The following is a 57671-nucleotide window of genomic DNA, read 5'->3' on the forward strand; positions in this document are numbered from 1 at the left end:
GAGGACCGGAGTGGACGAACCTCTGGTGTTCGGGTTGTGTCGCCAGACGCATTGCCCGGTAGCTAAGTTCGGAATCGATAAGCGCTGAAAGCATCTAAGCGCGAAGCGAGCCCTGAGATGAGTCATCCCTGATACTTTAAGTATCCTGAAGGGTTGTTGGAGACTACGACGTAGATAGGCAGGGTGTGTAAGCGCTGTGAGGCGTTGAGCTAACCTGTACTAATTGCCCGTGAGGCTTAACCATACAACACCCAAGGGGTTTTTANGGAATCGATAACCGCTGAAAGCATCTAAGCGGGAAGCGAGCCCTGAGATGAGTCATCCCTGATACTTTAAGTATCCTGAAGGGTTGTTGGAGACTACGACGTAGATAGGCAGGGTGTGTAAGCGCTGTGAGGCGTTGAGCTAACCTGTACTAATTGCCCGTGAGGCTTAACCATACAACACCCAAGGGGTTTTTTTGGACTCCACATACGCTTGAATGTAGCGTGAGAACACTAGTCAGATTTTCCCTGATTGTATCTTTCGTCAGAGACGTAAGATAAACAGAATTTGCTTGGCGACCATAGCATTATGGACCCACCTGATCCCATGCCGAACTCAGTAGTGAAACGTAATAGCGCCGATGGTAGTGTGGGGTCTCCCCATGTGAGAGTAGGACATCGCCAGGCTTCCAATTTAAGTTATCGCAGTGAACGTGCGGTGATTTGAGTGGAGCGGTAGTTCAGTTGGTTAGAATACCGGCCTGTCACGCCGGGGGTCGCGGGTTCGAGTCCCGTCCGCTCCGCCACTTATTAAGAAGCCTCGTCGAAAGACGGGGCTTTTTTACGTTCAAATTTTGTATCCTCAATACTGAGTGAAGCGGTAGTTCAGTTGGTTAGCCTATTAACCTTGAAAGCAGCGGCCTGTCACGCTGCCGAAGGCATTCGCGGGTTCGAGTCCCGCCGGAATGCCGGCCCAGCCGCTCCGCNACAAATACTAAGTTTACTTATTATTTGGCACAGTCAATTCGTTCTAACTTAGTTAGAACAATCAGTATTCATTGAGCCGTTACTTCGGTAACAACAAAACTTTAATTGAAGAGTTTGATCATGGCTCAGATTGAACGCTGGCGGCAGGCCTAACACATGCAAGTCGAGCGGCAGCGACATAGACAATCCTTCGGGTGCGCTTATGGGCGGCGAGCGGCGGACGGGTGAGTAATGCCTGGGAATATGCCCTGATGTGGGGGATAACCATTGGAAACGATGGCTAATNGTCGAAAGACGAGGCTTTTTTACGTTTGAAAATGTGTTCAACCTGCGGTTGAATGAGTTCCGGTCGATCGCGACCCCGGCCGCTCCGCCACTTCTTCGAAAGCCTCAGACTGCGCGTCCCGGCAGAAATGCTGAGGCTTTTTGCTATCTGCAGCATAGAGAAAGGACTCTCACGAGCCTACGGCTTGATTCCCACCGGAGTGCCGGCCCAGACTAGGCGTTCCCGCCATTTATTAGCACTTTCTAGCTTTCCCCGTCACAGTAATAATCCATGATTATTTACCCTTAATGAATGCTTTTTCATTGTTGTTTTTTTGTTCTTTGCTTTTATATGTGTCAATAGTGCGCATTGTTAGAGCAATTGCTCATATATATTTGATAAAGGCTCCGGATAAAGCGTTTTAGTGCCATTAATTTACCTTAAACTGTTGTTTTTATAATGATTGTGATAGTTTTCCTCGCTTTTGTCTTTATGTGTGCTGTTGCGCACTTTCATCAATTTGCAGATTAAGAATAACTATGCATAAAACTAAAAAAAGTTGGCTAGGTAGCGCAATTCTAAGCTTATTGCTTATCGGCTGTGGGGAAGGAAATGACACCGCAGGTAAGGGAGCTGTTGTGGACAACTCATTAGTGGTTAACAGTAAGTTTGCAGCCACTTATTTACAGACCATAGAGCAGGAACCATCGCAGCCAGCCCCAGTTGGTTACCAAGCGTCGGTCAAGCTGAAGAGTCAGGTTCAGGCTCTAAGCTACGATGGAAAGCTGGAGGTGACCAATATCCTGACCAAGGATAAACAAGTTTTCGACTGGCCTATGACCCAGAAACTGGATAGTGAGGGTAACGTCGAAACGGTTTCACACCGTGCACTGACGCTTAAGCCTGGCAGTTATGATTTTGTCTTGCTGCTGACTTCGAAAGATGGCAAACAGAGTCAATATATGGCTCAGGCGCTGGGTGAAGATGTGATTGATGGTAAAGCTCCCGAGATTGATTTTGTCCTACTGCCTAATTTGGGTGAGACCATCAGTGATTTTGAGCAGGTTCAATATGTCTCTACATTAAAGTTTTCGTGGCCAGCCGAAGATCTAGCTGCGTTGAGTCATCCGCAGTTTGGCTTGTCTATTAACGGTGAGGATGAGACGGTTTATACCATCAATAAAGAAACCGGTATCGCGGAGCTGATCATGAATGTTGAGCCGGGTGAGTATCAGCTGGCAATGCGCTTATATGATGGCGACCTGATGGTAGGTAAAAACGGCGAGCAGAATAATTCGGTGAATTTTGCTGAGGGAGAAGATGCCAAGATGGACGTGATTCCACTCCAGGCTGATGTAAACCTTAACCTTAGCCCGATGAAAGATCAGGGGCATTTTTCCTTTACGGTACCAGCCGAAGTGGTTAATGAAGTTGGCTCAGCCCACGAACTTGCACTGATTGTTCGACTCGGAGGGGACAATGTACCAGTTCAGGAGAAAGTGCTGACTATTCGTGATGAAAATGGCATCTACAAAGCAAGCGATTTGTTTGAAACGGGAGGTCAGGATCAGTTAACCGCTTATTTGGCATTCCATAAGGTGAGTGAGGCATCAGAACAATTTCGTTCAGTGCCGTTTGCCAGCTGTAATACCTCAATCAATGTTGCGCTTAACCAGACTCTGGGCTGCAAGCTTGAACTAAAACGCGAAAGCATCATGACAGGACGTGTACTGGGCACACTGATGCTGAATGTATTGGATCAGAACCAGCAGCCGGCTTTGGGCGTCAAGGTATACGTAGGTGATAAACTCATTGGCCTGACGGGAGAGCAATACAGTACAGGTTCGATCAAGGCACATTTGGTTGCCGGTGATTATACAGTTAAAGCTGCGGAAGGCGTACTCGAAGCGGCTGATATGATAACAATGAGTCCGTTAGCGGTTGAAAACAAGGTGCTGACCCTGCAGAAAGGTCCGAATGTTGGTGATGGAAAGTTTGTTTTGAAGCAGACTCTGACTGTCGGCCAGGGTGGTGATAATTATATTGATGCCAGTACATTGGTTGATTTCAATGGTGATGGTGCACTGGATGTCATTCTGGCTCCTCGCCGCAATGCAGAGCAAATTTTCCTAAATGATGGACAGGGGAACTTTGCCTTGTCTTCATTCTCCTCTGGTGATAATTCCACTATCCATAAAATTGCTGTTGATGATCTTAACGGCGATGGCAATGCGGATATCGTTCGTGCAACGGACGCAGGGGTACGCGTTTTCCTCAATGACGGAAAAGGAAATCTGACGGCGTCGAACCAGAAGCTAACGAACAAAAGCAGTGATTCTGTGGCTCTTGGTGATATTGACGGCGATGGCGATTTAGATATTGCTCTGATTGAAGAGTGGAGAGCTCCTCGGGTCTTTATCAATAACGGTTCGGGTTCTTTTGTCGATGAAAACGGTTTTTTGAGTGACCTCTCGGGGCAAAACAGCGCCAATGTTGTTCTTGCAGATGTTAATGGCAATAACAGCCTGGATATTATCTGGGCCGGTGGCGATCATAAGAATATGATTTTCTTCAATGACGGCAAAGGACGTTTTACCGATTCAGGTCAGAGACTTGGAACAAGCCAAAGTACAAGTACTAGCAAGCATTACGACGTAGCGGCGAATGACATGAATGGCGATGGCTATGTCGATTTGGTTATAACCAATGCTGACTTCCATGGCGTAGAGGAAGTCAATCAACTGTTTATCAATGATGGCAAAGGGCTGTTTGAGCTTTCCGATACTGATTTGGGGACCAACGGTAGAACGCCGGCCATTGCCGATATTGATAGCGATGGCGATTTAGATATTGTTATCGGTGGTAAGCCTAGCATTTATGTTAATGAAGGGGATCGATACTTTTCCCTATCAGGAGTCAATCAGTTGCCTTACGGAGCTGAGCAGCCTTTGCTTGGAGATGTTGATGGTGACGGAGATGTGGACTTGATGCTCAGAACAGGCCATAGCAGCCGGGTTATGACTAATCAGCCGTTGTAATAGGGCCTTCAGCGTAATCACTATGTCTAATGGCAGCTTCGGCTGCCATTGTTGTATCAACGACTTGTCATATAGCGGACACACCCATTTACAACTCTTTGAGCTAACTCATGGCCTGATACTTGTCATTGAGCAGGTACTTATGAGAGGGTTAGCGGCATGTTTTGCTGATGAGAGATTACCATGACATTTTTCTTTGAGCGGACGGAATCAGCCGACAAGGTGACCATTGTTCTGAAGCCGCACTCGCTTTATACCATGTTGCTGATGCTGGCAGCATGGCTGCTGAATGATTTGGTTCTGCAGTCTGCCCCTATTACTCAAATAATCATGCCTGTGTTTATTGTGTTTATGGTTATTCGCTTTTTCTCGCTTATCCGTGTGCAGAAAGAAGTACTCGTGGCCATGAAGCAAGGCCGAGTCAGCACCAGTGGCAGCAAGTTCTCTTTCACCAACCCATTTACTTATGTCATCAATAAGTAACCCATCGCATCATTGCTTTTGCTGATACCTCCCGCTCAGGATCTCTGGGCGGTTGCTATTGTGTCCCTTCAGGAAATAATCCCTTAATTCCACGCTGCTAATAGCTTTCAAAGGAACATGCATAATGGAAGTAGCCTCTGATACACAGATCTGGAGGCTGTTCGGCGTTTAACTGAGGGTATCTATGCACAAATTTAACTGGAAGCCGCTGCTGCTGGCATGCTTGATTGTCAGTATTGGCCAACTTAGCCTGGGATTGGTTTTTCCTTCACTGCCGTGGATCGCAAAGGATCTGGGAGTGAGCTCTGAGCAGGCACAGCTATTGGTTTCTGGTTATCTTTTGGGTTTTGGCCCTTCCCAGCTTATCTATGGCCCAATGTCAGATGTATTTGGCCGTCGTCCTGTTTTGCTTTCCGGGTTGCTTATCGCCTTGCTTGGACTGGCGTTGGCAGTGACGCATGCTGACTCGTTCAGCTGGTTATTGGCTGGGCGCTTTGTGCAAGGGCTTGGAGCCGGGAGTGTTGCTGTACTTGCCAGGGCGACGATAAGGGACAGTTACCTGAGTCATCATCTGGTCAAGGCGATGACCTGGGTCGCGATTGTCGCGGCGTTTACACCGATAGTGGCGCCGGTGATTGGTGGCTTGGTTAACCATTACTCGGGCTGGCTGGCGGTCTTTATATTATTGCTGGGCTATATCGCTGTGGTTTGGTTGGTGTTGCTGCTGACATTTAAGGAAACACTGAAGCTAACGTCGGCCCCTCAGTCCGTCAGTAAACTGGTCGTTTCCTATTTCTCCCTGATGCAGGAGCGGCATTTTCTTACCTTTGCCGGCCTTGGCTGGGTGAACTTTTCCTTAGTGGTCATTTCTATTTCCCTGATGCCCTTCATTATGCAGGTCCAGATTGGAATGACGTCGGATGAATATGCACTGTGGGCGATGGTCCCGGCTTTTGGGTTGCTGAGTGGCGGGATTGTATGCCAGCGGCTTCGTCCTGTGGTGGGCACCCAAAAGATGCTGCAGCTTGCGCCATTGCTCCATTTGCTTGCCGGAAGTGTTTTGATTCTGGCCCCGGTGGAGCCTGTCTGGATGAGTACGGGGCATTTTCTGTTGGCGATGGCCAACGGAATGGCGTTTCCTTGTGCTCAGTCGTTACTGCTGGTTCCTTACGGCAACAAGGCCGGTACCGTGTCAGCCTTGTCTGGTGCCTGTCAGATGGTATTTGCATCCTTGCTGAGTAGCTTTTTGCTTAAGCTCGGGATCAGTCAGGCCTGGCATCTTGGCTGTGTGATGCTGGTTGCCGCCGGTGTCGGGTTGATGCTGGTGTATGTCGGATCTCGCTCTGAAAGCGGGCGTGAAGCTGTGGCTGCCTTAAATTAATCTCGTCGATTGGGCTGGAATATGAGCCATACTTATCAGCAGAGTGAATTCCTCGTTGAGGCAGAAGACTATGCTGAGATTTATCTGTCTGGTTGTCGCTATTACCCTGACAGCTTGTGTCAGCCAGCGTGAACTTGAGCTATCACAGAATAAAGAGTGGGAGCAACTTGGAGCGTATCACGGCCAGCAAGGGTATCGGGAGTGGGATGAAAATCGCCTGAATAAGCAGGGAGCAATGACAGAAACCGAGTATGAGAAGTATCGTGCCGGTTATCTGCAGGGACGGTTTGAATACTGCAGCCAAAAGACAACGGTCAGTACCGTGCTCAATCAGGGCTATCCGGATGAGTGTAATGAAAATCAAGGTAGTTACGGTCTGATAGAGCGTGGCTATTAGCTTCATGAACTAACACGATAGATAGCAAAAAGGCTGCCGAGGCAGCCTTTTTGATGCTCAGACAACCTGATGAATTAGTTGTTGCTGTGCAGCTCGCTGTTTAGCTCAACGGCTGTTTTGTTAGTCAGGCATTCGATCTGACCTGTCACAGAGTTGCGGCGGAACAATAGGTCTGGCTTGCCAGCCAAGTCGCGGGCCTTAACCACTTCGACTTCCTTGCCTTGTGAATCAAGCATACGGACCTTTGAACCAGCAGTGACATACAGACCTGACTCAATGGTACAGCGATCACCCAGCGGGAAACCAAGACCGGCATTCGCGCCAAGCAAGCTGTTTTCACCAATAGAGACAACCACTTTACCGCCGCCGCTTAGGGTGCCCATGATTGAGGCACCACCACCGACGTCTGAGCCTTCACCAACCATGACACCAGCCGAGATACGGCCTTCAACCATGCTGACACCTGTAGTACCTGCATTGAAGTTAATGAAGCCTTCGTGCATGACAGTCGTACCTTCACCAACGTGGGCACCCAGGCGAACACGTGATGTATCAGCAATACGTACGCCGGCAGGCACGACGTAATCGACCATTTTCGGGAATTTATCGACACAGTCTACTGTCAGTACTTCGCCGTTTAGGCGCGCTTCGATCTGGCGATCGGCCAGCTCAGGGAGATCAATCGGGCCCTGGCTGGTCCATGCGATGTTATGCAGCAGGCCAAAAATGCCATCCAGCACAATGCCATGAGGCTTAACCAGGCGATTAGAGATAAGCTGTAGTTTCAGGAAACCTTCGGCAACGGAAGCCGGGGCTTCGTCGCTTGCAAGAATCACGATAACCAATGGCTGAGTTGATTGAGCAGCCTTTGCTGCGAACTGCGCACTTTTATCATCACCAGCAGCGGTGAAGGCTGCAGCCAGATCTGCGCACTGGGCTGGAGTTACCTCAATGGCCTGGTTGCCTTCCTTATAGTCAACAACAGCTGCCAGGGCAGTAACCAGCTCATCCGTTGGGTTAAGCACTGGTGTTGGAAAGAAAGCCTCGATAATTTTACCGTCGCGGTTTTTAGTCGCGGTACCTAGGGCAAGTGAAAAGCTGGCCATTAGTGATCGTTCTCCATGTAAAAGTTTTGAGCTCTGCGCTGCAATGCAGGCAGATTGTATACGATTGGAAACCATCATAATGACAGTTGGCATGATATTGAAGGGGGGAGCGGATAATCAGTGAAAAATGACGTAATTCTTGCCAAAGCCGGGCTATTAGCAGTGGTTAACTGGCTTTTTATGCATAAAAAAACCTCCAAAATGGAGGTTTATTCATGTAGAAGCCGCTGAAGGCAGAGATTAAGCTGCATCTTCCTGTGGCTGTTCGGCAACAGCTTCAGGTTTTGCTACTTTCTTCTTTGGTGCCGCTTTCTTTTTGGCCCCCAGTGCAATCAGTACTTCTTCACGCTTCTGTGCCAAGAACAGCGATAGCTCTTCTTGTTTGGCCTCATCTTCGAACAGTTCACTTTCGCCTAGCAAAGCAAACATCTCGTCAGCCATATCCAGCATCTTGTCGTATGCGTCGGCTTCGGACTTAGAGGTGAAAGTCATCTTTTCTTCTCCGTTGCGCTCAACCACATATTTGACGATAACAGCCATGGTCACCCTCTCCCGAAATTGATTTACTGGCTGTTTATACAGTAGCATAAAGGGCTATGTCCAGTGATAAGCGTGTTATTGTGATGGTGCGAGAAAAATTTACTCATATTTATGCCCGGGCAGCTGACAGAAAAGGTGGTGAGGCGGAGCTGGAAAGCTTGTTGGCCACCCCTCTAAGCGCGCAAGAGCTAAAGGGAATCTCAGATGATCGCTGGTTGTCAGCGTTCACCCAGAAGGTGTTTCAGTCCGGCATGAGCTGGAAAGTTGTCCGCAACAAGTGGCCAAACTTCGAAGAGGTTTTTTTCGGTTTTGATATCGAAAAAATGTTGCTGATGCCAACGGAGATGTGGGAGCGAAAAGCGACGGATCCGGCGATTATTCGCCACCTTGGCAAGGTTATGACAATTCCAGAAAATGCCCGCATGATCCATGATGCCGCGCTGGATCATTGTTCCTTTTCAGCAATGGTTGCCGATTGGCCTGCTGAGGACATTACCGGCTTATGGCGATACCTGAAGGCACACGGTAAGCGCCTTGGCGGCAATACCGGGCCGTATACATTGCGGATCATGGGTAAAGATACCTTTATTCTGAGCCATGATGTCGAAGCTTATCTGCGTAATATCGGGGTGATAGACGGTGGCCGCGATACCCGTAAATCGTTGCAGGCTACCCAGCAGGCCTTCAGTGAGTGGCAGCAGGAAAGTGGCCGTCCGTTGTGCCAGATCAGTCAGATCATTGCCTTTAGTCAGGGAGATAATCGTCTCTAAAGGCGATGACCCAGGGCCTTTTAATTCAGCGTCCAGCTCTGGCAGAAATCCAGGAACAGCTTGAGCAGTGGGCTCTGGTATTTTTCCCTGTGATAAAGTAGCCAGTATTGGCGGTGGGTATCGAGTGGCAAGTCGAGGATAGCCAGACGGTTATCCTTAACGGCATGCTCGACTGCCAGCCGTGACAGGCAGGTGATCCCAAGGCCTGCTGTTGCACAGTTAATGATGGCCTCGGTAGTGTTGAGCTCGAAGGCTTGCTGCCACTCCTCCAGCCTCGGTGCAATACGGTTGAGGAAAAACTCCCGTGTGCCCGATCCCGGTTCCCGTAAAATCCACTGTGAGTGTTCCAGATCCGACAAACTTAGATTGCCTATCTTGGTCAGGGGGTGATCAGGATGGCATGCTACCACCATTTCATCGTCCAGCCAGGGCTGAACCACCAGATCGGACTGCTGCACCTTGCCTTCGACCAGGCCGATATCGAGTTCGAATTCACTCAGCATGTGGCAGATTTGGGCGGTATTGGAAATAAACAGGGATTGATCATCGTGCTTGCTGTGGTGGCGAAAATCGCGGAGCAAAAAAGGGGTGATTTGATTGCCGACCGTATCGCTTGAGCCGATTTTTAGTTTTCCGCTAATCGGGCCGGCATGGTCAAACAGTAGCTCAATGTCATCGCTACGGGCCAGCAGTTCGTCGGCCAGGGGAAGCAGGCGCTTTCCCTGCTCGTTGATGATCAGACGGTTGTTATTGCGATCAAAGAGCCTGTGTCCCAGGTGTTTTTCAAGCTCGGACAGTGCCATGCTGACTGCCGGTTTGGAGAGAAACAGTTTTTCGGCGGCCGCCGTGATGGTTCGCTCCTGGGCAACGGTGATGAAGACTCTGAGCTGTTTGAGTGCAATGTTCATAGTTACCCCTTTTTGTTCAGTGATTCTTAAAGCTAGTTTAAAAACATTCAAATATTCCAAACAACAAAGATTATATACACTCACAGGGTGTTCCGAAAAGAGTGTTTCTGCCGACAAGAAATGGCAGGAAACGGAGTGGGTAAGATGATTAAGGCAACGAAGAAAAAAGTCGCAGGTGCGCCGACCCCAATGGCTGGGCTGGCATTGGGTATCGGCAGTCTTGGATGGTGCTGGGAAAATGCTGCCGATCTTGATGGGAGTGGGCAGGTTGCCGGCGCGGCCATTGCCTCGGTATTATTGCTGGTCCTGATAGCGAAGTTCGTTCTTCACCCTAAATTACTATGGCAAGATCTGACCCACCATGTGGTCGGTAGCGTGGTACCTACCTTTGCAATGGCATTGATGGTGGTGTCAAAAGCGGTCGGTATGTATGCCCCGTATCCGGCTCAGGCACTGTGGTTATTTGCGGTGATATTGCACCTCATTTTTCTGGTGTTGTTTGTCTACCATCGCGCGGTTGAGTTCAGGCTTCACCATATGGTACCCAGCTGGTTTGTACCGCCTATCGGTATTATCGTAGCGGATGTGGCTTTTCCCGGTGGTGCGCTGCGTCCTCTGGCCGAGGGATTGTTGGTCTTTGGTATGGGGGTGTACGCGGTAATGCTGCCGATTATGGTCTATCGTTTGATTTTTAGCCATGAGATCCCAGATGCAGCCAAACCGACGATTGCGATAATGGCCGCCCCTGCCAGCCTTTCTCTTGCCGGTTACCTGACCGTGGAGCAAAACCCGTCGCCAGTGATCATTGCGTTACTGGCTGGCATCGCGGTACTGATGACGTTTGTTATCTACGTCGCGTTTTTCCGGCTGCTGCGGCTCGATTTCAGCCCGGGTTATGCTGCCTTTACTTTCCCGATGGTTATCGGCGCAACAGCATTGTTCAAAACCGCAGCCTGGATGGCCGCTAACGGCGTAGCGGCCGAATATGTTAATCAGGTTTCCCTGCTCGCTACGGTTGAACTGTATGTATCAACGGCGGTTGTGTCCTATGTCGCACTCCGTTATTTAGCCTACTACCGCCCGATAACCAAACTGTTCAACCTGCAGCCGCAGGAGGGATAAAGAGCATTTAATCAATCTTTGATGTGAGTCGCTTGCCTGGATTGTTCGCCCTGGAAATGGCGGATAACCGGGCCTTTTTCGTTTGCAGCAAGTAGCCTATTGATGGACAATCGTTGTAATTTTCTCTGTCCGTGAGATATCTGCGTGTTTACTGTCTATCACTCTAACCAACTGGATTTGCTGAAGTCCCTTCTGGTTGAACTTATTCGTCTCGATCCGCTGGACAACCCGTTTGAGCAGGAACAAATTCTGGTCCAGAGCCCGGGTATGTCACAGTGGTTGAAGCTTGAGCTGGCCAAGTCGCTGGGGATTGCCGCCAACCTTGAATTTCCGCTGCCGGCAACCTTTATCTGGAATATGTTCACTGAAGTGCTGAGCGATGTGCCACAGCGTAGTGCGTTCAATAAAGAAGCCATGACCTGGAAGCTGATGCAGGTACTGCCCAAGCAGCTGGAAAAACCTGAGTTCGAGCCGTTGGCACGCTACCTGAGCGACGACGAGCAATGGGTAAAGCACTATCAGCTGGCAGGAAAAATTGCAGATATCTTCGACCAGTACCTGGTGTACCGGCCGGAGTGGATACAGGACTGGGAAGCGGATAAAATCGACCCGGAGCTGACGGCCGAGCACCCATGGCAACCTTTGCTGTGGCAGGCGCTCTATGATCATACCCTGGCGCTCGACCAGTCGCCGTATCACCGTGCCAATCTGTATGACAACTTTATCGAAACCCTCGAAGGGTATTTGCAAAGTGGTGCCCCCTTGCCGGAAGGGTTGCCGAAGCGACTGTTTGTCTTTGGTATCTCTGCACTTCCGCCGCGATACCTCGATGCGCTGGCAGCCTTGGGAAAGCATATTGATGTCCACCTGATGTTTACCAACCCCTGCCGCCATTACTGGGGCGAAGTTCGGGATCGCAAGTATCTGGCCCGTCTGGCGGCCAAGCAGCGTCAGCAGTTGCAGTGGTGTGCCGATCACAGCGAAAGGGGAGAGGTGGTGTCGCCGCTCAAAGGGGATATTGAAGACAATATTATCGACGATACCCATGAGGGGGCTGTGGGGAATACCTTGTTGGCCTCGCTGGGCAAGCTGGGGCGCGATAACCTGTATTTGCTATCCGAGATGGAGGCATATGATGTCGAGGCGTTTGTTGATATCGAGCCGGATTCACTGCTGCACTCGATTCAGGCCGATATTCTGAATCTCGAAGACCGGGTCAATGATGAGCTTACCGAGTCGAGCCACCATAAGCTGGCTGTGTTGCCGCAGGATAACTCACTGACAGTGCATGCCTGCCACTCACCGATGCGAGAAGTGGAGGTGCTGCATGACAACCTGCTGAGAATGCTGACTGATAACCCCTCACTGTCGCCGCGAGACATTGTGGTGATGGTGGCAGATATCAACAATTACAGCCCATATATTCAGGCAGTATTCGGTAATGCCCCCGGCGAGCGATATATTCCTTTCTCGATTTCTGACCGCAGTGCCGATCAGGAAACCCCGGTGCTGTTGGCTTTCTTGAGGCTATTGAGCTTGCCGGAGAGTCGTTGTCAGGCATCAGAGTTGCTGGAGCTGTTGGAAGTACCGGCGGTGATGGCCAAATTTGGCTTTGACAGCGAGCGTTTTGAGCGGATCAAGCAATGGATTGAAGAAGTGGGGATCCGCTGGGGGCTGGACGGGGAAACTGCGAGTGAGTTCCAGCTACCTCAACAGCCGCAAAATACTTGGCTGTTCGGTTTACAGCGCATGCTGCTTGGTTATGCAATGCCGCAGGGAGCCGGTTTGTACCAAGGCGTGCTGGCATACGACGAAGTGCAGGGGATGGATGCCGAGCTGGCAGGCCAGCTTGGATTGTTCATTGAAACCTTGATGCATTACCGTCAGCAGCTAGCCCAGTCGCAACCTGTCGCGGCATGGATTGGCTGTCTGAACCAGTTGCTGGATGACTTTTTTGCCGTCGATACCGACGGCGAAATGGTATTGCGGATGATCCGCGACAAATTGCAGCAACTGGAGCAGCAGCTTGACGATGCCGGTTACCGAACAGATATCAGCCCGGCAGTCTTGAGGGGCTACCTTAATGACAAGTTGTCGGGCGAGCGTGTCAGCCAGCGATTCCTTGCCGGTCAGGTGAACTTCTGTACCTTGATGCCGATGCGTTCGATTCCGTTCAAGGTGGTCTGCCTGCTGGGTATGAATGACGGGGTCTATCCGCGTTCAATACCGCCGGAAGGGTTTGATTTGATGGCTGGTCGCGGTAAGTACGGCGATCGTTCTCGCCGTGATGATGACCGTTACCTTTTCCTCGAGGCTATTCAGTCGGCTCAGGAAACCTTGTATATCAGCTATGTGGGCCGATCTATTCAGGATAACAGCGAGAAAATGCCGTCGGTTCTGGTCAGTGAGCTGCTGGAGTACTGTCAGCAAGGTTATAGGCTCAAGGGCGACGAGGCACTGGCCGTCGATCAGTCTGCCGCCCGGCTTGAGCAATTCCTGTGTCATAGCCACCCGCTGGTTCCCTTTAGTCCGCAGGCATTTCAGGGAGAAGTGCCGAGCTTCGCCGCTGAATGGCTGCCGGCGGCAAACCGCGAATCGATCACTGCTGAGGCATTTCAGGAACAGCCGTTGGAGGCTGAACCGTTGGAAGCCGGGATCGAGCCGGTTCTGGAGCTGGCCGAGCTGACCCGTTTCTGGCGGATGCCGGTGCAATACTTTTTCAACCGTCGTCTGAAAGTCTATTTTGAAGCCGCCAAAGGAGCGATGGAAGATGACGAGCCGTTTGTTCTCGATGGACTTGACCGCTTCCAGCTTCGCAGCGATCTATTAACCGCTTTTCTTGATAGCCATAGTATGGAGGGGGATACCAGCCATGAGTCTAGACGGGAAGCAGTATTTGCGCGTTTTGCCGAATATCAGCAGGCCTCTGGCGGCTTGCCGCTGGCCGAGTTTGGTGAGCTGGAGCTGGTGGAAGAGCGAGGCCAGATCGAAAAACTGGCAGATAAAGTGGCCGGATTGATGGAGCAGCCTTTGCCGGACACTGAAGTCGATCAGCCTTTGTTGATCACCGGATCGGAAATCCGGTTACAGGGCTGGCTGAAGCATCATTTCCAAAGTGGTCTGGTGCGCTACCGTCCGGGTAAGATCCGGGCACAGGATATCCTGCAGGGCTGGGTAGAGCACCTTTGTCAGGCACTGGTTGCATCGTCGTGCACAACACATCTGGTGGGTGTCGATGGCCACTATACCCTGGAGCCTGTCAGCGCCGACTATGCCGGCACTCAGCTAACAGCGCTGACGGAGGCTTATTACCAGGGCCTGACTCAGCCGTTGCCATACTTTCCGCGTACCGTACTTGCTGGCTTGCAGGCCTGTCAGGATAAAAAAGGCAATTGGTATGATGATGAAGAGACACGGGATAAAGCCAAGGCCAAGATGGCTGAAGCCTTTAACGGTGGTTATATGTTTGAAGGCGAAGGCACCAATGCCTATATCAATCGGGTGTGGCCGGAGTGGAATGATGATCTGGCGTCCGAACTTCAGAAGTGGGCCGAGCAGTTGCTAAAACCTGCATTGCTGCAGTTAAGGATTGCGGAAGATGATGGTTAACAGCAGGAGAGATGTAGCGTGGCCGTCAGCAAATCATTGTTGTTTGTAGGGTGTTCGCTGTACGGCCACAGGTCCAGAGGTAGACCAAATTTCGTGACGGGGATAGTAACGAATGGCTCTGGGGGAAACCGTGAAAGATCTCTCATATCAATAGATAAAATAGCCAGTTAATTCGATATATTCATTTGAATTAGTGCCCGATCACAAAAAATAATTTCGAACGGATCAAGCTTCGAACAATAACAGGAATTCGCGCGTCCTATGACTCAACAATACAATTCGCCCCAGCCCCAGGATCTGCAGCCGATGGCATTTCCGCTTCACGGCAATCGCCTGATAGAGGCATCGGCCGGAACCGGAAAAACATTTACCATCGCTAGCTTGTATCTGCGCCTGTTGCTTGGCCATGGTGACAATCAGAGCCGCTTTCCGCGTGAGCTGACTGTTGATCAGATCCTGGTGGTGACCTTTACAGAAGCTGCAACAGCTGAGCTGCGAGATCGTATTCGGCGACGTATCCATGATGCCCGGTTAGCGTTCAACCGGGGTCATAGTGAGGATCCGGTGATCAAGCCGTTGCTGGAAGATCTGCGCGATCACAAGGCGGCTGCGGCGATCTTGCTGCAGGCCGAGCGTCAGATGGACGAGGCGGCGATCTTTACCATTCATGGTTTCTGCCAGCGTATGCTGACCCAAAATGCCTTCGAGTCAGGCAGCCTGTTCGATAATGAGTTCGTCACCGAGGAGAGCCATCTGAGGGCGCAGGTGGTGGCCGACTATTGGCGTCGTCATTTTTACCCGCTGCCGCGCACGTTGGCCGGAGAAGTGCGAAGCATCTGGTCATCACCAGCTTCGCTGTTAAGAGATATCAACGTGTTCCTCTCGGGGGCCGAAGTAGAGGTTCGTGCCCCGGAGCTGGAGGGCTCTTTGCAGCAGGTGCACGATGACAACATCGCGCGCATTGAGCATGTAAAGCAGCTCTGGCGAGCTGATGCGGGCGAGTTTCAGAACCTGATTGCCGACTCCGGGGTTAACAAGCGCAGTTATACCAAGACCAGTCTGCCCAAGGGGCTGGCGGAGATAGGGGCGTGGGCTGAGCAGGAGACGACAGGTTATAAGCTGCCAAAAACGCTGGAAAAATTTTCGCAGCAGGTGCTGTTTGATAAAACCAGCAAAGGCAATCCGCCCGAGCACCCGGTGTTTGTGGCTATTGAGGCGTTGCTGGCCAATAGGCCCAATGTCAGAGATCCCTTGCTGGCACATGCGATAAAAGAGTGTCGTCAGTTGCTGTCCGAGGCGAAGCGGCGCAAAGGCTGGTTGTCATTTGATGATTTGCTGACCCAGCTGGCCGCGGCACTGGCCAATGATACTGACGGCAGTTTGGCGGCCCGGATCCGAGGCCAGTTTCCCGTCGCGATGATTGACGAGTTCCAGGATACCGATCCGCTGCAGTACAGTATTTTCAATACAGTATATGGTGATAAGCCCTGCAGTGAGGGAGAGGGTATACCCGTCAGCGGCTTGTTTATGATCGGGGATCCGAAGCAGGCTATCTATGCTTTTCGCGGTGCCGATATTTTTACCTATATCCAGGCACGGCGGCAGGTAACGGCTCATTACACGCTGGGCACAAACTGGCGTTCGACCGCCGAGATGGTCGAAGCCGTCAACCGTATTTTTCAGCAGCCGCAGCGACCGTTTATCTATGATCAGGACATTACTTTTCTGCCGGTCAAGCATAGCCCGAGAGCGGCCGATCGCAGCTGGCAGCTTGCCGGAGAAAAACAGCCAGCCCTGAGCTTTTGGCGTCAGGATGCTGATGAGCCGGTCAAAAAAGGTGATTACAACCGGGTGATGGCGGCGGCAACGGCGGCAGAGATCCAAAAAATACTGACGCTGTCGCAACAGGGCGAGGCGCTGCTGGTCGATGGCGAGAAGTCTAAACCGATCCGGGCCGGTGATGTGTCGGTGCTGGTTCGAACCGGAAGCGAGGGAGCTATGATCCGTCAGGCTCTGGCCGAGCAGGGCATTGCCAGCGTCTACCTGTCAAACCGCGACAGTGTGTTTTCCTGTAGCGAAGCGAGCGATATACAGCGATTGCTGGTGGCTGTTTTGATACCGGAAGACGAGCGGGGATTAAGGGCGGCCTTGGCCTCGGGCCTGTTTGCGCTTAGCGCACGTCAGCTTGACGAGCTTAATGTCGACGAAGATCGTTGGGAGCAGCATGTCGCAGAGTTTCGGGAATACCGTAAGCTGTGGCAGAGCCGCGGGGTGCTGCCGATGCTGCGTCATGTGCTGGCCAGTCGCCGGATCCCGGAGCGACTGCTGAGCGAAAATGGCGGGGAACGTCGCCTGACCGATATTCTTCATCTCGGTGAGCTGTTGCAGCAGGCAAGCCAGACCCTCGACAGTGATCATGGATTGCTTCGCTGGCTGGCCGAACACATCGAGACACCCAACGGCAATGCCGATGAGCAGCAGCTTCGATTGGAGTCAGATCGCAATCTGGTACAAATCGTGACGATTCACAAGTCCAAAGGGTTGGAGTATGACATTGTCTTCCTGCCGTTTGTCTGTAGCTATCGCGCGGCAGGGACGGCCTTGTTTCATGACGAGCAAACGCAGCAAGCGGTGCTGGATGTGACCGAGCAGGAAGAAAGCATGGAGCTGGCGGAGAAAGAACGTCTGGCTGAAGATTTGCGCTTGATTTATGTAGCTCTGACCCGAGCCGTATATGGCTGTTATATCGGGATGGCACCGCTACGTAACGGGCTGAGCCGCAAAGAGCCGACAGGGTTGCACAAGGCTGCAATTGGCTGGCTGGTACAGGATGCTCAGGAAGGGGGAATTGCCGAGCTTGATGCGGCTTTGGCTCATCTGACATCGGCGTCATCGACGATGGCGATCACGCCGCCTCCGGTGTTGCCGGAACTGCCATGGTGCCCCGATGAAGGCGAGCAACCCGAACTGTCAGCATCGGAATTTACCGCCAAGATAGAGCGAAACTGGTGGATCACCAGTTACTCAGGTTTGGTAAAGCAGGGGAGCCACAATCATGATGCGTCATTCGAGCTACCTGGCTTTGATACCGACTCGTCGCAAGACAGTGACAGCGAAGACGGAGAGCTGATTGAGCCTGAGCGCTCTATTTATACCTTCCCGCGTGGTGCGCGGCCGGGTACCTTCTTGCACACCCTGTTTGAAGAAATTGAGTTTACCGAGCCGGTTGAGAGTGAGGCGACCCGAGATAAAATATTGGAGCTGCTGCGCCTGGAGAACTACGATGAAGCCTGGTTGCCGGTATTGCAGACGATGATCCGCGATGTACTGGGCTGTGCTCTGGATGGTGACAGTCTGCAACTGGGGCATATCCCGGCACGCCAGCGCTTGACCGAAATGGAATTTATGCTGCCGATCAATGTGTTGTCGGCACCGCTGCTGAACAAGGTGATAGCCCGCCATGACCCACTGTCGGCCCGAGCCGGCGAGCTGGGTTTTTCAACGGTCAGCGGTATGCTGAAAGGCTTCATCGATTTGGTGTTTGAGCATCAGGGCCGTTATTACGTGCTGGACTGGAAATCGAACCATCTGGGTGATGATCCCGAGCTCTACCGGGGCGATAACCTTAAACAGGCGATGGCCGATCACCGCTACGATCTGCAGTATCAGCTTTACGCGCTGGCCTTGCACCGTTTCCTCAAGAGCCGCAAGGCTGACTATGACTACGAGCAGCACTTCGGTGGCGTTTATTACCTGTTCTTGCGTGGTGTCAGGTCCGATAGTAACAGCGGCATTTTTAATGCCCGCCCAAGCCTGGAATTATTGACTGAACTGGAAACCCTGATTGACGGAGAACACCTTGATGCTTAAACGGCTTGAATTACTGACCCGACAGGGTGCGCTTCGTCCGCTTGATTATCAGTTTGCTAAATTTATCTCGACGACGGTGGCGGCCTCAGACTCTGCGAGCCTCCAGCCGCTGGTAACACTGGCGGCGGCGCTTGCCAGCCATGAGCTTGGACGGGGGCACGTTTGTCTGCCCCTGGCACAACTTGATGCTGGCCAGCTGTTTGGCCTCAACGCGGAGCTTAGCGGGCAGCTGACGGATGATCTGCCAGTGCAGGAACAATGGGAAGCCTTGCTGTCAGCCTCGGCGGCGGTATCTGACGGCAGCGAAGCGACGCCTTTGGTGCTTGCTCATGGGCGTTTGTACCTAAACCGCTACTGGCAGTTTGAGCAGACAGTTGCCCAAAGACTGCAGCAGGCCTCGCGGCAAGAGCCGCAGGTTGCAGCGATTCAGCCTGAGCAGATGGCAGCCAAGCTTGATGAGCTTTTTGCCCGGAGTTATACCTATCTTTATCAGGCATTGCAGCAACTCAGAAAAGGCGAAAAGTCCCAGCCGGATTCTCCGGAGAACCGCCGTCTTGAGGTTTGTGACAAGCTGGATGTGGTTGCCCCGGATCAGCTCGACTGGACAGCGATAGATGCTGTACTGACAACTGCAACCCGTGCCGGTGATCTGGCCGGGCTCGATACCCTGGTACCGAATGCCGTGTGCCTGAACTGGCAGAAAGTAGCGGCAGCGGTTGCGCTGACCCGTCAGTTTGCGGTTATCTCGGGTGGGCCGGGCACCGGCAAGACCACGACGGTTGCTAAGTTGCTGGCCGCCTTGGTGACCCAGGCGTTACAGGCCAGTGGCGAAGCACTAGAGATACCGACCATTAAGTTGGTGGCACCGACCGGTAAGGCTGCGGCCCGTCTGACCGAGTCTATTGGTGCAGCGGTCCAGTCACTGGCCGTGGAGAATACAATCAAGGATCATATCCCGACCCAGTCCAGTACCATTCACCGCCTGCTGGGCGCTATTCCGAACCGGGTCGAGTTTCGTCATCACCGTGACAACCCATTACACCTTGATGTGCTGGTGGTTGACGAGGCATCCATGGTCGACTTGCCGATGATGGCACGTCTGCTCGATGCGATGCCACCGCATGCGAAGCTGATTCTGCTGGGCGATCGCGATCAGTTGGCTTCGGTTGAGGCGGGCGCAGTACTGGGCGATATCTGTTCTTTTGCCGATCAGGGTTACGGTCAGCAGCAGGGGCGCCTGCTTAGCCAGCTAACCGGCTACCACTTGGCGAGCGGTGAGGCTGCGGCTACGGCTGTTGCCGATGGTTTGTGCATGCTGCGCAAGAGCTACCGTTTCCATGCCCAGTCCGGGATCGGCCAGCTGGCAAAGGCGATCAATGCCGGTCAGCCTCATCAGGTTGAGAAGGTTTGGCAGCAGGGTTACAGGGATATCAGCCATTATCCGCTCAACAGCGACAGCTACCAGAGCATGGTAAAGATGGCAGTGACTTTCTATCAAGACTACCTTGATGCGATTGACAACCAGCGACCTCCTGCCGAAGTACTCAAAGCCTTTGCCGGTGTTCGCCTGCTGTGCGCCCTGCGGGAAGGGGATTTTGGCGTTACCGGGTTGAACCAGCGTATCGAACGAGGCTTGGCAAAACTTGGCAAAATTAATCCTGGCGATGATACCTGGTATATCGGCCGCCCGGTGATGATCACCCGAAATGATCATGGTCTGGGTTTGTATAATGGCGATATTGGTATTGCGATGCTGGATCCTGAGCCGGATCAGCACACCGGACAGCAGCGATTGCGGGTCTATTTTGATATGCCGGACGGCTCGATCCGTGGCGTCTTGCCAAGCCGGATCCCGGAGCACGAAACGGTCTATGCGATGACTATCCATAAATCACAGGGGTCGGAGTTTGCCGATACCCTTATGGTACTGCCATCCGAGTTCAGTCCGATACTGACCCGCGAGCTGATTTACACCGGCGTTACCCGGGCGAAGGAGAAGCTGTATCTATTTGCACCGCAAGAGGTCGTCAGACGCTCGGTACGCCTGCGAACCGAGCGGGCTAGTGGCTTGGTCAAGCTGTTAGGGTAAATCAAATGCAGAGCGGCTTAATCAGCCGAAAAGAGTCAGCGGTTGCTGACTCTTTTTATTTGGGGGTTATAGATCGAGGATGAGGATTTTGGAGCGGCGCTGAAAGTTATACAGGGCCTTTTTGGCCACCGGTAGCTGGTCGACGCTGGACTCGTAGAATCCATGCTCACGGAACCAGTGCAGACTCCGGGTCGTCAGGACGAAAATATGTTCCAGCCCTTGTTCCTTAGCCTGTTGGCGCAGCCTGCTCAGCAGCAGGCCTCCACGGTCGCCATCGCGGTAATCGGGATGAATGGCTACACAGGCCATCTCGGCCATTTTCTCCTCGGCAAAAGGGTATAAGGCGGCGCAACCAATGATCAGGCTATCACGCTCGATAATGGTGAACTGCTCGATCTCCTGTTCGAGTTGCTCGCGGGAGCGACGTACCAGAATCCCGTCTTGCTCCAGCGGACGGATGAGTTCCAGGATCCCGCCGATATCGTCAATGCCGGCCCGGCGAACTTTCTCGGCACTGGCCATGACGATTTGTGTACCGATACCGTCAAAGGAGAACAGCTCCTGAATAAGGGCACCGTCTTCCTTGTAGCTGATCAGGTGGCTACGGGGAACACCGGCCCGGCAGGCGCTAATGGCGCCGCGGAGAAAGCGCCCGGTGCCGCTGTCGGCGGCATCGCGCTCGATGAGCTGCTGCAGGGCATGCTCGGCTTCGTTGGGAAGCATTTCGGAGGCAACGGTACCGTCATCTTCCAGCACCCCTTGTTCGGAACAGAAGCCGATAAGTTTATCGGCCTTCAGCTTAATAGCCAGCTGCGTGGCGACTTCCTCCGAAGTGAGGTTGAAGCACTCGCCGGTCACCGAGCTGGCGACCGGACCGAGCAGGACAATAGCCTGTTGATCCAGCTGGCGGTGAATGCCTTCAATATCGATTCGGCGTATCCGGCCGCTGTGGTGGTAGTCGATGCCGTCATCGATACCGAGTGGCTGAGCAATAATGAAATTGCCGCTGACTACATTGATTTGTGATCCCGCCATGGGCGTATTGTTGAGCCCCATGGAAAAGCGGGCGGTGATGTCGAGCTGTAACTGGCCGGCAGCCTGTTTCACCAGCTCTAGCGTATGCTCGTCTGTGATACGAACCCCTTTGTGGTAAGGGCTGGTCTCCCCCTGAGATTCCAGACGCTGGGATATTTGCGGGCGAGCACCATAGACCACGACAATGCGTAGCCCCAGACTGTTTAATAACGCAATATCATTGACGATATGGGTAAAATTCTTGTGGGCAATGGCTTCGCCGCCCAGCATGATAACTGTCGTCTTGCCGTAATGGGCATTCAGATACGGGGCGGATTGGCGAAATCCTTTGACTAGATCAGTACTTCTCAGCTTCACGGTGATACATCCATGCCTGTTATTCGATGACTTGTCGGTTCGTTAACCTTGCCCCTTCTAAGCGGGCGTAATCAATAATTATGCAAATATAGTGTCTAAATATCTGCTGAGATTCAAGAAGTACAGTCATTAACCGTTTCCGGCATTTTGGATACAAGATCCCGTTATTGAACATCTTGCCCAGCTTTTTTCCTGTCAACAGTTAATGGTGAGGTATATTCATTACAAATAATAATAACTTATCGGCAATATGAATAAAGTTCAGTATAAAGTTATACCGTTCGCCTTGATGATGGCGGGGATCTTTGCCGGGCTGATTTTTTCTGCGTTATTGGCTGTCGGTGCCATCGGCAGCGAGATACTTGAGGATGAGCCTGTTATCAACATCCATGGTGTCTGGGTCGAACAGGGTGTGGCCTCCTATATGGCAGATCGCTTTGAACTCCGCTCAGAGGGGGTGTTTGTTGATGGACGCCTGGTGAATACTCGCTATGAGTGGGATGGTATGACATTGACTTATCGTCGTGGCGAAGATATCTATATCTATACTTATTTGTCTGATCAGTTTGTGCGACAACAGCCAGCCCACTACATATCCTCTTTTTCTCGCGAAGGTACCCGAGATGCCTTGCGTGATGCTACATTGGATTAATTGCTTTTTCCTTTCTATTTTCGATAAAAAACAAAGCGCTGACATAGCGGCCTACATATTTTGTAAACTATCGTGACTTTAATGCTTTGATCGCTTTAGGCATACTTGGCGACAGTGCTTCATATTATTTGGTAGGTCTTTACCGTGTTTCGTAACGCAACAATTGCAATGTTAATTATTGGTTTGGCTGGATGTGCCAAGCCGACTGATCGGGGTCAGCAGTATCTGGATGGCAGCTTTGACGAGGTACTTAATCAGGTACCGGTGGTAGAGTCCGATAAAGCCAGGGACTACAGCCAGTTCAGCCAGCAGATGATACTGGTTACCGATCGCTCGCCATCAATGGCGGGGCGCTATCAGGATCTGTATCGCCAGGTTGAAAGCTGGGTTGAGCAGGGCGGAGACCCGGCACAACTGGGAAACTACGGTATTCAGACGGCCCAGATGGGCGGGGGAGACAGTTACGGCAATGTGATGTTCACCGGGTATTTTTCGCCGGTGATCGAGCTTCGCCATGAGCAGGATGAGACTTTCCGCTATCCGGTGTATGCAATGCCGACATGTGAGGAAGCGTGTCCGACCCGCGCTGAGATCTATGCCGGTGCCCTGCAGGGACAGGGGCTTGAGCTGGGATATAGCGCATCGATGCTGGATATCTTCATGATGGAGGTTCAGGGCAGTGGCTTTGTTCATTATGACGACAATGATCAGCTTCAGTATTTTGCCTACAACGGCAAGAACGGTCATCCCTATGTCAGTATCGGTAAGGTGTTGATTGAGCAGGGTGAAGTGCCACGCGATAAAATGTCGCTGAAGGCCATTGATGAGTGGGTCAAGCTGCAGGATGAAGAGACGGTACGTGAGCTGCTGGAACAAAACCCGTCTTATGTGTTCTTCAAACCGCAGGATAACCTGGATGTTATGGGAACGGCCGGTATTCCGTTGCAGGCTCACGCCTCGGTAGCGGCGGATCGGGACTACCTGCCAATGGGCAGTGTATTGCTGGCTGAGGTGCCGCAGCTGGACAGTGAGGGGAACTGGAACGGACAGCATGTGCTTAAATTATTAATAGCACTGGATACTGGCGGCGCAGTGAAGAAGAACCACCTCGATCTTTACCACGGCATGGGTACTCAGGCGGGTATTGATGCCGGGCACTACAAGCACTTTGGCCGGGTTTGGAAACTGGATCTGCAGGAAAGTGCGGTGGAGTCGCCAAGCTTGTCTGTTGAGCAGTAGCCTTATCGTCTGAGCAGCGGCCTTATCGTCCGGCTGGACAATTGTAACCAGAGCGCGTATAAAACGCGCTCATTCTTTATCTGAACGACCCATAGCTAGTAGTGAAAACATATGCGTGAATTAGATACTCCGGCTTCTGACAACTATAACCAGCGATTTGGCGGTACCCGCCGTTTATATGGCAATAGCGAGGTAGAGATACTGCGTGCTGCCCATGTGTGTGTTATCGGTATCGGCGGTGTCGGTTCATGGGCTGCCGAGGCATTGGCCCGGTCGGGAATTGGCGAGCTGACGCTGATTGATATGGATGATGTCTGTGTGACCAATATCAATCGCCAGATCCATGCGATGACAGGCACGGTCGGTCAGAGCAAAATCGAGGTAATGGCTGAGAGGATCAAGCTGATTAACCCGGAATGCAAGGTTAACCTGATTGATGATTTTATTACCCCGGACAATATCCGCGAGTACATTGACGGTCGCTTTGATTACATCCTTGATGCCATCGACAGCATGAAGCCAAAGGCGGCATTGCTGGCATACTGCAAGAGCAATAAATTCAAGGTGATCACTACTGGCGGCGCGGGCGGTCAGATTGACCCGACCCAGATTCAAATCACCGATCTTACCAAAACGATTCAGGACCCGCTGGCGAAGAAATTGCGTGACACCCTGCGCCGTCACCATAACTTCCCGAAGAACCCGAAGCGAAAATTTGGTATCGACTGTGTGTTCTCGACCGAGCAGCTTAAGTATCCTCAGGCCGACGGCTCGGTATGTAATGTTAAGGCGTCGGCAGAAGGCCCGAAACGTATGGATTGTGCCAGTGGTTTTGGTGCCGCAACCATGGTGACGGCAACCTTTGGTTTTGTTGCCGTGTCCCGTATCCTGCAAAAGCTGATAGAGAAACACTCAAAGTAGCGCTAACCCCCTCCCAGCCACCCCCTTGAAAAGAGGGGAGGAGCTGCACGTTTGATCAACTATTGCTGTAGCGACAAATAAAAAACGAGAGCCTTGGCTCTCGCTTTTTTGAACGCATCTATTTATGCATCAGCCAGTGATTTTATCTGCTCGACGATAGCCTTCAGGCCGTTGCCCCGCGACGGGCTGAGATGCGCCATTAACCCCAAGCTGTCAAAATAACCGTCGATATTAAACGCCCGAATTTCTGCCGCTGTCTTTCCCTCGTAGGCCGCCAGTACCAGGGTGATCAGCCCGCGGACGATCCTTGCATCGGAATCTGCCGCGAAGTGAAAAACACCTTCATCTTGCTGGTGGGCCAACCACACCTGGCTTTCGCAGCCGCTGACTTTGAGCTGATCCTGTTTAAGCTCTTCAGGTAATGCGGGCAGCTTTTTACCGAGCTGAATGACGTTACGGTACCTGTCTTCCCAGCCTTTCGCTGCCTGCATCTGGGCAACGATAGCTTCGGAGGTAATGTCGGTGCCAAAAGGATGGGCGGGTAGTGTCATCGGTTTCTCCTAGGGTCTGTTGATCTTTCAGCGCCACACCTGTAGAGCCTAAAAAGGCTTACAGGCAAGGCACGAAGAATGCGGTTTAGCTCGCTAAATAAGTTCTGAGTAACGCAGAATGAAGCTATTTTAGCCTCTACCCAAAGGGCTGGGACTATTTTTCCCGCTAGCTGCGTTGTCGGAATATCAATATAGATGGCTATGATTGAATACCTCCGCCTTGTTATCGTAAAAAATCGCCTCCAGCAGGAAAGGTGATGAAAGGTCAACAGACCCTATAGCATGCTGCAGGCTTTGTGCAACGCAGCAATAAAGCGTTCAACATCTTGTTCGGTATTGTACAGGGCCAGCGAGACACGCAGGGTGCCCGTTAGTCCCAGGGCATCCAGCATCGGGTGGGCGCAGTGATGGCCGGCCCGCAGCGCGACACCCTGTTGGTCAAGCAGGGTAGCAATATCCTGGTGGTGTACCCCGTCGACGACAAAGGAAAATAGACTGGCATCGGGCTGAAGTCCGACAACTCTCAGATCTTCGATGTCTTTAATTCCTTCCAGTGCCTGTTGGCGGAGCTGGTGGATATGATGCTCGGCGGCGTGGTGATCCAGTGTGCCCAGCCAATCAATGGCTGCCGCCAGCGCCAGGCTCCCGGCAACATTGGGGGTACCGGCCTCGAATTTTCCCGGCAGGGCAGAGAAAGTGGTGCCCTCGAAGGAGACTTTCTCTACCATTTTTCCGCCGCCGTGCCAGGGAGGCATGGCCTCTAGCAGGGTTTTCTTGCCGTACAGGACCCCGATGCCTGCCGGGGCAAATATCTTATGACCGGAAAACACATAGAAATCGGCATTGAGTGCCTGGACATCGACTTTCTCGTGCGCCACTGCCTGGGCACCGTCAATAACAGTGACGGCACCATGCTGGTGGGCGGCAGCAATCATTTCTTCAATTGGGTTGCGGGTACCTGTCACATTGGTGATATGGGCCACCGCAACTATTTTGGTCTGGCTGCCGAGGCGCTGATGGAATGCATCCATATCGAGGCGGCAATCAGCTGTCATCGGGATCTTGACGACCTTGGCACCGGTTTGTTCGGCGACAATTTGCCAGGGTACGATATTGGCGTGGTGTTCCAGCTCGCTGACCAGGATCTCATCTCCCGGTTCGAGGGTCTGGCGGGCATAGGTCTGGGCGATGAGGTTCAGCGCCTCGGTGGCGCCCCGGGTCCAGATGATTTCTTTATGATGTTCGGCGTTGATGAATTGTTGTACGGTTGAACGAGCGTGCTCAAACTGTGCGGTCGCCGCCGCGGTGAGGGTATGACTGCCGCGGTGGACGTTGGCATTGTGACCACTGTAATACTGCTGAATCGTCTCGATAACAATCTTGGGTTTCTGCGTCGTTGCCGCGCTGTCGAGATAGACAAGGGGCTGACCGTTGCAGTCTTGGGCCAGTGCCGGAAACTGTTGGCGAATCTGGTTGATATCAAATTGAGCAGTCATGGTGAGTCACATTGCGAAATAGAAGGAGGCGATCATGCCATTATTTGCCGTAAGCGCAAGGATTAAGCTTAATTATAATGGTACTGCATCGGCGGGGGAAATTGAGCGTAAAAATCGAGGTAAAAAAAAGCACTGCGTTGGGGCGCAGTGCTAACAATAAACTTTGACAGACAGGTCAAAAATACAGGAAGTAAAATTGGTAGATTGACTACCTGTCCGGCACAACCCGGACAATATGCAAACACAACATCGCAACAATGAATGAGACTTAACTGCCTGAGAGCAAAAAATCAAACCTCCCTCACCGTTGCGTAGCAAATCATATGGTTTATGTAGCACTTGAACAATGGACAATTTATAATGTTTAGCATAAAAAAAACTAATGCAGGAAGACTATGTCGAGACGTTTACCGCCCCTAAACTCATTGAAAGTGTTCGAAGCTGCGGCCAGACACCTGAGTTTTACCCGTGCAGCCGAAGAGTTATTTGTCACACAAGCTGCTGTAAGCCACCAAATTAAAGCCCTCGAAGAATTTTTGGGGCTCAAATTATTTCGCCGGAGAAACCGTTCCTTACTGCTGACCGAAGAAGGTCAAAGCTATTTCCTCGACATCAAAGACATCTTTTCTGCAATCTCAGATGCCACTGATAAGGTCTTGGAACGCGGCGCAAAAGGAGCGTTAACCATTAGTTTACCTCCTAGTTTTGCGATTCAGTGGCTGGTGCCGAGACTGGCGGACTTTAACGAACAGCATCCGGATATCGATGTTCGGATCAAGGCCGTTGATCTGGATGAAGGCTCCCTGACCGATGATGTGGATGTAGCCATCTACTATGGCCGGGGAAACTGGCAGGGACTGCGAGCCGATAAGCTTTACCAGGAGTTCTTGCTGCCTGTGTGTTCGCCGATGTTACTGGCGGGGTCCAAGCCGCTGCGTACCTTGACTGATTTGCAGTTCCACACCTTGCTGCATGATACCTCGCGCAAGGAGTGGAAGAATTTCGTCCGCCACCATGAAATTGTCGGGACCAATGTCAATCAGGGGCCGATCTTCAGCCACTCGACCATGGTATTGCAGGCTGCCGTTCACGGTCAGGGTATAGCTCTGGGCAACAACGTATTGGCTCAGCCGGAGCTGGAAGCTGGCCGTCTGGTGTGCCCGTTTGACGAAGTATTGATGAGCAAGAACGCCTTCTATCTGGTATGCCAGGAGAAACAGGCAGAAACTGGCCGTATCCAGATATTCCGAGACTGGGTGTTGGCCAAGGCTGCACGTGAGCAGGAGGATATGCCTGATGTCTGATACGCCAGTGTTGCCGGAATACCTGGTCAACGAGCCGGAAAGCGGTGAGGCCGTAGCCACGTTTTTGTTTGCCCATGGTGCCGGGGCCGGGATGGATCATGAGTTCATGACGGCAATTGCCGAGGGCCTGTCTCAACAGGAGATCCGGGTGGTACGGTTTGACTTTCCGTATATGGTCAAACGCCGGGAAGACGGCAAGAAACGCCCGCCGGATCGCCAGCCCAAGCTGTTGCTCGATTTTCAGCGCCATATTGATGCTTTTGCTGATGGCAAGCTGGTGATTGGCGGCAAGTCTATGGGCGGGCGGATGGCCAGTATCATGGTCAGTGATGTCGCGCCGCAATCGCCGGGTGTCGAAAACTGTGCGGCGAAAGTACAGGGTGTAGCCTGCCTGGGCTTTCCTTTTCACCCGCCGGGCAAGCCAGAAAACTATCGTGGCGAGCACCTGAAAGAGGCTGTTTTGCCGACACTCATCCTGCAGGGAGAGCGCGATACGTTCGGCACCCGGGCGGAAGTTGAAGGCTGGAAATATGCCGATTCGGTGTCGGTCGAGTTTCTCCCTGATGGTGATCATAGCTTTAAACCAAGAAAAGCATCAGGCCATACCGAGCAGCAAAACAGGGATCGGACCGTGGCATTGCTGGCGGCGTTTATCAAGGAGTGTGTACATGCAACCTAGCCATTCGTTGCCAAGAATCATCTTACTTTTCGCGACGTTAAGTGGTGCTGTTGTGGTGGCGCTGGGGGCGTTTGCGGCGCATGGCTTAAAAGCACAGCTGGCGCCGTACCTGCTGGACGTGTTTAAAACCGGTGTTCAATATCAGGCCTGGCATAGTCTGGCCTTGCTGGGTTGTGGAATCTGGGCACGCATTATGCCGACAAAAGCGGTATTATACGCAGCCCTGTTTTTTGCAGTGGGTATTTTGCTCTTCAGCGGTAGCCTGTATGCGTTGGCGCTGACGGGGATCAAATGGTTCGGCCCCATCACGCCAATGGGGGGCATATGTTTTATTATTGGCTGGGTAGCGCTTGCAGTCGCTGCCTGGCGCTCAGCTTGAGGGTTCAAAGTGAATCACGTTATATTGTACTGTCGTCCAGGCTTTGAAAAAGAATGTGCCGGTGAAGTTCAGGACAAAGCAAATAAACTGGAGTTGTATGGTTTTCCTCGGGCGAAAAACAATACCGGTTATGTTGTCTTTGAGTTTTATCAGCAGGGCGATGCCGAGCAGTTCATTAAGTTGCAGCCGTTCTCTTCGCTGATCTTTGCCCGCCAAATGTTCGCGGCGGCCCCTTTATTGACCGATTTGCCGCAGGACGATCGTATCTCGCCGATCCTCGAGGCAGTAGAAGGCTTCCCGCGCTGTGGTGAGCTTCGGGTAGAAACGCCGGATACCAATGAGGCCAAAGAATTACTGAAGTTCTGCCGTAAGTTTACGGTGCCGCTACGTCAGGTGATGCGCAAGAAAGATATCCTGTATGCAAAAGACAATGCATGGAAGCCGGTGCTGCATATTTGCTTTATCGCTCCGGGCTGCTGTTATGTCGGTTATTCGCTATCGAACAACAACTCGCAGTTCTTTATGGGGATTCCGCGCCTGAAGTTCCCGTCTGATGCGCCAAGCCGTTCGACGCTGAAGCTGGAAGAAGCGTTTCATGTCTTTATTCCTCGTGAGGAGTGGGACGAGCGTCTGGCTTCCGGAATGTGGGGTGTCGACTTGGGGGCATGTCCTGGTGGCTGGACCTATCAGCTGGTCAAACGGTCGATGTTTGTGCATTCGATCGATAATGGCCAGATGGCGCAGAGCCTGATGGATACCGGTCAGGTGAAGCACCATGAAGTGGACGGTTTCAAGTTTGAACCGGCACGTAAGAATGTTACCTGGATCGTGTGTGACATGATTGAGAAACCGGCTCGCGTCGCACACCTGATGGGAGACTGGATGATCAAGGCGTGGGCCAAAGAGGCTATTTTCAACCTAAAGCTGCCGATGAAGGGCCGTTACGACGAGGTGCTGCAGGATATCGAAAACCTGAAACAGTATATGACGCAGAACGGTGTGAAGTTTAAGCTTCAGGCCAAACACCTGTATCATGACCGCGAAGAGATCACGGTACATATCCAGCGTCTGGACAACCGCTCGCCACATTAATTTATGGGCTTGTACCTGCTTCAACGACTAGCAAAACGCCATCCTGACGATGGCGTTTTTTATTTTAAAGGCGAGAGGGCGTGTTGTTAGTTTGACGCTTGGTAGCGAATATCCTGCAGATTGAAGCCCAGCTGGAGATCGGTTTTCAGCGAGGCGACCTGCTTGCTGGCGATTGCCGTTTCCCGGTGCCCGTCAATTTTTTTCTGCCACTTGGCCGGCAAATCCTCGGCGGCGAGCACGGCCTCGAGGTTAGGGTATGAAGAGAGTAATTCCACCGCAGCTTTCGGTCCAATGCCCGGGATCCCGGGTATTTTGCTGGAGCTGATCCCTGCCAATCCCCAGTAGTCCGGTAGCTGCTCGGGTTTGACGCCATACTCTTTCTCGATAAACGGGCTGTCGAGCCAGCGTTGCTGGAAGTAATCCCGGATCCGTAGTGTCGGCCGCAGCAGCTGGCAATACCCCTTGTCGGTAGAGACGATGGTTACCTGCTGGCCGCGATCGGCAACTTTGAGCGCCAGCGTTGCCACTAAGTCATCGGCTTCGTCGCCGTCGGATAGCAGCGAGTCAATGCCGATTGTCATAAAGGCATCCTGGATCTCGTCCATCCCTGTCAGCAGCTCAGGCGGCATCGGCTTGCGGCCCTCTTTGTAGTGCGGCAGTAGCTCGGCCCGCCAGCCGCGATCCTCGCCGTGATGATCGAATACCGCGACGATATGCGTGGGCTTGCTACTGTCGATGATCTTGCCCAGCGCCTGGCAGCACACCCGTGCCGTATTGCTTACATCGGGTTCGCCGGGTTGGGCAGCATGGACGCGTCGGATGAGGTTCAGGGCATCAATAACAACAAGATGGATTTGCATAATGGTGGTTAACGTTGATCAAAAAAGGGCCGATACAGGCCCTTTATTGTACGCACTGGATCGTCAGAGTGTAACCGCCGAGTGCCGAATAACGGATAATTTCAGCGAGTTATTTGCCATTGCCGTTACCGGGAGCAGTGATGATTTCGTAACATGGTACGTAGCGACTTCCCGGCAGCTTCATCCGCTGCTGCTCGACGAAGTTTTTCAGCAGTTTGTCCATTCGCTTCATCAGCGCGATATCACCGTCGATTTGGAATGGCCCCTTGCGCTCGATTTCTCGGATCCCCTCTTCCTTGACGTTTCCGGCGACGATGCCAGAAAATGCGCGGCGTAGATGGGCTGCCAGATGCTCGGGACGCTGGTTCATGTGCAGATCGAGGCTTGCCATTGATTCGTGGGTCGGCTCGAACGGCAGCTGGAACTCCGGTGGGATCTTGAGCGACCAGTTATAGCTGTAGGCATCACCGGTTGCCAGGCGCTGCTCTTTGATCAGAGGCATTGCGGCCTTCATTACCCGGGCAACCTTTGCCGGATCATCAATGATGATTTCGTAATGCTTGGTCGCAGCTTCGCCAAGGGTGTCCTTGATGAAGCTATCAAGGGTGCGGAAGTACGGTTCGCTCTCTTTCGGGCCGGTCAATACCAGCGGCATCGGCTGGCTGGCATTTTCCGGGTGCATCAGGATCCCCAGGATATAGAGCAGCTCCTCGGCTGTACCGGCGCCGCCCGGGAAGATGACAATACCGTGGCCGGCCCGGACAAACGCCTCCAGACGTTTTTCGATATCCGGCAGGATCACCAGTTCGTTGACAATCGGGTTCGGTGGCTCGGCGGCAATGATTGACGGCTCGGTCAGGCCAATAAAGCGGCTTTGCGAATAGCGTTGTTTGGCGTGGCCGATAGCAGCGCCTTTCATAGGCCCTTCCATGGCTCCCGGGCCGCACCCGGTACAGATATTAAGCTCGCGCAGTCCCAGTTCATGGCCGACTTCGCGGGTGTATTGATACTCTACCGGGTTGATCGAGTGGCCGCCCCAGCAGACGACAATGTTCGGATCTTCACCGGAGCGGACGGTCTGGGCATTGCGCAGTACGCTGAAGACAAAGTTGGTGATGTGCGGTGCGCTGGTCAGGTTGATGTCGTTTCGCTGCTTGACGTGCATATTGACGTAGACGATGTCCCGCAGTACCGCGAACATATGCTCCTGAATACCGCGAATGATCCGGCCGTCGACAAAGGCATGCTCGGGTGGGTTCATCAGCTCGAGTTTGATCCCGCGCTCCCTGCGCATGACGTTGACATCAAAGCTTTTGTGCTTCTCCAGAAGCTCCTTCGAGTTGTCGGTGTGGCTACCTGAATTGAGCACGGCAAGCGAACAGTTGCGATACAAACGGTATAACTCGCTGGATGCCGTTGCCTTCAGGCGGTCTACTTCCAGCTGTGAGAGTAGATCCATGGCACCGACAGGACTGATATGAGTAATCATGGTTACCTCCCTGGTCACGATGAAACGGCTTTACTCACGCTGTTCTAATTATTTTGGAAGAGTAAGTAAGCAGAGCCGGAGAGAGAAAATCTCAGAGGTGTTTTTAAGGCGCTCACATTGTTGCGTATGTTCCTTAAAAATCAGTCTGTGATACCAAGCAGAATAATTACCAGTTCTATCAGCGAGACTGAAAAGGCTCTGATACAAGGCGCTTGATTGTAGGTATATGGTCTATCCATCAAAATCAAGCAACATGGTAGCTGAGTCTTTACAACTCGCCCTTCGGGAGTTTGCCAGCAGCTTGATAACGTCACCAAATTGCCTCGATGTAGAAGCACTATACCATCAGCAATTTGGTTTGTTCTGAACCTGCTGGCTATGCTCTGATTGAATATGTAATTGTTCTGCTTGGTATTATTCACCATACACAGGGATACGCGATTTGACCAGAAATTGATGTGCCAGATGTTGGCTAGGTGTGAGTTTTTAGTTATAGAAGGCTAGGAGATCCATAGCATACGGTTACGGCCGGTACTTTTAGCACTGAACAGCGCCTTGTCGGTCCGCTCGATGATGTCAGTCGGGGTGTCATTGCCGTCGAATAGCGTGGCACCGATGGAAACGCTGATAGAGACATTTTGATCCCGGAAACGGAACGGTAGCTGGGCAATTGTCTCGCGGATTTTGCTGAGACATTTGTTACGCTCTTCCTCGTTGGTATCAGGGAGAATGATCATAAACTCGTCGTCACCGAAGCGGGCGATAAAGTCGGTATCTGTCAGCATCTGGCGGATAGTCCGTGCAATGATCTTCAGCACCTTATCGCCGGCGAGGTGGCCGTAGCTGTCATTGATCTCTTTAAAGTGGTCAATGTCGATCATCGCCACACAGACCGGATGCTGATAGCGCAGCCAGCGACGGTACTCATGCTCGAGGCGATCGTTAAGGGCGGCGCGGTTGTAGACCCGGGTAAGGTTATCAAGGAACATCTTCCGTTCCTGATCATTGAGCCGGCGACGGAAGTCCTGAGTCTGCTCGAAGAGGTTATTGATCTTATTTTCGTTAAAGCCCAACTGCTCAATCAGTGCTCTTTCGCGCTTCTCGAGGGCCTTGTTGCGCTCGGCCAGCACCAGCAGCTCCTTGGTAAGCTCGGTAAGCGTCGGCCGCCAGTGCTCCAGGTTCTTCTGCTCGCTGAGCCCCTGGCGAATAGAGGTAGCCAAATCGGCCAGCTCGGAGGTCATTTCGCTGCGGTGTTCGTAGATTGCCTCGCTTTGGCCGACACTCTGATTGGTGGTTTTTTGCAGCGTTGCCAAGTCGCTGTTTACACTGTCGAGAAACTGCTGGGATGAACGGCGCTCCTGGCGTGTTCCGTCAAGCACCTGGCGCAAGACTTCCAGAGACAGTTCAATCAAGTTTTGTGGCGTTGCACCGATCAGAAGCTGGTTGCGAATACTCAGCAGCTTGTCACCGGCCTCGCCGTCAAAGTCGAGTTCGGTGATCAGACGCTGTAGCTCGCTGGTCAGTTGTAGCTGCAGATCATGATCCAGGCTGTCCTTCTTCACCATGGCTTCACTGGACACGGCCATGAGCTTGAGTGCGCGCTCGTACAGCTCCAGAATACGGATGACCTGCTTGTGGGTCTGGGCCAGTGTCTCAGAAGGCTGGCCGAGTAAATTACGCAGTTCCCTTTTTAGCTGGGCCGGCAAGCCGTGAACGCGTTTCAGGGTTTCGCCGCTTTGCCCAATCTGTTGTTCGAGTCGCTGGGTTTCTTTTTCGGTAAAGTTGGCCTGACGAGTGACAAGGCGCTCAATAATCGCCAAGCGGGGGATAAGTTTGCTGACATCCTTGTGTTGTTCCAGCTCGGATCGCAGCTCGGCAAGCTTGTGGTCTAGCTCGCTATCGAGCCCGCGGCAGGCAACAGACAAACGACTGATCAAACGCTTGAGTATCACTATTTCGCGACGAGACTTCAGGGAAGCATCGCGGTAGGATAATTGAGCTTGGTCCAAACGTAGTCTCAATTTACTCACTTCAGAGACTACGGCGTTTATATCAGTCACGTTGTAGAAAAATTACCTTTTTAGATGGGGCCCTTTCTTATCAGCATGTTAGATTGCGGGCGACGAAATATGCTAGCAAAAAAGGTCGAACAATTCATTGTTATCGGCGAATTGGCCGATAACTGCAGCAGTCTAAATGATATTTTTGTCAGAATCGTGATCATTATTCCAGATGATGTCGTAGGCCGACGAGCTCTGTACTTTGACTAACCCATTGTCAATGCCCTGCAAACAGGCTTTGCGGATATTATCACTGGCAAAGCTGGCTGCCGGCGCTGCATCGATTGCACTGAGGTGAACCCATTGACTGCCTGGCTCTTTTTTGCTGATCAGGCGGGCGGCATTAGCTGCCATGAGCAGGATATCCAGCAGCTCATGGTCGTTAATCGCCGTATAGGCTCTGGGCAGGAAGGGGTATTCCGCCATGCCGATGCGTACCCGGTTGTCAATTTGGCGGTTGTCCAGGAAGTTGTCGATTAACTGCTGGATAGAACCTGCCAGCTGGTCCGGTGCGGTATCAAGACGCGAATTCGGCTCGATATACAAGAACATGGCATCGGAGAAGTGATACAGGCGGGCCGGTTCGCAGACTTGTTCCTTGAGGTATTCACCGAACTGGCGTTCGATTTCCAGCCCTTTCTGGTAACCATGCTCGAGATAAATATGCTTGAGGAAGGGCACCTCGAACAGGGCAAAGCGCAGCCTGTCGCTAAGCGGCTCGTTGATGATTTCACCCAGGTGCCACTGCTCAAAGTTGGCACTGCTTTGCTGCAGGGAGTTAGGCAGGCGGGCGGTGAGCATGCGCAGGTTGCGCAGTCCGCTTCTCGGGTGGGTGTAAAACTCGGTCCGCAGGCGCATCAGGCGAGTTTGCAGCTGCTTGGCAACGCGGTGGCGGCGCAGCAGAACAATCAGTATAACCAGAATAAAGCTGAGCAGGAAAATGGTGACGTTCTTCTGTTTGTACAGGGCTTTCTCGCTTTCGAACTGTTGACGTTCCATTTCTTCCAGCTGTAGCGATCGCTCCAGCATACGCTGCTGTTGCTTGAACACCTCGACATTGCTTTTGACCTGATCTTCCTGCTTGCTCGAAAACAGCTGTTCATAGCGTCGTTGGCTGAGCAGGGCATTGTAATAGTCATTTTGTTGCTCAAATGCTGCCGAGAGCACGGTTTCGCCCATTAACTGCAAATCAAGATCGCCAAGTCTGCTGGCGGCGATCAATCCCGACTGCAGGGTTGAAACGGCTTTTTCGGTCCGGCCTTCAGCCAGTTCCAGCTGGCCTTGCAGGATCTGCGCCTCAGCCTGGATCGCCTCGTTGTTGCTCAAGGTGGCCAACTGGCGGGTATGTTGCAGGTACTGCTCGGCTTTGGGGTAGTTGTAGAGCTGCAGGTATACCCGGGCAATATTCAGGCGCAGGCGAGCCGAGCGGATATCATGCTTGAGCTGGTTTTCCTGATCCAGGGCGTTGAAGTAGTGGACAAGGGCAAGATTGAACCGTCCCTGCTGCTCGTAGATCGAAGCGATAAGAGCCAGTGTTTTTGCCAGCGGCAATGTCTGGTTGAAGTGCTCGAAAAACTCGCCGGCCTGGGTGGCGTGCTCAAGAGCTTTGTCAAAGACCTTGCGCTGTTCAAAGAGGTTGGCGAGTTCGAAATTGGCTCGGGCAACCTTGGCGCTATCTTCCTGTTCGACGGCCAGCCAGTAGCCACCCAGCAGCCGGTCGAGAGCCAGATCGAAGTGGCGGTGCTCGAGGTAATGGTGTCCGATAGTCAGCTGGTAGTTAATGACCTCGCCGCTGTCATCAAGACTCATCAGGTACCGTTTGGCCTTGATAAATAGCTTTTCGGCCTTGTTCTCGTCGTCGAGGTGGGATTCGATGATCGCTCGCTGCAACAGCGACTGGTACTGCAGTACTTTGACCTGCTTGGTGAGCTGAAGGGCTTTTGACTGTTCGATCTCTTTATCGACCTGATCCAGCATATTCAGTGCCGTGGCACTGTTTTTCAGGTTATCCCAGTAAATCCGGGCGTGGATAAGCCGGGTTTCGAGGGTGGTAAAAGACAAGTCATTTTCGGCTGCTAGCTTTTCTGCTTTCTTGACGGTATTGATCGCCTCTTCAGGCAGGTTGAGCAGCGAGAAGGCTCTGGCCTGAATTTGCAAGGCGTTGATGGTGTTCAACGGGGTCCGGACGGTATGATCGGTTTCGTCATTGACATGAACACGGGACAGTTCTTTGGGATCGCTAAGGCGGCGCTGGTCGAGATAGCGGGTGGTCATCTCAAGGGATTTGTCCGGGCTGGTTTGAAGCAGCTCATTGGCATCAGCCAAAATTGGCGTGGTATAAATTTTCGCATTTGCAGTAAAGGACGTCGCTAGGATCACCAGCAGTCCTACCAGCCAACGGCTCAGACACATACTTATTCTTAAACCCAAAAAAACAGTAGGTCTTAATATTACTGGCTTGGTGAATCAAGTCCAGCAAAGTACACGTTTTTGCTGGACTTATTCTATCTAGGCGGGGTTACTGTCGAGCGAGGCGGAAGTTGTTGCTCGGCGTTTTGCCCTGGTTGGTACGGTATGGGTTGATATCCAGACCGCCTCGACGGGTGTAGCGAGCGTAAACTGTCAGCAGCTCCGGCTGGCAGTATTTCATCAGGTCGGTGAAGATACGCTCGACACACTGCTCGTGAAATTCGTTATGGTTACGGAAAGAGATCAGGTAACGAAGTAGCTTTTCGCGATTGATCTTTTTGCCCTTGTACGAAATTCTCACGCTGCCCCAGTCCGGCTGGCTGGTGATCAGGCAGTTGGACTTGAGCAGGTGGCTGTTCAGCTCTTCGCTGACAATGTCGCCCTCGGCAGCGCCTTCCAGGTAGTCAGGATTGAACTCGTAGTCGGCAATCTCGATATCCTGGTTATCGATACACTCACCGGTAAAGTTGACAATCGGCTGGTTGTCGAAGTCTTCCAGCGGCTGGATCGTGACATCGACGTCGGCACCGGCGCAGGCGGTAAGATCTTTTTGCAGGGTATCTGCGATGTCTTGCCAGCTGGCAAATCGGGTTTGGTTGAAGCTATTGAGGTAGAGCTTGAATGATTTGGACTCGATCAGGTTCGGGCTGGATGCCGGAAGGCGGACTTCACCGATAGCGACTTGCGGCAAGCCTTTGCTATTGAGCCAGGAAAGCTCATACAGTGTCCAGATGTCATAGCCGGTAAATGGCAGGTTGTCTCCCAGCGCTAAATCGTCGCGGTTTAGGCTTCGTGGTACCGGCTGAAGTAACGATGGGTCATACTGATCTTTATACTCGGTGCTCTGACCGAGTGTTAAGCCGGCTAATTCTTTAGCGTCTTTATATTTGCTCATACTGTCCTGGACACACTTGGATTAGAATATGCGAAGTGTACTTAATCTTTAATGAGGTTGCGAATGAATCATCCTGTTGCGGTCGCTTTATCTGACTTTTCGTCCCGTTTTTTACAGGCTTGGCGTGATGCCGGTCAAGGTTTTCCCCGGAGCGAGGATTTGGTTGGGCTGGAGTCGCCGTGTGTTGAAACCGATTCTGGTTATGAAGTGACCTGGAAACCTGTTGCGCGCGAGCCGATGGGGGACCTCTCCGGGGTAGAAAAAGGGATCGAGCTTCGCCTCCATGAAGATATCAGTGTTTTTTACGGCGCACAGTTCAGTGGCGATATGGCCGCCCGGTTCCGTGAGCTGGAATTTGACCTGCTGCAGGTATTTAGTGAAGACGACAGCCTGCGTCTGCAGGAGAATATTCTGGGCCATCTGGTTATGCAGCGCCGCCTGAAACTCAAACCGACGGTCTTTATCGGTGCGCTGGAGGCGGAGGAACAGGTGATCTCTATCTGCAACCTGACCGGACAGGTGATTTTGGAAACTCTGGGCAAGACGACTCGTGATGTATTGGCGGCAGATGTCGAAACCTTCCTGCAGCAGTTAGAACCGGTTGTAAGAGAGTGCTGATTTATGTTCGTTGTTGAGTTGCAATTTGAGTGTTTTGACAATACGACCGTCTCTGCGGTGGATATGGCGGTGAATGGCCTGCTGGATGCCCTGCGCTACAACGGTCAGGTATTGGGACGTGAATTCCCTATTGTGATGGATGAGGGGGTGTTTCGGGTACGTGTTGTCTGTCCTGAGCAAGATAGCCTGCATCCCCAGTTCCATAGTGACCATGTGACGGCCTGTATTAAACGCCTGAGCCAGGCCAGCTTGCTTGCGCCCAAAGTCAAAGTACTGGGACGGGATATTAACTCCGAAGCCGCCGCTGAGAATTTCGCACCATCCTGGCAGGTTATTTATACAACCTATGTTCATACCTGCTCGCCGCTTCGATGTGGTGAAACCCTGATGCCGATTCCGCTATATCGGATAGCCCCGACGCTCAACGGCGATCATAAAGCCGTAGTGAAGTGGCAGACCGAGTGGCAGGCCTGCGACGAAATTCAAATGGCCGGTGGTTGTCAGGCTGAACATGCTGCGCTGCATGAGATCCGTGATGTTGATAGTGATTTGTTCAGACGCGGGTGGGATTTGCGTGGCCGTATTGAATATATAACCAAGATCCCGACTTACTACTATCAATATCAAGTTGGCGGACTGAGCCTGAATGACGAGAAAACGCGCCCTTGTCCGAAATGTGGCGGGGAATGGCATCTTGAAGAGCCCCTGCACGGGATTTTTCATTTTAAATGCGATGAATGCCGAATCGTCTCCAACCTTTCCTGGGACTTTCAATAAGCGCGAAGGCGTATAACAAAGTCAGGGCATTGAATGTGCCCTGACTTTAGATTGATTCTTTTTGCAATGTTGAAAGAAGGAAGGCTAGTGCTGTTCCAGTTGCTCGATTCTTGTCGTCAGAGCCGCGACCTGCTCTTCCAACTGCTTGATACGTTCCTCCTGGCTTAAAGGGGGAGTGCTTTTTTCTATCTTGGGAACTTTGGCATTTTTCTTCCAGGCTTGCAGCGCCTTGATAATGAGCGGCATGGGTAACGGCTCGGCAAGGCGGGATTTGATCAGGGCCACTGACGGTTCTTTTCCTTCGGCGATCAGTGACTCGATAGCTTGTTCCAGGGCCTGGGTAATTTCTGACGACATAACGCTTCCTGACGTTGTTGAGACTGATGCCTATTTTCGTAGCAAAGCATCCAACTGATCAATCACTTCGCACCAATCCGCATCCTGATCCTGGGATTCTTTGATAAAACGTTTTTGAGATGGCTGCCAGAAGCTGGCTTCTGAGAGCTGCTCGTGTTGATCGAGATGGTGCTCGTTTAAAAATGATTCAATAAATTCCTTGGAACTGTTCATGCCCAGTTGGCTGAAGAGGCTAGATAGGTTGTGGTTAAAGGTTTCCATCGCTCACTCCGTCGAAAATTATGTTATTGATCGTTGACGCCCACTTACTTGAGATAAGTATAGAGAACATTTTCCTTATTATATCTGCTGTGCTTGTGCGAGATCTCTTACAAAGGCGTAGGAGATACGTGAGATATGGTGGTGGTAATATTGCAGTGCATTTTCATAAGCTAATGTTTTATTTGAGTTATTTATTTTGTGACTGTTTTAGGGCAAAGTTCGGGCATTGATCATTTCGCTGATACGGCGTTGTTCTGCGGTGAGGAAAGCGTAATATAGACCCTGTCGGAAGGAACTGACGGAACGGAACAGGAAAAAAGCCAAGGAGTTTGGCAGTCTCAGGAAGAGACCGGTGTATCAGGATGATATATCGAACAAGGACTGTGAAGGGAACACCGAAGGAATCGGTAACAGCAGGCAGGATGTTTGCTGGTCAGGATGACACAAGGACCACTTCAGGATGAAGTCAGGGACACCTCCAGGATGGATGAAGAGAGTCGGGACAGGATGTGCTGATGGGTCAGGAGACCGAAGGACAACTTCAGGACGAAGAATAAAAGGAATATGCTGACGGATTACAGCAATTCAAAGGAATGATGCAGGGAGCACCATAGTAGCGGGAATGCTGCAAGTAAGACCTAAGGGCGCGACGCAAGTCGCGCCCGCTCTTTTTTGTGTGCTCCACACCGTCCATTTACATATCTTCAGCCCTTAACCACTGAACCATTTCTCTATCGAATAACTTCAATCCCTTATTAAGCTATCTCGCAATATTCATCTTATTTTTATCGTGAATGATAGATTCATAGATAATTAATTTGTTTATGGCTTACTGGGTAAATTTTTCTACCAATGAAATCGTTTGCTGGATATGCCCTACTGTGCTTGTGAGAGATCTCTTACAACGATGTGGGAAATGGTGGTTTTCGCTGTCCCATATCGCTATTCTAAACAGAATAAATTAAATTAATTCAATCACTTGCGTTTGTTGCATATCTATCTTGTTTTTTTCAGGTTGAAAGTGTGAATTTCACCATATTGTTTGGCCGTATAAAGCGCGTAATATTGTCTGTGTCGAAGGGATACGACATAACGGATTGAAGAAGTTGCAGGATGTGACTTACCTCAGGATGAGGAGAGCCGGCGCGGATAGCCAGCTCACCAGGATGGTACAGGATACGACAAGGATTGCGACAGTAGACGGGATGTCTGCTGGTTAGGATGACATAAGGACCCCTTCAGGACGAAGGCAAGGACACCTCCGGGATAGAGGCTTAAAGGATTCACTTCAGGACGAAGTTAGGGACACCTCCAGGTAAGGAAGAGAGAGTCGGAACAGGATGCTTCGACGGGTCAGGGAACTACCGAAGGACACCTCTGGGATAGAGGGTAGGGATTACCGTTAAAGGACATAGCGTTTCCAGGATGGATGCAGGGAGCACCTCAGTAGCAGGATGGCTGCAAGTAAGACCTAAGGGCGTGACGAGAGTCACGCCCGTTCTTTTTTGGGCGCTATATACCCAGCACTATGGTTTCAATCAGCTTCGAGCAGAAGTATCCACGGCTTCTATTTCTGTTATTTCATACTTCATTTCTTGCCGCTTAATCGATTACCTCTATTCCCCCGTCACCGTGTGAGAGATCTCTTACAAAGCTGTGGGATAAAAAGGAGAAATCAGTAGGCTGATAACTCCGCTTTGCTCTTAAGTTGTTGATTTGTAACTATGGTCATGCGGGTGGGGCAAAATGAGATAGTGACGGCCAGAAATATTATTTTCAGCTGTGGTTCATTTCTTCGCGGGTTGGCGTAATCTTAATGGTGTCGGAAGGAACTGACGGAACGGAACAGGAAAAAGCCAAGGAGTTTGGCAGTCTCAGGAAGAGACCGGTGTATCAGGACGGTATATCGAACATGGACTGTGAAGGGAACGCCGAAGGAATCGGTTATAGCAAGCAGGACGTTTGCTGGTCAGGATGACACAAGGACCACTTCAGGACGAAGTCAGGGACACCTCCAGGATGGATGAAGAGAGTCAGGACAGGATGTGCTGATGGGTCAGGAGACCGAAGGACAACTTCAGGACGAAGAATACAAGGAATATGCTGACGGATTACAGCAATTCAACGGAATGATGCAGGGAGCACCGTAGTAGCGGGAATGCTGCAAGTAAGACCTAAGGGCGCGACGCAAGTCGCGCCCGTTCTTTTTTGGGGCATTTTATTCCGGCATATGATGCGGCGGAACATGAAAATGCATCGCACGAAAGCCTTTCATCACCACATAGCCTTGGTAGGCATCCTGCCCGCTGGCTGAGAACTCAAACCAGTACACCGTATGCCAGTTCCATTTCCCTTTCTTATCCTTGAGCTTATGTGACCCCCTGGCAATAGTGAGTAACTGCAGCCCCAGGTTTTCGCACCGCTGTTCGATAAAACGCTGGGCGAACTCTGTCTGACGACGTTGTTGCCAGTACAGATATCCAAATAAAGCCAGCGTCAAAATACCCAGTAAGTTATCCATTTCCTACTTAATCCTGTTAGTGCATAGTCTGATCACGCTTGCCCACGGGCATGCTGTTGTAGCTTGGCAATGGCTGCGACCAGAGCAGGGTTTGCCTGACCGTGCAGAACCTGGAGCATGATCCCCCGCAGTACCGGCAGCATTACCAAGTCGGCAAACAACTGATTAAACAAGGTTTGGTCCTCGGTTTCTGCCAGTCGCTGTAAAAATAGGCTGGCAATCTCGGTATCTGCGAGGCCATTCCAGCAGCGACCGGTGATGGCCACCAGGATCTCAGGGTGGCACAGCGCTGGTACGGCAAGCAGATGTTTTAGCTGCTGGCTAAGCAGGGCACTGTCGCTGCCGGAAAGCGCGCGGATCAGTGCGGAGATCAGAAACAGGTCTGGTTCGGGCTGAGTGGTTTCGTCATCGAGGCGCTCGATAATTCGCTGGCTGAGACTCTCAGGGAGATCACAATGCTCCAGACAGCCAATCAAGGCGTAAAGAGGTGTCATTGGCAGGTTTGCCAGCGCCTTGCGTAGCAGGGTACTGTTATTTTCCTGTCTCATGCGGGCGCAAACGTCTGCCAGCCCCTGCAGGCCAACACCTTGCCATTGCTCCCAGCCGAGATCGCCAGTCAGGTAATGCTGGGCATGTTCATAATACTGGCTGGCCGGCAATGCAAGCTGATGACGCAGATGCGCGTGGAAGATGGCCATTTTGTCGTCATTGGGCTTGAAGGTGTATGGATTGGCCGCCAGTTTTTCCTGCTCTTCTTCGGTCGGCGTGCTGTTTAGTGTCGCCCCCATTGCCTCGATGACATATTTGATAAAGTCCCCTACGGCAGCCTGTTTCAGTAAGCCTCTTTCATCAAGCGGCAGGCGCAGGAACCAAATCCACGGCGGGTTGCCTTGCTGCCAGAACGAAATGGACAGATGAGCATGCTGCTGCAGTGGCCATGGATAGGGTTGGCGGTTATCTTCGACGGCCTTAAATTGATTGATATCGATTTCGCTGACGCGACGGCCAAGATCATAGATTTTATACTGGCAACCAGCATTATCCAGTAGTTGGGTCAGGGTATGAAATTTATCCATGGACATCATGTTTACTCCTCAATGGTGCCCTGATTATATACCGAAGCGCCCTCAAGATGCTTGGGTATATGGACTTCGAAATTTAGATGGTATCCTTGCCCGCTTTATTGTTCCGTTTGGGATAGGCAGTTTCTTCGAGGGAGGATAGCGATGGACAGATACCATCAGACCCAACAATTGCTGGAGCGGCTTGAAAGCGTCATGCGGGAGGCGGGGATTTGGGAGAGCAAGTCTCCGGGAGCCGCGGCATTGGCTAGTACCGAACCTTTTGCCATTGATACGCTGAGCTGCAGCCAATGGCTGCAGTGGATTTTTATTCCCAGAATGAAACAACTGGTGGCGCAGAAAGCAGCACTACCGGCACAGTTTGAAATTTCCCCTTATGTGGAAGAGGCCATGAAGGATCAGCAGGGCAACATGGCTGTACTGGCTGTTACCCGTGAATTAGACCACCTGTTCAGAGCAAAATAACCGATGGAATTAGAAATACTTTATCAGGACCAGTACCTGGTTGCGGTCAACAAACCTGCCGGGATGCTGGTGCATCGTTCGTGGCTTGACCGCCATGAAACACGGTTTGTCATGCAGACATTGCGAGATCAGATTGGTCAGCATGTCTTCCCGCTCCATCGTCTGGACCGCCCGACATCGGGTGTACTGTTGTTTGCGCTGTCGAGCGAGATCGCCGCGCTGATGATGCCAAAATTTGCCGGACGAGATATTCACAAAACTTATCATGCGGTTGTACGCGGCTGGGTGAAGGAAGCTGCCGTGCTGGATTACCCGCTGAAGGAAGAGCTGGATAAGATTGCCGACAAGGGTGCAGATCAGGACAAGGAAGCCCAGCCAGCTGTTACCGCCTATGCGCCCTTGGCGAAGGTTGAAACAGATATTCCTGTCGGCCGCTATGCGACCAGTCGTTATACCCTGGTTGAAATGAAGCCGGAGACAGGGCGCAAGCATCAGTTGCGCCGCCATATGCATCACCTGAGCCATCATATCATCGGGGACGTCAATCATGGCGATGGCCGCCATAACCGGATGTTCCGTGAGAACTATGATTGTCGCCGGTTGATGCTGCACGCCTCGAGGTTGCAGCTTGAGCACCCTGTCACCGCTGAGTCGCTCGATATTCGGGCCGGTACCGATGAGGCCTGGAACCGGGTCATGACAGCATTTGAGTGGTCGGTGAGCTTGATGGAGCCGAGCTCCTAGCGACTGGCATTTGATGGGTTAACTCGCGGAATGAGCACGATTTATTTGCATCTGGCCAGTCAAGCAGCCACAGTAATTGAAGGTATGGATAAAGGCAGCGAGGCAGGAAGCGATGGCAAAGGTAGGTGTTTTTGTTGGATCGGTGTACGGAGGCGCAGAGGATGTTGCCCAGGAAGTTGTCGGGCAGTTAATCGCCAAGGGACATGCTGCCCAGCTGTTTCTTGATCCGCAGTTCGAGGACTTTCTGGAGTATCAGAATGATGTGGCTTTGGTGATCACCTCCACGACCGGGCAGGGTGAAATACCGGACAACCTGTTGCCGCTCTATCTAGCCCTCAATGAGCAGTTTCCGCTGCTGTCGGGGCTGGCATACGGCGTTATTTCGATGGGGGACTCGAGCTACGGCGAGGAGCGCTATTGCGGTGCCGGGCGACAGTTTGATGAGTTGCTGGCTCAGCTTCAGGCCAAGTCTGTCAATGAGCGCCTGGATATTGATGCCTGCGTTAACTTTGACGCCCTTGAGGTTGCGATACCCTGGCTGACGCAGTTCGTCCAGCGAATCACTGAATGATATTTATCTTTCTTTTGTGGCACTCCTGAAGGGCATCAGGAGTGCAGCTTCGGGTTACTTTAATTTTTCCAGATCCGCTTCGATTTCGGCAATCTTGTGGGTTACGACCTGCTCAAGGTGCCGCAAATCTTTCAGTATTTTCTTCTTAATATCTACATCCGTATGCTTTCGTTTGGTCAGCTGATCAAGCTCATCAATAACAAAAGTCAGGTTACGGTTGATTTCGGTTACTTCTTTATATTCCCGGTTACCGCTATTCACGACGACAGACTTGCGCTGGCGCGGGAACTTGAATTTGACACTTTTGGCAAAGAGTTCGCCTTTTTGCTTGGCAAAGTACACTTTGAGGATATCGTTGGTGGCTTCTTGGCGCAGGCTGTAACGCTCGATGGTTTCCGGGGCTTCGATACCGATACTGGTGAGGTTTGGATACATAGGGGCCTCATTATTATGGACTGCTTCGGTATCAATGTAGCAACTACCGACGGCAGCGTCTTGATGTAGCACTTAATGTGTGGGCGAGATCGAGATTCCTCCGAGCCACTTGGTCAGTGGCTCGGAGGCGGAAGGTGCTATCCGTTATTTTGCGGCATCAAGGCGGGCGATCAGGGCATCTTTAAGCTGCTGCTGTTGCTCTTCGCTTAGCTGGACGCCGTCTTCGTTGACCAGAATAAAGAAGTCCTCGGCCCTCTCGCCGATGGTGGTGATTTTCGCGGCCTGCAGGCTGACTTTCTGCCGGGCAAAGACCGAGCCGACACGGGCAAGCAGTCCCGGCATGTCCAGGGCAACCAGTTCCATCATGGTCTTCTTGCCGGTCTTGGTTGGCAGGAAGTCGACTTTGGTTTTGACATTGAAATGAAGCAACTTGCGCGGAGCCCGTTTTTTCTTGCGCTCCGATTTCATATGGGTCAAGGCGCTCACCAGTGCCCGGCGAACGGTATTATGGCGGTTCTCGCTCAGCGCTTTGCCGGTTGGATCCAGCACCATAAAGGTATCCAGCGCATAGCCATCTTTGCTGTTCATGATCTGGGCGTCGTGGACGCTGAGGTTCTTCTTGTCCAGCTCCGAGACCACAATCGCAAACAGCTTGGCCTTGTCCTTGCTGTAAACAAACACCTCGGTCCCGCCGCGGGTGGCTTTCTTGCTCAGCAAGATCAGCGGCTTGTCATGATCTTCATGTTTGAGGATTGCCTCGGCGTGCCAGGCTATTTGCTTGTGGGTGTGGCGCAGGAAGTAGTCGGCCTTGAAGCGCTGCCATAAGACCTCTATCTCACGCGGGGTAAAACCGTGGCTGCGCAGAATGGCCGAGGCCATCTGCTGGTTATGGCGGATCCGCTCGCGGACATCCGGCGGATTTTCCAGCCCGCGGCGCAGGGCTTTCTGGGTTGAATAATAGAGTTCGGCCAGCAGAGTGCGCTTCCAGCTATTCCATAGCTCCTGGTTGGTGGCGCAGATATCGGCGACAGTGAGGCAGATCAGGTAATCAAGCCGCTCTTCATCCCGTACCTGCATAGCGAAATCGGTAACCACCTCCGGATCATAAATGTCCCGGCGCTGGGCCGTGACGGACATCAGCAGGTGTTTGTTGACCAGCCATTTGACCAAATTGGCCTCGGGGCGGGAAAGGCCGTGCTGGATACAGAACTCATAGGCATCTACACCACCCAGCTCAGAGTGGTCGCCGCCGCGTCCCTTGGCGATATCATGGAAGATCGCCGCCAGGATCAGAATTTCTTTTTTGGCTATCCTCGGGTAGACCTCACAGCAAATCGGATGACGCTGGCGGTTGTCCGGATCGCTGAACTTGTTGAGGTTCTTGAGCAGCCGGACACTGTGCTCGTCGACGGTATAGACATGGAACAGATCGAACTGCATCTGCCCGACGATCTGGCTCCACTGCGGCAGGTAGGCCGATAATACCCCGTGTCGGTGCATCAGGCGGAATGCTCGCTGCAGGGCATTGGGCTCGCGGACCAGCTCCATGAACTTTTCCCGGGCTTCGGGGATATCAACCAGAAAGCGGTTTAGACGGCGACGGGCTGTCCGGAGCTGGCGCAGAGTGGGCGCGGCAATGCCCTCAATTTCAGAATTTCTTGCGACATGCAGGCACATATCAAGGATAGTTTCGGGGCGAGCCTGAAACAGAGCCGGTTTGGTTGCTTCGATAAGGTGTCCGCGCAGCTGAAAGTCATCGTCCAGCGGGACGGCCTCGGTGACTTGCCCCTTGTTGAGAATGGCCTGATCAAAGAGCTGCAATAACATTTTATTGAGCTCGGAGACTCTGCGCAGGGTGCGATAGAACTCCTTCATCATCATTTCGACCGGGCGGTTGCCCTCGCCGGTATAGCCGAGTTTTTCGGCTACCGAGGCCTGGTGTTCGAAAGTCAGGCGGTTGTCGTAGCGACGGAGCTCGCTGTGCAGGGCGAAGCGAATACGCCACAGCGAGTCCTGGCACTCGACCAGCTCACGGTACTCGGCATCGGTCAGGAAGCCAAAACGACTCATTTCCAGCAGGCTGGTGGCACCAAAATGGCGCCGGGCAACCCAGCTCAGGGTATGGATGTCGCGCAGGCCGCCGGGGCTGGACTTGATGTCCGGCTCGAGGTTATAGGTCGTATCGTGGTAGCGGGCATGGCGAACCTTCTGTTCCTCTAGCTTAGCCCGATAAAACTCCTCGCTGGGCCAGAACTTCCCCGAGTTGACTTGTTCTTCCAGGCACTGGAACGTATCGGGATTGCCGCATAGCAGGCGCGACTCCTGCAGATTGGTCGCCACGGTCAGATCTTCAAGGCCAATCTCAAGGCAGTCGTTAAGGGTACGGACACTGTGGCCCACCTCGAGCTTCAGATCCCACAGAAAGGTGAGAAACTCACTGACTGTCTTGCCGGTCGGCTCATCCAGCGGCTGGTCGCTGAGCAGCAATATATCCACGTCGGAAAGCGGGTGAAGCTCGCCGCGGCCATATCCGCCCACGGCAATCAGTGCCAGCTCGTTGTGCTTGTCGAGACCGAAGTGTTGCCATAACCGCTGTAGCAGGGTATCGATAAAACCCGCACGGGCTTCGACCAGTTCGGTGACCGGGGTGCGGTTGGCAAATTGCTGCTTTTGCTGTTCGGTAAACTGTTCCAGTTCACTGCGCAGGGCTTCTTGTGAGAGAGGCTCGGGAGAGAGCTGCTCCTTGGCTGAAAAAGTATCTGTCATCGCATTCCGTGCCATGTTGTGAATCGGTATGGGTATTACTATAACTGTACAGGAATAAATAGGAAGGTATAAAAAAGCCGACCAGATGGTCGGCTCAGAGGATTAGTTGCGCATGTGGCGAGGAATGCTTTCCTCCTTACGCAGGGTCAGGACCTCACAGCCTGTCTCGGTCACGACGATAGTGTGTTCGTATTGGGCCGATTTCTTGCCGTCTCCTGTATAAACCGTCCAGTCATCGGCACCATCGACCGTGCAGCCAAACTTACCGGCATTGATCATCGGTTCGATAGTAAAGCACATGCCTGCTTTCAGTACCGTGCGGTCGCCATTGCGGTAGTGGACCACTTGAGGCTCTTCGTGGAAATCACTGCCGATACCGTGGCCGCAGAAGTCTTTAACAATAGAGTACTTGTTTAAAGGGTTCTTCTTGTTGTTGTCCTTGATGAACTTCTCAATCGCAGTACCGATATCACCGACGCGAGCACCTGGCTTCACTTTGCGCATACCGACGTAAAGAGCGTCCTGAGTAACGCGACACAGGCGTTTATCAGCAGGCGTGACATCACCGACCAGGAACATCTTTGACGTGTCCCCGTGGTAGCCTTTCGGGCGCACGCTCAGATCAGCATTTTCGTCGTTCGGCACTATAACCGTGATATCGACGTTGATGATGTCACCGTTTTTAAGTACGGCTGGTTTCACCTGACCGTTACTACCGATCTCGTCCTGGCTGGCCGGGATGCCGTGGCAAACGATATGGTTGATCGACGTACAGATAGATTTTGGAAAACCGTGGTAATCAAGCGGGGCCGAGTAGGCACCTTTTTCCAACGCATAATCATGACAGATCTGGTTTAGCTCTTCTGTCGTCACACCTTCTTTGATGTGAGGTTCGATCATTTCCAGCACATCCGCAGCCAAACGGCCTGCGACACGCATTTTTTTAATTTCATCAGCCGTTTTGATCTTGATGCTCATCCAATCTTCTCTACATTGACTGTTTTCTATTGGATATATGGTAACAGTGAGGACGCTGGATGAAAACCAAGTTTGATGCTCTCAACTATAATTAGGCTAGATTTTGGTGGATGAAATATGGTATAAAGCGCGCCGTAATTAGCTAACTTGTGTTTCGACCCTGCTGGTTAAATTACCACTAAACATTTATTAATCACTCACACATATCGGCACATTCTCCGGGGTGCTCATCAGTCTTTCGCGAGGCTGCAGGTTTGCAGTAATGCAAATCATGGGTCGGTAGAATGGGATATGTGGACGCCTAACCCCATAGAGGAATATTCAATGGCAACTGTATCAATGCGCGACATGCTTAAGGCTGGTGTTCACTTCGGTCACCAAACTCGTTACTGGAACCCAAAAATGAAGCCATTCATCTTTGGTGCTCGTAACAAGGTACATATCATCAACCTTGAGAAAACTGTACCAATGTTCAACGACGCTCTTGCTGAAATCAACAAGATTTCTGCTCGCAAGGGTAAGGTTCTTTTTGTTGGTACTAAGCGTGCAGCCAGCGAATCAATCAAAGAAGCTGCGATTAACTGTGACCAGTTCTACGTGAACAACCGCTGGTTGGGCGGTATGCTGACTAACTGGAAAACTGTTCGCCAGTCAATCAAGCGTCTAAAAGACCTAGAAGTTCAGTCTACTGACGGTACTTTCGACAAGCTAACCAAGAAAGAAGCGCTAATGCGTACTCGTGAAATGGAGAAGCTTGAGAAGTCACTTGGCGGTATCAAGAACATGGGTGGCCTACCAGACGCTATGTTCGTAATCGATGCTGATCACGAGCACATCGCTATTAAAGAAGCGAACAACCTGGGTATCCCAGTATTTGCAGTAGTAGATACTAACTCTAACCCAGACGGCGTTGACTTCGTTATCCCAGGTAACGATGACGCAATCCGTTCTATCCAGCTTTACACTGGTGCTGTAGCTCAAACTGTAACTGAAGGTCGTAACCAAGACATCGTTGCACAAGCTGAGCAAGACGGTTTCGTAGAAGCTGAGTAATAGCCAGCTCCTTTGAGCATCTTAAGTTACCTTGTGTAAACTAAGTATGGTTACCAGGGGCCGAATAGGGCCCCTGATTTTTATACCAAGTATTCAAAACTGAGGATATAACAATGGCAACAGTTACAGCTGCCCTAGTTAAAGAACTGCGTGAACGTACTGGCGCAGGCATGATGGAATGTAAAAAAGCGCTTGTTGAAGCGAACGCTGACATCGAACTAGCGATCGAAAACATGCGTAAGAGTGGTGCTGCTAAGGCTGCTAAAAAAGCTGGCCGTGTTGCTGCTGAAGGCGCAATCCTAGTTAAGGAAGCAGAAGGTCTTGCTGCAATCCTAGAAGTTAACTGTGAAACAGACTTCGTTGCTAAAGATACAAGCTTCCTGGCTTTCGCTAACGAAGCTCTAGACGCTGCAGTAGCTGAGAAGCTAGACACTGCTGCTCTACAGGCTAAGTTCGAAGAAACGCGTGCAGCACTTGTTGCTAAGATCGGTGAGAACATTTCTATCCGTCGCGTAGAATTCATCGAAGGTGCTAAAGTTGGTTCTTACCGCCACGGCGACCGTATCGGTGTTGTTGTTGCTGCAGACGCTGAAGCTGAAGTAATCAAGCACGTTGCAATGCACGTTGCTGCTTCTAAGCCAGAGTACGTAACTCCTGAAGATGTACCAGCTGACGTTGTTGAGAAAGAAAAGCAAATCCAGATCGAAATTGCTATGCAGTCTGGCAAGCCAGCTGAAATCGCAGAGAAGATGGTTGTTGGTCGAATGAAGAAGTTCACTGGCGAAGTTTCTCTAACTGGTCAGGCGTTCATCATGGACCCATCTCAGACTGTTGGTCAGATGCTGAAAGAAAAAGGCGCTTCTGTTTCTAACTTCATCCGTTTCGAAGTTGGTGAAGGTATCGAGAAAGCTCAAGAAATGAGCTTTGCTGAAGAAGTTGCAGCTGTTCAGAAGGGTTAATCCTTCTTGAAACGAACTCCAAAGACCGTAGCCAAGGCTGCGGTCTTTTTACAACTCCATATCTCTATTTGTAAGCCTGGAAGGTAAACCTAATGACCACAAATCCTAAACCGACTTATCAACGAATTTTGCTGAAACTCAGCGGTGAAGCACTGCAGGGCGACGAAGGTTTTGGTATTGACGCGCAAGTTCTTGACCGTATGGCTCAGGAAATCAAAGAACTTATTGAACTGGGTGTGCAAGTTGGCCTGGTTATCGGTGGTGGTAATCTCTTCCGTGGTGCAGGCCTTGCAGAAGCCGGTATGAACCGAGTTGTGGGCGATCACATGGGTATGTTGGCGACCGTGATGAATGGCTTGGCGATGCGTGATGCGTTGCACCGTGCCTATGTGAACGCTCGAGTGATGTCTGCTATTCCGCTAAATGGTGTATGTGACAACTACAACTGGGCTGATGCGATCAGCCAATTGCGTCAGGGCCGCGTGGTGATTTTCTCTGCCGGTACGGGTAACCCGTTCTTTACTACTGACTCGGCTGCTTGTCTGCGCGGTATCGAAATCGAAGCTGACGTGGTACTGAAAGCAACAAAAGTTGACGGTGTATTCACAGATGACCCAGTTAAAAACCCAGAAGCTGTTCTTTATGATAAGCTTGGATACAATGACGTTCTTGATAAAGAACTGAAAGTGATGGACTTAGCTGCATTTACACTTGCTCGTGACCACGGCATGCCAATTCGTGTCTTTAACATGAACAAGCCAGGTTCTCTGCGCCGTGTGGTAATGGGCGAGCAAGAAGGCACTTTGATTTCGAACGACTAAGCTTCTAGCGAGTAAGTTCTGTCGACACATTCTGAACGGGAGCGTGGCTGCTCCCGCTTTGACCGAATCATTAAGGGTATTAATCGTGATTGATGAAATTAAACAAGATGCGCAAGAGCGCATGGGCAAAAGCGTTGAAGCGCTGAAAAACCAACTGGCAAAAGTACGTACTGGCCGTGCTCACCCAAGCCTGCTGGATACTATCTTCGTAGAATACTACGGTGCCAACACGCCGCTTAAGCAGCTGGCAAACGTTGTTGCTGAAGATTCCCGCACACTGGCAATCACTGTTTTCGATAAAGAGCTGACGCAGAAAGTCGAAAAAGCAATCATGATGTCTGACCTGGGCCTGAACCCTATGTCTGCGGGTACCGTTATCCGTGTTCCTCTTCCTCCGCTAACGGAAGAGCGTCGTCGTGATCTGGTTAAGATCGTTCGTGCCGAAGCCGAGCAGGGTCGTGTTGCCGTTCGTAACATCCGTCGTGATGCCAATGCTGATGTGAAGGCACTGCTGAAAGAGAAAGAAATTTCTGAAGATGATGACCGTCGCGCACAGGATGAGATTCAGAAAATCACTGACGCTGCGGTTAAGAACATTGATGCCGTGCTGGAAGCGAAAGAAAAAGAGCTAATGGAAGTATAAGGTCTGACGCGCCTTTATTAGCTTGATGAGACTTGAGGCGCTGTGCGTGCAGCACGGCGCTTTTCTTTTTTGAGGGAGATGTATGGCAGAGCATACAATCGAAAATGCACTTTCTGCTGATAATTTGCCAAAGCATATTGCCGTTATTATGGATGGCAATGGGCGCTGGGCAAAAGCGAAAGGCAAAGCTCGAGTGTTTGGCCATAAGGCCGGCGTAGAAGCCGTACGAAAAACCGTCTCGACGGCAAGTCGCCTCGGTATCAAGGTGGTAACGCTTTTTGCTTTCAGTAGCGAAAATTGGCGCCGTCCGGAAGACGAGGTGTCGTTGCTGATGGAGCTCTTCATGACAGTGCTTGGTCGTGAAGTGAAGCGTCTGCACAAGAACAATATCCGGTTACGGATCATCGGTGATAAGACCCGTTTCAGCCAGCGATTGCAGAAAAAAATCGCCGAGGCTGAGTTGTTGACTGCTGATAATACCGGGATGGTGCTGAATATCGCGGCCAACTACGGTGGTCAGTGGGATATCCTGCAGGCGGCGAAGCGCTTGGTGAACCAAGCTGCCGAGAACGGGTTGACGGCGGAAGATATTACCGAGGACATGCTGGTACAAGGTTTGTCGACGTCAGGTTTGCCAGAGGTCGATCTGTTGATCCGTACGAGTGGTGAATGTCGCATCAGTAACTTTATGTTATGGCAGATGGCGTATGCCGAGCTGTACTTTACTGAGCAGCATTGGCCCGATTTTGACGAGCAAAGCCTGGCAGATGCCGTTGCGTGGTATGTGAACCGCGAACGCCGTTTTGGATGTACCGGCGAGCAGGTGCAGGCTTTATTACAAAAATAGTAGCAATAGACAGACAGCAGCACAGAAATGCTGAGTCGTTACTAACATATAATGAATAACGAGAGGACGCAGCTTGCTTAAGCAACGTATCATTACCGCACTTATCCTCGCGCCGTTAGTAATAGCAGGGATTTTTCTTTTACCTTTCCCTGCTTTTGTTTTCGCTATAGCCGCGATTACCATGGTCGGTTTTTGGGAATGGACACAATTTGTTGATGCGAAATCGCGCTGGGGCGCGATGTTAGTACCCGCTATCGCCTTAGGCGCATCAATCTTCTTTATGCCGACTGATGTAGAAAGCCTGTCTGCCCTGGCTCTATCGCATCAGTCTATGCTGTTGCTCGGTGGCGTTTGGTGGCTGGGTGCCTCCATGTTAGCCATCACTTACCCTTCTAGTTCATCGCTCTGGTCTAAAGCTACCGCTTTGAAGTACCTTTTTGGCTTGTTGACCCTGCTCCCTTTCTTCTGGAGTATCTTGATGCTCCGTGCCGTAAACTACGCTGAGTCGCCTTACCACGGCGCCAAGCTGGTGATGCTAGTGTGCTTCCTGGTTTGGGCGGCGGATACCGGGGCTTACTTTTCGGGTAAACGTTTCGGTAAACGCAAGATGGCACCCGCTGTGAGTCCTAACAAGACAATCGAGGGTCTGGTTGGCGGTGCAGTACTGGCAGTGCTTGTAACCTGGGGAGGTGCAGCCCTGATGGATATTCCTTTTGTCAGCCTGGGCAGTCTGCTGGTGATTGCGGTGCTGACTGTGATTGCCTCTGTATTGGGCGATCTGGTCGAGAGTATGTTCAAGCGAGCCTCGGGCATTAAAGACAGCGGCAGTATCCTTCCCGGCCATGGCGGCGTGCTTGACCGAATTGATAGTCTGACAGCAGCCCTTCCTATTTTTGCTTTGCTTTACCTCTGGCTAGTATGATGTAGCTGGTAGCTGCTGTGTGGTGTCAGCCATAATGAAAGAGTGCTTGCTAACCTGTGAGCCGCGGGTTGTGGCCAACCGCACAGCAGACTTGTCCAACAGGGCAAACACAAGCTTAGCTGCCCCCTGTTTTACTGAGCAGCCTTCTATGGGCTGCTTTTCACGGCTAAATAAAGTGATTTTATGCGTAAGTTAACGATTCTTGGTGCGACTGGTTCTATCGGAAGTAGTACGTTGGCGGTAGCGGCACAAAACCCGCATTTGTTCGAGGTTGTTGCACTGGCCGCTGGCTCGAATAGCCAAAAAATGTTTGAGCTATGCCAGCGGTGGAAGCCGAAGTATGCCGCAATGGCCTCGGAATCAGCTGCGTCTGAACTTGCCGTGTTACTGAAACAGCATAATATTCCAACGGCAGTGCTCGACGGTGTTGAAGGGATGTGCCAGGTGGCTGCCCTTGATGAAGTTGATACGGTCATGGCAGCGATTGTTGGTGCAGCCGGGCTGCTGCCGACGATGGCCGGTGTAAAGGCGGGCAAGCGTATTTTGCTGGCCAACAAGGAAGCCCTGGTAATGTCAGGGCAGATGTTTATTGACGCCTGTCAACAATACGGGGCAGAGCTGTTGCCGGTCGACAGCGAGCATAACGCCATTTTTCAGAGCCTGCCCGCCGAGATCCAGCGTGAAATGGGGCATTGCGATCTGGCAAAACATGGCGTCAGCAAAATTTTGCTAACCGGCTCCGGCGGCCCTTTCCGCTATACTGATGTCTCTGAGCTTGCGGCGGTAACGCCAGCCATGGCAATTGCTCACCCTAACTGGTCGATGGGCCCTAAAATCTCTGTTGACTCGGCCACCATGATGAACAAAGGGCTGGAGTACATTGAGGCACGTTGGCTATTTAATGCCTCCCGTGAGCAGATGGACGTAATCATCCATCCGCAGTCTGTCATTCACTCTATGGTTCAGTACCAGGACGGGTCTGTGCTGGCGCAAATGGGGCTGCCTGATATGAGAACGCCTATCGCCTGTGCAATGTCCTATCCTGAAAGAGTAGAGGCAGGGGTGGCGCCGCTGGACTTTAGTAAAGTCGGCGAATTTACTTTCCTGCAACCTGACTTTAAGCGATATCCGTGCCTGAAGCTGGCGATGGATGCGTGTTATGCCGGGCAGGCAGCAACAACCGCGTTGAATGCCGCCAACGAAGAGGCTGTCGCGGCGTTTTTGAATAATCAGCTAAGGTTTACCGATATTGCCAGTGTGAACAGCCAGGTTCTCGATCTGGCGCAAATGCGCGAGCCGACTGACTTGGAAAGCGTTATTGAGCTGGATAGAATGGCCCGGACTTTAGCACGAGAAGTGATTGGTAAGGTATCTGTATGATGGGTATTTTGTGGAACCTGGGTGCCTTTTTGCTGGCACTGGGGATATTAATTGCGGTCCATGAGTTTGGTCACTTCTGGGTAGCCCGTCGCTGTGGCGTGTTCGTCGAGCGATTTTCGATAGGCTTTGGTAAGTCTTTATGGCGTAAGATCGGCAAGGACGGCACCGAATATACACTGGCAATGATCCCGCTCGGCGGCTACGTCAAAATGCTGGATGAGCGTGTTGACGATGTACCCGAAGAGAGAAAGCACCAGGCTTTCAACAACAAGGCGCTATGGCAGCGTAGTGCGATTGTTGCGGCCGGCCCGCTGGCGAATTTTCTGTTTGCTATCTTTGCCTATTGGGTGGTTTATCTCATCGGTGTACCGGCAGTACGCCCGGTAATAGGTGAAGTGGCTCCGCAATCTATTGCTGCAGAAGCAGGAATTAGCAATGGAATGGAACTAAAATCCATTTCAGGAATCAAAACCGCTGATTGGGAATCCGTTAACATGGCGATGATTTCCCATATCGGTGACAAAGAAATGGTTATTTCTGTCATCGAGCCCGGTACTGAGTATGAAGTGCAGCGTACCCTTGATCTGGCTGACTGGTCGTTTGACCCGGAGCAAGAGCGGGTACTGACATCTTTGGGGATTGCACCTTATTCGCCGGCTATTACACTTGTTATTTCGCAACTTGTTGATGATGGCGCAGCAATTACGGCTGGGTTAAGGCTAAATGACGAAATTGTCGCTATCAATGCTAAGCCGATAACGGAGTGGCAGCAGGTTGTTGATGCGATACGTTCAAATCCGTTACAGGCGCTTGATATCGAAGTGTTGCGAGATGGGGACCCCGTCAAGTTAACGCTTACGCCAAATGCCAAAGAGCAGCGTGATGGCGAAGTGATAGGCTATGCAGGCTTTGCACCCAAGGTTGAACCTTGGCCGGAATCATATCGGATTAATTTACAGTTCGGTCCTGTCGAAGCGGTCGGCAAGGCTGCAGAAAAAACCTGGCAACTGGTTACGCTAACCTTTGATATGGTAACCAAGTTGGTAACAGGTGATGTTGCGATAAAAAACCTGAGTGGCCCAATTTCGATTGCCAAGGGGGCCGGGATGACCGCCGATTATGGCGTGGTGTATTTCCTGGGGTTCCTGGCGTTGATCAGTGTGAACTTGGGTATTGTTAATTTGTTGCCGCTGCCAGTACTAGATGGTGGACACTTGATGTTCTTCGCCATTGAAGCGGTAACTCGTCGTCCTGTTTCTGAACGTGTTCAGGATATAGGCTACAGAGTGGGATCAGCCATTTTGGTTGCGTTAATGGCCGTAGCGCTATTCAATGATTTTACCCGCCTTTAATAAGTGCGTTTTTAGCAAGGAATAATCAGAACACTAATGGCGATGAAAAAACTGTTGGTCGCATCACTTTTACTCGGTAGTAGTGTTGCGCA

49 protein-coding genes, 1 tRNA gene and 2 rRNA genes (1 of these 52 running past the window's edge) are annotated in these 57671 nt (G+C 51.7%); 33 read left to right on the forward strand and 19 right to left on the reverse strand.

Annotated features, from left to right (window positions below):
- From BIT28_RS29785 to BIT28_RS05680, 3 genes are all read left to right on the forward strand, one after another.
- Nucleotides 1–244: ribosomal RNA gene (locus BIT28_RS29785) — 23S ribosomal RNA — on the forward strand; the annotation flags it as partial.
- 311 nt (nucleotides 245–555) lie between these two features.
- Nucleotides 556–671 (forward strand): 5S ribosomal RNA (rrf, locus tag BIT28_RS05675).
- Nucleotides 672–713: 42 nt separating this feature from the next.
- Nucleotides 714–790: transfer RNA gene (locus BIT28_RS05680), tRNA-Asp, on the forward strand.
- 229 nt (nucleotides 791–1019) lie between these two features.
- Here the strand turns inward: BIT28_RS05680 and BIT28_RS29790 are convergent.
- The coding region (locus tag BIT28_RS29790) for a hypothetical protein (protein ID WP_217696619.1) at nucleotides 1020–1256 on the reverse strand (237 nt) is incomplete at its 5' end.
- 618 nt (nucleotides 1257–1874) lie between these two features.
- Here BIT28_RS29790 and BIT28_RS05685 point away from each other — a divergent pair.
- The 4 genes from BIT28_RS05685 to BIT28_RS05700 all read left to right on the forward strand — a co-directional run bounded on the left by BIT28_RS05685 (nucleotide 1875) and on the right by BIT28_RS05700 (nucleotide 6535).
- Nucleotides 1875–4274, forward strand: a complete 2400-nt coding sequence (locus tag BIT28_RS05685; RefSeq protein WP_175577494.1) for an FG-GAP repeat domain-containing protein — start codon at nucleotides 1875–1877, stop codon at nucleotides 4272–4274.
- Nucleotides 4275–4457: 183 nt separating this feature from the next.
- Nucleotides 4458–4757, forward strand: coding sequence for a hypothetical protein (locus tag BIT28_RS05690; RefSeq protein WP_075762677.1), 300 nt, complete (start codon nucleotides 4458–4460; stop codon nucleotides 4755–4757).
- A 184-nt stretch (nucleotides 4758–4941) separates the two neighbouring features.
- Nucleotides 4942–6138 carry an MFS transporter gene (locus BIT28_RS05695; protein ID WP_075762678.1) on the forward strand — a complete coding sequence of 399 codons (1197 nt, stop codon included), beginning with the start codon at nucleotides 4942–4944 and terminating at the stop codon, nucleotides 6136–6138.
- Nucleotides 6139–6208: 70 nt separating this feature from the next.
- Nucleotides 6209–6535: a DUF2799 domain-containing protein gene (locus BIT28_RS05700; protein ID WP_075762679.1), complete on the forward strand. Its 327-nt coding sequence runs from the start codon at nucleotides 6209–6211 to the stop codon at nucleotides 6533–6535.
- Nucleotides 6536–6609: 74 nt separating this feature from the next.
- Here the strand turns inward: BIT28_RS05700 and dapD are convergent, their stop codons facing one another.
- Together dapD and BIT28_RS05710 are read right to left on the reverse strand one after the other, a co-directional pair.
- Nucleotides 6610–7641, reverse strand: coding sequence for a 2,3,4,5-tetrahydropyridine-2,6-dicarboxylate N-succinyltransferase (dapD, locus tag BIT28_RS05705; RefSeq protein ID WP_075762680.1), 1032 nt, complete (start codon nucleotides 7639–7641; stop codon nucleotides 6610–6612).
- 240 nt (nucleotides 7642–7881) lie between these two features.
- A complete protein-coding gene (locus tag BIT28_RS05710; protein WP_075762681.1) occupies nucleotides 7882–8181 on the reverse strand; it encodes a YebG family protein in 300 nt (99 codons plus the stop codon).
- Between the two features lie 83 nt (nucleotides 8182–8264).
- Between BIT28_RS05710 and BIT28_RS05715 the strand changes: the two genes are divergently transcribed.
- Nucleotides 8265–8951 (forward strand): DNA-3-methyladenine glycosylase I, encoded by a 687-nt coding sequence (locus tag BIT28_RS05715; RefSeq protein ID WP_075762751.1) that lies wholly within the window; start codon nucleotides 8265–8267, stop codon nucleotides 8949–8951.
- 20 nt (nucleotides 8952–8971) lie between these two features.
- Here BIT28_RS05715 and BIT28_RS05720 read toward each other — a convergent pair whose 3' ends face one another.
- Nucleotides 8972–9859, reverse strand: a complete 888-nt coding sequence (locus BIT28_RS05720) for a LysR substrate-binding domain-containing protein (RefSeq protein WP_075762682.1) — start codon at nucleotides 9857–9859, stop codon at nucleotides 8972–8974.
- A gap of 144 nt (nucleotides 9860–10003) precedes the next feature.
- Here BIT28_RS05720 and BIT28_RS05725 point away from each other — a divergent pair, with 144 nt between their 5' ends.
- The 4 genes from BIT28_RS05725 to recD all read left to right on the forward strand — a co-directional run bounded on the left by BIT28_RS05725 (nucleotide 10004) and on the right by recD (nucleotide 20549).
- Entirely contained in the window at nucleotides 10004–10981 is a 978-nt protein-coding gene (locus BIT28_RS05725; RefSeq protein WP_075762683.1) for a TDT family transporter, read from the forward strand.
- 144 nt (nucleotides 10982–11125) lie between these two features.
- Complete coding sequence (gene recC / locus BIT28_RS05730; RefSeq protein WP_075762684.1) at nucleotides 11126–14590, forward strand: exodeoxyribonuclease V subunit gamma; 3465 nt, start codon at nucleotides 11126–11128, stop codon at nucleotides 14588–14590.
- 261 nt (nucleotides 14591–14851) lie between these two features.
- Nucleotides 14852–18460 carry an exodeoxyribonuclease V subunit beta gene (gene recB / locus BIT28_RS05735; RefSeq protein ID WP_075762685.1) on the forward strand — a complete coding sequence of 1203 codons (3609 nt, stop codon included), beginning with the start codon at nucleotides 14852–14854 and terminating at the stop codon, nucleotides 18458–18460.
- Nucleotides 18453–20549, forward strand: coding sequence for an exodeoxyribonuclease V subunit alpha (recD, locus tag BIT28_RS05740; RefSeq protein WP_075762686.1), 2097 nt, complete (start codon nucleotides 18453–18455; stop codon nucleotides 20547–20549). The genes recB and recD overlap by 8 nt, the downstream gene beginning before the upstream one ends.
- Before the next feature lie 66 nt (nucleotides 20550–20615).
- Here the strand turns inward: recD and argA are convergent, their stop codons facing one another.
- Nucleotides 20616–21941, reverse strand: coding sequence for an amino-acid N-acetyltransferase (gene argA / locus BIT28_RS05745; RefSeq protein WP_075762687.1), 1326 nt, complete (start codon nucleotides 21939–21941; stop codon nucleotides 20616–20618).
- 250 nt (nucleotides 21942–22191) lie between these two features.
- Here argA and BIT28_RS05750 point away from each other — a divergent pair, with 250 nt between their 5' ends.
- From BIT28_RS05750 to tcdA, 3 genes are all read left to right on the forward strand, one after another.
- Nucleotides 22192–22593, forward strand: coding sequence for a DUF2850 domain-containing protein (locus BIT28_RS05750; RefSeq protein ID WP_075762688.1), 402 nt, complete (start codon nucleotides 22192–22194; stop codon nucleotides 22591–22593).
- Nucleotides 22594–22737: 144 nt separating this feature from the next.
- Entirely contained in the window at nucleotides 22738–23832 is a 1095-nt protein-coding gene (gene mltA, locus BIT28_RS05755) for a murein transglycosylase A (RefSeq protein WP_075762689.1), read from the forward strand.
- A 111-nt stretch (nucleotides 23833–23943) separates the two neighbouring features.
- On the forward strand, nucleotides 23944–24753 hold the full coding sequence (gene tcdA / locus BIT28_RS05760; protein WP_075762690.1) for a tRNA cyclic N6-threonylcarbamoyladenosine(37) synthase TcdA: 810 nt from the start codon (nucleotides 23944–23946) through the stop codon (nucleotides 24751–24753).
- A 122-nt stretch (nucleotides 24754–24875) separates the two neighbouring features.
- Here the strand turns inward: tcdA and csdE are convergent, their stop codons facing one another.
- On the reverse strand, nucleotides 24876–25304 hold the full coding sequence (gene csdE / locus BIT28_RS05765) for a cysteine desulfurase sulfur acceptor subunit CsdE (protein ID WP_075762691.1): 429 nt from the start codon (nucleotides 25302–25304) through the stop codon (nucleotides 24876–24878).
- A 275-nt stretch (nucleotides 25305–25579) separates the two neighbouring features.
- On the reverse strand, nucleotides 25580–26800 hold the full coding sequence (gene csdA / locus BIT28_RS05770; RefSeq protein WP_075762692.1) for a cysteine desulfurase CsdA: 1221 nt from the start codon (nucleotides 26798–26800) through the stop codon (nucleotides 25580–25582).
- Nucleotides 26801–27195: 395 nt separating this feature from the next.
- Here csdA and BIT28_RS05775 point away from each other — a divergent pair, with 395 nt between their 5' ends.
- Genes BIT28_RS05775 through rlmM form a run of 4 tightly spaced genes read left to right on the forward strand, consistent with a single transcriptional unit; the run spans nucleotide 27196 to nucleotide 30254 of the window.
- Nucleotides 27196–28104 (forward strand): transcriptional regulator GcvA, encoded by a 909-nt coding sequence (locus BIT28_RS05775; RefSeq protein ID WP_075762693.1) that lies wholly within the window; start codon nucleotides 27196–27198, stop codon nucleotides 28102–28104.
- Nucleotides 28097–28783, forward strand: a complete 687-nt coding sequence (locus tag BIT28_RS05780; RefSeq protein WP_075762694.1) for an alpha/beta family hydrolase — start codon at nucleotides 28097–28099, stop codon at nucleotides 28781–28783. The genes BIT28_RS05775 and BIT28_RS05780 overlap by 8 nt, the downstream gene beginning before the upstream one ends.
- Nucleotides 28773–29162 (forward strand): DUF423 domain-containing protein, encoded by a 390-nt coding sequence (locus BIT28_RS05785; protein ID WP_075762695.1) that lies wholly within the window; start codon nucleotides 28773–28775, stop codon nucleotides 29160–29162. The genes BIT28_RS05780 and BIT28_RS05785 overlap by 11 nt, the downstream gene beginning before the upstream one ends.
- 9 nt (nucleotides 29163–29171) lie before the next feature.
- On the forward strand, nucleotides 29172–30254 hold the full coding sequence (rlmM, locus tag BIT28_RS05790; protein WP_075762696.1) for a 23S rRNA (cytidine(2498)-2'-O)-methyltransferase RlmM: 1083 nt from the start codon (nucleotides 29172–29174) through the stop codon (nucleotides 30252–30254).
- 86 nt (nucleotides 30255–30340) lie between these two features.
- Here rlmM and xni read toward each other — a convergent pair whose 3' ends face one another.
- From xni to queF, 5 genes are all read right to left on the reverse strand, one after another.
- Complete coding sequence (gene xni / locus BIT28_RS05795) at nucleotides 30341–31114, reverse strand: flap endonuclease Xni (RefSeq protein ID WP_075762697.1); 774 nt, start codon at nucleotides 31112–31114, stop codon at nucleotides 30341–30343.
- A 109-nt stretch (nucleotides 31115–31223) separates the two neighbouring features.
- Nucleotides 31224–32603 carry a nucleotide 5'-monophosphate nucleosidase PpnN gene (gene ppnN / locus BIT28_RS05800; RefSeq protein WP_075762698.1) on the reverse strand — a complete coding sequence of 460 codons (1380 nt, stop codon included), beginning with the start codon at nucleotides 32601–32603 and terminating at the stop codon, nucleotides 31224–31226.
- 500 nt (nucleotides 32604–33103) lie between these two features.
- Nucleotides 33104–34663: a GGDEF domain-containing protein gene (locus BIT28_RS05805; protein ID WP_075762699.1), complete on the reverse strand. Its 1560-nt coding sequence runs from the start codon at nucleotides 34661–34663 to the stop codon at nucleotides 33104–33106.
- Between the two features lie 132 nt (nucleotides 34664–34795).
- Entirely contained in the window at nucleotides 34796–37075 is a 2280-nt protein-coding gene (locus BIT28_RS05810; RefSeq protein WP_075762700.1) for a tetratricopeptide repeat-containing diguanylate cyclase, read from the reverse strand.
- Nucleotides 37076–37181: 106 nt separating this feature from the next.
- Nucleotides 37182–38027, reverse strand: a complete 846-nt coding sequence (queF, locus tag BIT28_RS05815; protein WP_075762701.1) for an NADPH-dependent 7-cyano-7-deazaguanine reductase QueF — start codon at nucleotides 38025–38027, stop codon at nucleotides 37182–37184.
- 63 nt (nucleotides 38028–38090) lie between these two features.
- On the opposite strand from queF, the gene syd reads away from it, so the two are divergent.
- The gene (gene syd / locus BIT28_RS05820; protein WP_075762702.1) at nucleotides 38091–38645 is read left to right on the forward strand and encodes a SecY-interacting protein; all 555 of its coding nucleotides are present in this window, start codon (nucleotides 38091–38093) and stop codon (nucleotides 38643–38645) included.
- Nucleotides 38646–38648: 3 nt separating this feature from the next.
- Nucleotides 38649–39422 carry a Zn-ribbon-containing protein gene (locus BIT28_RS05825; RefSeq protein ID WP_075762703.1) on the forward strand — a complete coding sequence of 258 codons (774 nt, stop codon included), beginning with the start codon at nucleotides 38649–38651 and terminating at the stop codon, nucleotides 39420–39422.
- 84 nt (nucleotides 39423–39506) lie between these two features.
- Here BIT28_RS05825 and BIT28_RS05830 read toward each other — a convergent pair whose 3' ends face one another.
- From BIT28_RS05830 to BIT28_RS05850, 4 genes are all read right to left on the reverse strand, one after another.
- The gene (locus BIT28_RS05830) at nucleotides 39507–39779 is read right to left on the reverse strand and encodes a hypothetical protein (RefSeq protein WP_075762704.1); all 273 of its coding nucleotides are present in this window, start codon (nucleotides 39777–39779) and stop codon (nucleotides 39507–39509) included.
- A 30-nt stretch (nucleotides 39780–39809) separates the two neighbouring features.
- Entirely contained in the window at nucleotides 39810–40040 is a 231-nt protein-coding gene (locus tag BIT28_RS05835; RefSeq protein WP_075762705.1) for a DUF2789 domain-containing protein, read from the reverse strand.
- A gap of 2218 nt (nucleotides 40041–42258) precedes the next feature.
- Nucleotides 42259–42561 (reverse strand): DUF3301 domain-containing protein, encoded by a 303-nt coding sequence (locus tag BIT28_RS05845; protein WP_075762706.1) that lies wholly within the window; start codon nucleotides 42559–42561, stop codon nucleotides 42259–42261.
- A gap of 32 nt (nucleotides 42562–42593) precedes the next feature.
- Nucleotides 42594–43637 (reverse strand): DUF3549 family protein, encoded by a 1044-nt coding sequence (locus tag BIT28_RS05850; RefSeq protein WP_075762752.1) that lies wholly within the window; start codon nucleotides 43635–43637, stop codon nucleotides 42594–42596.
- A 150-nt stretch (nucleotides 43638–43787) separates the two neighbouring features.
- Here BIT28_RS05850 and BIT28_RS05855 point away from each other — a divergent pair, with 150 nt between their 5' ends.
- The 3 genes from BIT28_RS05855 (at nucleotide 43788) to BIT28_RS05865 (ending at nucleotide 45423) form a co-directional block, all read left to right on the forward strand.
- Complete coding sequence (locus BIT28_RS05855; protein WP_075762707.1) at nucleotides 43788–44108, forward strand: YqcC family protein; 321 nt, start codon at nucleotides 43788–43790, stop codon at nucleotides 44106–44108.
- A 3-nt stretch (nucleotides 44109–44111) separates the two neighbouring features.
- Nucleotides 44112–44852 (forward strand): tRNA pseudouridine(65) synthase TruC, encoded by a 741-nt coding sequence (gene truC, locus BIT28_RS05860; protein ID WP_075762708.1) that lies wholly within the window; start codon nucleotides 44112–44114, stop codon nucleotides 44850–44852.
- Between the two features lie 76 nt (nucleotides 44853–44928).
- A complete protein-coding gene (locus tag BIT28_RS05865; RefSeq protein ID WP_245823655.1) occupies nucleotides 44929–45423 on the forward strand; it encodes a flavodoxin in 495 nt (164 codons plus the stop codon).
- Nucleotides 45424–45477: 54 nt separating this feature from the next.
- Here the strand turns inward: BIT28_RS05865 and BIT28_RS05870 are convergent, their stop codons facing one another.
- From BIT28_RS05870 to map, 3 genes are all read right to left on the reverse strand, one after another.
- Nucleotides 45478–45858, reverse strand: a complete 381-nt coding sequence (locus tag BIT28_RS05870) for a DUF3461 family protein (protein ID WP_075762753.1) — start codon at nucleotides 45856–45858, stop codon at nucleotides 45478–45480.
- Between the two features lie 144 nt (nucleotides 45859–46002).
- Nucleotides 46003–48624: a bifunctional uridylyltransferase/uridylyl-removing protein GlnD gene (gene glnD / locus BIT28_RS05875; RefSeq protein ID WP_075762710.1), complete on the reverse strand. Its 2622-nt coding sequence runs from the start codon at nucleotides 48622–48624 to the stop codon at nucleotides 46003–46005.
- 102 nt (nucleotides 48625–48726) lie between these two features.
- Nucleotides 48727–49602, reverse strand: a complete 876-nt coding sequence (gene map / locus BIT28_RS05880) for a type I methionyl aminopeptidase (protein ID WP_075762711.1) — start codon at nucleotides 49600–49602, stop codon at nucleotides 48727–48729.
- Nucleotides 49603–49926: 324 nt separating this feature from the next.
- Here map and rpsB point away from each other — a divergent pair, with 324 nt between their 5' ends.
- From rpsB to bamA, 9 genes are all read left to right on the forward strand, one after another.
- Complete coding sequence (gene rpsB / locus BIT28_RS05885) at nucleotides 49927–50655, forward strand: 30S ribosomal protein S2 (protein ID WP_139310444.1); 729 nt, start codon at nucleotides 49927–49929, stop codon at nucleotides 50653–50655.
- A 113-nt stretch (nucleotides 50656–50768) separates the two neighbouring features.
- Nucleotides 50769–51614 carry a translation elongation factor Ts gene (tsf, locus tag BIT28_RS05890; RefSeq protein WP_075762713.1) on the forward strand — a complete coding sequence of 282 codons (846 nt, stop codon included), beginning with the start codon at nucleotides 50769–50771 and terminating at the stop codon, nucleotides 51612–51614.
- A gap of 92 nt (nucleotides 51615–51706) precedes the next feature.
- Entirely contained in the window at nucleotides 51707–52435 is a 729-nt protein-coding gene (pyrH, locus tag BIT28_RS05895; protein ID WP_075762714.1) for a UMP kinase, read from the forward strand.
- Between the two features lie 85 nt (nucleotides 52436–52520).
- A complete protein-coding gene (frr, locus tag BIT28_RS05900) occupies nucleotides 52521–53078 on the forward strand; it encodes a ribosome recycling factor (RefSeq protein WP_075762715.1) in 558 nt (185 codons plus the stop codon).
- Between the two features lie 82 nt (nucleotides 53079–53160).
- The gene (locus tag BIT28_RS05905; RefSeq protein ID WP_075762716.1) at nucleotides 53161–53925 is read left to right on the forward strand and encodes an undecaprenyl pyrophosphate synthase; all 765 of its coding nucleotides are present in this window, start codon (nucleotides 53161–53163) and stop codon (nucleotides 53923–53925) included.
- Nucleotides 53926–53998: 73 nt separating this feature from the next.
- Complete coding sequence (locus BIT28_RS05910) at nucleotides 53999–54847, forward strand: phosphatidate cytidylyltransferase (RefSeq protein ID WP_075762717.1); 849 nt, start codon at nucleotides 53999–54001, stop codon at nucleotides 54845–54847.
- 183 nt (nucleotides 54848–55030) lie between these two features.
- On the forward strand, nucleotides 55031–56227 hold the full coding sequence (gene ispC / locus BIT28_RS05915) for a 1-deoxy-D-xylulose-5-phosphate reductoisomerase (RefSeq protein ID WP_075762718.1): 1197 nt from the start codon (nucleotides 55031–55033) through the stop codon (nucleotides 56225–56227).
- On the forward strand, nucleotides 56224–57579 hold the full coding sequence (gene rseP, locus BIT28_RS05920) for a sigma E protease regulator RseP (RefSeq protein ID WP_075762719.1): 1356 nt from the start codon (nucleotides 56224–56226) through the stop codon (nucleotides 57577–57579). Before ispC ends, rseP begins: the two co-directional genes overlap by 4 nt.
- A 36-nt stretch (nucleotides 57580–57615) precedes the next feature.
- On the forward strand, nucleotides 57616–57671 hold the 5' end (the start) of the coding sequence (gene bamA / locus BIT28_RS05925; protein WP_075762720.1) for an outer membrane protein assembly factor BamA. 2368 nt of this gene lie beyond the right edge of the window; only the first 56 of its 2424 coding nucleotides appear in the window; the start codon lies at nucleotides 57616–57618; its stop codon lies off the right edge, out of view.

It is taken from the genome of Photobacterium proteolyticum (assembly GCF_001939735.1).
GTDB classification, from domain to species: Bacteria; Pseudomonadota; Gammaproteobacteria; order Enterobacterales; family Vibrionaceae; genus Photobacterium; species Photobacterium proteolyticum.

Bases quoted from the DNA above. Each gene is read 5' to 3' on its own strand.
- BIT28_RS05690 (WP_075762677.1), top strand. From the start codon at position 4,458: ATGACATTTTTCTTTGAGCGGACGGAATCAGCCGACAAGGTGACCATT.
- BIT28_RS05695 (WP_075762678.1), top strand. From the start codon at position 4,942: ATGCACAAATTTAACTGGAAGCCGCTGCTGCTGGCATGCTTGATTGTC.
- BIT28_RS05700 (WP_075762679.1), top strand. From the start codon at position 6,209: ATGCTGAGATTTATCTGTCTGGTTGTCGCTATTACCCTGACAGCTTGT.
- dapD (WP_075762680.1), bottom strand. From the start codon at position 7,641: ATGGCCAGCTTTTCACTTGCCCTAGGTACCGCGACTAAAAACCGCGAC.
- BIT28_RS05710 (WP_075762681.1), bottom strand. From the start codon at position 8,181: ATGGCTGTTATCGTCAAATATGTGGTTGAGCGCAACGGAGAAGAAAAG.
- BIT28_RS05715 (WP_075762751.1), top strand. From the start codon at position 8,265: ATGGTGCGAGAAAAATTTACTCATATTTATGCCCGGGCAGCTGACAGA.
- BIT28_RS05720 (WP_075762682.1), bottom strand. From the start codon at position 9,859: ATGAACATTGCACTCAAACAGCTCAGAGTCTTCATCACCGTTGCCCAG.
- BIT28_RS05725 (WP_075762683.1), top strand. From the start codon at position 10,004: ATGATTAAGGCAACGAAGAAAAAAGTCGCAGGTGCGCCGACCCCAATG.
- recB (WP_075762685.1), top strand. From the start codon at position 14,852: ATGACTCAACAATACAATTCGCCCCAGCCCCAGGATCTGCAGCCGATG.
- recD (WP_075762686.1), top strand. From the start codon at position 18,453: ATGCTTAAACGGCTTGAATTACTGACCCGACAGGGTGCGCTTCGTCCG.
- BIT28_RS05750 (WP_075762688.1), top strand. From the start codon at position 22,192: ATGAATAAAGTTCAGTATAAAGTTATACCGTTCGCCTTGATGATGGCG.
- tcdA (WP_075762690.1), top strand. From the start codon at position 23,944: ATGCGTGAATTAGATACTCCGGCTTCTGACAACTATAACCAGCGATTT.
- csdE (WP_075762691.1), bottom strand. From the start codon at position 25,304: ATGACACTACCCGCCCATCCTTTTGGCACCGACATTACCTCCGAAGCT.
- csdA (WP_075762692.1), bottom strand. From the start codon at position 26,800: ATGACTGCTCAATTTGATATCAACCAGATTCGCCAACAGTTTCCGGCA.
- BIT28_RS05775 (WP_075762693.1), top strand. From the start codon at position 27,196: ATGTCGAGACGTTTACCGCCCCTAAACTCATTGAAAGTGTTCGAAGCT.
- BIT28_RS05780 (WP_075762694.1), top strand. From the start codon at position 28,097: ATGTCTGATACGCCAGTGTTGCCGGAATACCTGGTCAACGAGCCGGAA.
- BIT28_RS05785 (WP_075762695.1), top strand. From the start codon at position 28,773: ATGCAACCTAGCCATTCGTTGCCAAGAATCATCTTACTTTTCGCGACG.
- xni (WP_075762697.1), bottom strand. From the start codon at position 31,114: ATGCAAATCCATCTTGTTGTTATTGATGCCCTGAACCTCATCCGACGC.
- ppnN (WP_075762698.1), bottom strand. From the start codon at position 32,603: ATGATTACTCATATCAGTCCTGTCGGTGCCATGGATCTACTCTCACAG.
- BIT28_RS05810 (WP_075762700.1), bottom strand. From the start codon at position 37,075: ATGTGTCTGAGCCGTTGGCTGGTAGGACTGCTGGTGATCCTAGCGACG.
- queF (WP_075762701.1), bottom strand. From the start codon at position 38,027: ATGAGCAAATATAAAGACGCTAAAGAATTAGCCGGCTTAACACTCGGT.
- syd (WP_075762702.1), top strand. From the start codon at position 38,091: ATGAATCATCCTGTTGCGGTCGCTTTATCTGACTTTTCGTCCCGTTTT.
- BIT28_RS05825 (WP_075762703.1), top strand. From the start codon at position 38,649: ATGTTCGTTGTTGAGTTGCAATTTGAGTGTTTTGACAATACGACCGTC.
- BIT28_RS05830 (WP_075762704.1), bottom strand. From the start codon at position 39,779: ATGTCGTCAGAAATTACCCAGGCCCTGGAACAAGCTATCGAGTCACTG.
- BIT28_RS05835 (WP_075762705.1), bottom strand. From the start codon at position 40,040: ATGGAAACCTTTAACCACAACCTATCTAGCCTCTTCAGCCAACTGGGC.
- BIT28_RS05845 (WP_075762706.1), bottom strand. From the start codon at position 42,561: ATGGATAACTTACTGGGTATTTTGACGCTGGCTTTATTTGGATATCTG.
- BIT28_RS05850 (WP_075762752.1), bottom strand. From the start codon at position 43,637: ATGGATAAATTTCATACCCTGACCCAACTACTGGATAATGCTGGTTGC.
- BIT28_RS05855 (WP_075762707.1), top strand. From the start codon at position 43,788: ATGGACAGATACCATCAGACCCAACAATTGCTGGAGCGGCTTGAAAGC.
- truC (WP_075762708.1), top strand. From the start codon at position 44,112: ATGGAATTAGAAATACTTTATCAGGACCAGTACCTGGTTGCGGTCAAC.
- BIT28_RS05870 (WP_075762753.1), bottom strand. From the start codon at position 45,858: ATGTATCCAAACCTCACCAGTATCGGTATCGAAGCCCCGGAAACCATC.
- glnD (WP_075762710.1), bottom strand. From the start codon at position 48,624: ATGACAGATACTTTTTCAGCCAAGGAGCAGCTCTCTCCCGAGCCTCTC.
- map (WP_075762711.1), bottom strand. From the start codon at position 49,602: ATGAGCATCAAGATCAAAACGGCTGATGAAATTAAAAAAATGCGTGTC.
- rpsB (WP_139310444.1), top strand. From the start codon at position 49,927: ATGGCAACTGTATCAATGCGCGACATGCTTAAGGCTGGTGTTCACTTC.
- tsf (WP_075762713.1), top strand. From the start codon at position 50,769: ATGGCAACAGTTACAGCTGCCCTAGTTAAAGAACTGCGTGAACGTACT.
- pyrH (WP_075762714.1), top strand. From the start codon at position 51,707: ATGACCACAAATCCTAAACCGACTTATCAACGAATTTTGCTGAAACTC.
- BIT28_RS05905 (WP_075762716.1), top strand. From the start codon at position 53,161: ATGGCAGAGCATACAATCGAAAATGCACTTTCTGCTGATAATTTGCCA.
- ispC (WP_075762718.1), top strand. From the start codon at position 55,031: ATGCGTAAGTTAACGATTCTTGGTGCGACTGGTTCTATCGGAAGTAGT.
- rseP (WP_075762719.1), top strand. From the start codon at position 56,224: ATGATGGGTATTTTGTGGAACCTGGGTGCCTTTTTGCTGGCACTGGGG.